Origin of the sequence: Anaerolinea thermolimosa, assembly GCF_001050195.2 — a bacterium.
Lineage (GTDB): Bacteria > Chloroflexota > Anaerolineae > Anaerolineales > Anaerolineaceae > Anaerolinea > Anaerolinea thermolimosa.
Genome location: NZ_DF967965.1, coordinates 3,174,726 through 3,231,633 on the forward strand (window position 1 = coordinate 3,174,726; position 56,908 = coordinate 3,231,633).

The 56,908-nt window shown below is 57.5% G+C and carries 56 protein-coding genes, 1 pseudogene and 1 other annotated feature (1 of these 58 running past the window's edge); of the genes and pseudogenes, 12 read left to right on the forward strand and 45 right to left on the reverse strand.

Translation table 11 applies throughout. The features are described 5' to 3' along the window. Nucleotides 1-595 (reverse strand): annotated as a pseudogene (locus tag ATHL_RS14280) (hypothetical protein); the annotation flags it as partial. Then, nucleotides 592-1,395, reverse strand: a complete 804-nt coding sequence (locus ATHL_RS14285; RefSeq protein WP_084001487.1) for an N-acetylmuramoyl-L-alanine amidase — start codon at nt 1,393-1,395, stop codon at nt 592-594. The pseudogene ATHL_RS14280 and the gene ATHL_RS14285, both read right to left, overlap by 4 nt. Before the next feature lie 117 nt (nt 1,396-1,512). On the opposite strand from ATHL_RS14285, the gene ATHL_RS14290 reads away from it, so the two are divergent. Beyond that, complete coding sequence (locus ATHL_RS14290; RefSeq protein ID WP_062195275.1) at nt 1,513-2,010, forward strand: flavin reductase family protein; 498 nt, start codon at nt 1,513-1,515, stop codon at nt 2,008-2,010. Between the two features lie 43 nt (nt 2,011-2,053). Then, the gene (gene amrA, locus ATHL_RS14295) at nt 2,054-2,638 is read left to right on the forward strand and encodes an AmmeMemoRadiSam system protein A (RefSeq protein ID WP_062195277.1); all 585 of its coding nucleotides are present in this window, start codon (nt 2,054-2,056) and stop codon (nt 2,636-2,638) included. Nucleotides 2,639-2,687: 49 nt separating this feature from the next. On the opposite strand, the gene ATHL_RS14300 is transcribed toward amrA, so the two are convergent. The 8 genes from ATHL_RS14300 to ATHL_RS14335 form a co-directional block, all read right to left on the reverse strand. Further along, nucleotides 2,688-3,344: a DUF4013 domain-containing protein gene (locus ATHL_RS14300; RefSeq protein ID WP_062195280.1), complete on the reverse strand. Its 657-nt coding sequence runs from the start codon at nt 3,342-3,344 to the stop codon at nt 2,688-2,690. Between the two features lie 84 nt (nt 3,345-3,428). Beyond that, entirely contained in the window at nt 3,429-3,695 is a 267-nt protein-coding gene (locus ATHL_RS14305; protein WP_062195291.1) for a cyclic-di-AMP receptor, read from the reverse strand. Between the two features lie 2 nt (nt 3,696-3,697). Further along, a complete protein-coding gene (locus ATHL_RS14310) occupies nt 3,698-4,045 on the reverse strand; it encodes a cyclic-di-AMP receptor (RefSeq protein WP_062195294.1) in 348 nt (115 codons plus the stop codon). 43 nt (nt 4,046-4,088) lie between these two features. Beyond that, the gene (locus ATHL_RS14315; RefSeq protein ID WP_062195297.1) at nt 4,089-6,449 is read right to left on the reverse strand and encodes an MGH1-like glycoside hydrolase domain-containing protein; all 2,361 of its coding nucleotides are present in this window, start codon (nt 6,447-6,449) and stop codon (nt 4,089-4,091) included. Nucleotides 6,450-6,584: 135 nt separating this feature from the next. Beyond that, on the reverse strand, nt 6,585-6,806 hold the full coding sequence (locus ATHL_RS14320) for a helix-turn-helix domain-containing protein (protein WP_062195301.1): 222 nt from the start codon (nt 6,804-6,806) through the stop codon (nt 6,585-6,587). A 4-nt stretch (nt 6,807-6,810) separates the two neighbouring features. After that, a complete protein-coding gene (locus ATHL_RS14325) occupies nt 6,811-7,467 on the reverse strand; it encodes a peroxiredoxin (protein WP_062195304.1) in 657 nt (218 codons plus the stop codon). Between the two features lie 160 nt (nt 7,468-7,627). Then, nucleotides 7,628-8,188, reverse strand: coding sequence for a BglII/BstYI family type II restriction endonuclease (locus ATHL_RS14330; RefSeq protein ID WP_062195311.1), 561 nt, complete (start codon nt 8,186-8,188; stop codon nt 7,628-7,630). After that, a complete protein-coding gene (locus tag ATHL_RS14335; RefSeq protein ID WP_062195313.1) occupies nt 8,185-9,132 on the reverse strand; it encodes a DNA-methyltransferase in 948 nt (315 codons plus the stop codon). Before ATHL_RS14335 ends, ATHL_RS14330 begins: the two co-directional genes overlap by 4 nt. Before the next feature lie 107 nt (nt 9,133-9,239). On the opposite strand from ATHL_RS14335, the gene ATHL_RS14340 reads away from it, so the two are divergent. Further along, nucleotides 9,240-10,151 (forward strand): YitT family protein, encoded by a 912-nt coding sequence (locus tag ATHL_RS14340; RefSeq protein ID WP_062195315.1) that lies wholly within the window; start codon nt 9,240-9,242, stop codon nt 10,149-10,151. A gap of 19 nt (nt 10,152-10,170) precedes the next feature. Here the strand turns inward: ATHL_RS14340 and aroQ are convergent, their stop codons facing one another. The 19 genes from aroQ to ATHL_RS14435 form a co-directional block, all read right to left on the reverse strand. Further along, nucleotides 10,171-10,605, reverse strand: coding sequence for a type II 3-dehydroquinate dehydratase (gene aroQ, locus ATHL_RS14345; protein ID WP_062195318.1), 435 nt, complete (start codon nt 10,603-10,605; stop codon nt 10,171-10,173). A gap of 16 nt (nt 10,606-10,621) precedes the next feature. After that, complete coding sequence (aroB, locus tag ATHL_RS14350) at nt 10,622-12,199, reverse strand: 3-dehydroquinate synthase (protein ID WP_062195321.1); 1,578 nt, start codon at nt 12,197-12,199, stop codon at nt 10,622-10,624. A gap of 4 nt (nt 12,200-12,203) precedes the next feature. After that, nucleotides 12,204-13,382, reverse strand: a complete 1,179-nt coding sequence (gene aroC / locus ATHL_RS14355) for a chorismate synthase (RefSeq protein ID WP_062195324.1) — start codon at nt 13,380-13,382, stop codon at nt 12,204-12,206. Nucleotides 13,383-13,397: 15 nt separating this feature from the next. Then, nucleotides 13,398-14,276: a shikimate dehydrogenase gene (gene aroE / locus ATHL_RS14360; RefSeq protein WP_062195327.1), complete on the reverse strand. Its 879-nt coding sequence runs from the start codon at nt 14,274-14,276 to the stop codon at nt 13,398-13,400. A gap of 18 nt (nt 14,277-14,294) precedes the next feature. Then, nucleotides 14,295-15,620, reverse strand: a complete 1,326-nt coding sequence (aroA, locus tag ATHL_RS14365) for a 3-phosphoshikimate 1-carboxyvinyltransferase (RefSeq protein ID WP_084001491.1) — start codon at nt 15,618-15,620, stop codon at nt 14,295-14,297. Continuing rightward, nucleotides 15,617-16,501 (reverse strand): prephenate dehydrogenase, encoded by an 885-nt coding sequence (locus tag ATHL_RS14370; protein ID WP_062195329.1) that lies wholly within the window; start codon nt 16,499-16,501, stop codon nt 15,617-15,619. The genes aroA and ATHL_RS14370 overlap by 4 nt, the downstream gene beginning before the upstream one ends. Beyond that, nucleotides 16,498-17,556 carry a 3-deoxy-7-phosphoheptulonate synthase gene (gene aroF / locus ATHL_RS14375; protein ID WP_062195332.1) on the reverse strand — a complete coding sequence of 353 codons (1,059 nt, stop codon included), beginning with the start codon at nt 17,554-17,556 and terminating at the stop codon, nt 16,498-16,500. The genes ATHL_RS14370 and aroF overlap by 4 nt, the downstream gene beginning before the upstream one ends. Nucleotides 17,557-17,602: 46 nt before the next feature. Continuing rightward, a complete protein-coding gene (gene aroH / locus ATHL_RS14380) occupies nt 17,603-17,983 on the reverse strand; it encodes a chorismate mutase (RefSeq protein ID WP_062195335.1) in 381 nt (126 codons plus the stop codon). 258 nt (nt 17,984-18,241) lie between these two features. Continuing rightward, nucleotides 18,242-19,039, reverse strand: a complete 798-nt coding sequence (trpA, locus tag ATHL_RS14385) for a tryptophan synthase subunit alpha (protein WP_062195418.1) — start codon at nt 19,037-19,039, stop codon at nt 18,242-18,244. A gap of 38 nt (nt 19,040-19,077) precedes the next feature. Then, the gene (gene trpB, locus ATHL_RS14390; RefSeq protein WP_062195338.1) at nt 19,078-20,295 is read right to left on the reverse strand and encodes a tryptophan synthase subunit beta; all 1,218 of its coding nucleotides are present in this window, start codon (nt 20,293-20,295) and stop codon (nt 19,078-19,080) included. Beyond that, nucleotides 20,292-20,945: a phosphoribosylanthranilate isomerase gene (locus tag ATHL_RS14395; RefSeq protein WP_062195341.1), complete on the reverse strand. Its 654-nt coding sequence runs from the start codon at nt 20,943-20,945 to the stop codon at nt 20,292-20,294. Before ATHL_RS14395 ends, trpB begins: the two co-directional genes overlap by 4 nt. Beyond that, on the reverse strand, nt 20,942-21,730 hold the full coding sequence (gene trpC / locus ATHL_RS14400; protein ID WP_062195344.1) for an indole-3-glycerol phosphate synthase TrpC: 789 nt from the start codon (nt 21,728-21,730) through the stop codon (nt 20,942-20,944). Before trpC ends, ATHL_RS14395 begins: the two co-directional genes overlap by 4 nt. Further along, nucleotides 21,727-22,749, reverse strand: a complete 1,023-nt coding sequence (gene trpD, locus ATHL_RS14405; RefSeq protein WP_062195346.1) for an anthranilate phosphoribosyltransferase — start codon at nt 22,747-22,749, stop codon at nt 21,727-21,729. Before trpD ends, trpC begins: the two co-directional genes overlap by 4 nt. Nucleotides 22,750-22,776: 27 nt before the next feature. After that, a complete protein-coding gene (locus ATHL_RS14410; RefSeq protein WP_062195349.1) occupies nt 22,777-23,349 on the reverse strand; it encodes an anthranilate synthase component II in 573 nt (190 codons plus the stop codon). Nucleotides 23,350-23,373: 24 nt separating this feature from the next. Continuing rightward, the gene (trpE, locus tag ATHL_RS14415; RefSeq protein WP_062195420.1) at nt 23,374-24,858 is read right to left on the reverse strand and encodes an anthranilate synthase component I; all 1,485 of its coding nucleotides are present in this window, start codon (nt 24,856-24,858) and stop codon (nt 23,374-23,376) included. A 47-nt stretch (nt 24,859-24,905) separates the two neighbouring features. Next, nucleotides 24,906-25,205 (reverse strand) — a binding site (T-box leader). A gap of 71 nt (nt 25,206-25,276) precedes the next feature. Then, on the reverse strand, nt 25,277-26,089 hold the full coding sequence (locus tag ATHL_RS14420) for an ABC transporter permease (RefSeq protein WP_062195352.1): 813 nt from the start codon (nt 26,087-26,089) through the stop codon (nt 25,277-25,279). A gap of 1 nt (nt 26,090) precedes the next feature. Then, on the reverse strand, nt 26,091-26,900 hold the full coding sequence (locus ATHL_RS14425) for an ABC transporter permease (RefSeq protein ID WP_062195355.1): 810 nt from the start codon (nt 26,898-26,900) through the stop codon (nt 26,091-26,093). After that, nucleotides 26,887-27,879, reverse strand: coding sequence for an ABC transporter ATP-binding protein (locus tag ATHL_RS14430; protein ID WP_062195358.1), 993 nt, complete (start codon nt 27,877-27,879; stop codon nt 26,887-26,889). Before ATHL_RS14430 ends, ATHL_RS14425 begins: the two co-directional genes overlap by 14 nt. 279 nt (nt 27,880-28,158) lie before the next feature. Beyond that, complete coding sequence (locus ATHL_RS14435; RefSeq protein ID WP_062195421.1) at nt 28,159-28,368, reverse strand: cold-shock protein; 210 nt, start codon at nt 28,366-28,368, stop codon at nt 28,159-28,161. Nucleotides 28,369-28,675: 307 nt separating this feature from the next. Between ATHL_RS14435 and ATHL_RS18975 the strand changes: the two genes are divergently transcribed. Further along, nucleotides 28,676-29,086, forward strand: a complete 411-nt coding sequence (locus ATHL_RS18975; protein ID WP_062195361.1) for a helix-turn-helix domain-containing protein — start codon at nt 28,676-28,678, stop codon at nt 29,084-29,086. Between the two features lie 108 nt (nt 29,087-29,194). On the opposite strand, the gene ATHL_RS14445 is transcribed toward ATHL_RS18975, so the two are convergent. From ATHL_RS14445 to ATHL_RS14455, 3 genes are all read right to left on the reverse strand, one after another. Continuing rightward, a complete protein-coding gene (locus ATHL_RS14445; protein WP_062195364.1) occupies nt 29,195-29,707 on the reverse strand; it encodes a hypothetical protein in 513 nt (170 codons plus the stop codon). 137 nt (nt 29,708-29,844) lie between these two features. Then, on the reverse strand, nt 29,845-30,546 hold the full coding sequence (locus ATHL_RS14450; RefSeq protein WP_062195367.1) for a hypothetical protein: 702 nt from the start codon (nt 30,544-30,546) through the stop codon (nt 29,845-29,847). Next, entirely contained in the window at nt 30,543-31,802 is a 1,260-nt protein-coding gene (locus tag ATHL_RS14455) for a uroporphyrinogen decarboxylase family protein (protein WP_062195370.1), read from the reverse strand. The genes ATHL_RS14450 and ATHL_RS14455 overlap by 4 nt, the downstream gene beginning before the upstream one ends. 125 nt (nt 31,803-31,927) lie before the next feature. On the opposite strand from ATHL_RS14455, the gene ATHL_RS14460 reads away from it, so the two are divergent. Next, complete coding sequence (locus tag ATHL_RS14460) at nt 31,928-33,721, forward strand: glycoside hydrolase family 2 protein (RefSeq protein WP_062195373.1); 1,794 nt, start codon at nt 31,928-31,930, stop codon at nt 33,719-33,721. A 71-nt stretch (nt 33,722-33,792) separates the two neighbouring features. On the opposite strand, the gene ATHL_RS14465 is transcribed toward ATHL_RS14460, so the two are convergent. From ATHL_RS14465 to ATHL_RS14475, 3 genes are all read right to left on the reverse strand, one after another. After that, the gene (locus tag ATHL_RS14465; RefSeq protein WP_062195376.1) at nt 33,793-34,281 is read right to left on the reverse strand and encodes a ferritin; all 489 of its coding nucleotides are present in this window, start codon (nt 34,279-34,281) and stop codon (nt 33,793-33,795) included. A gap of 130 nt (nt 34,282-34,411) precedes the next feature. After that, nucleotides 34,412-36,799, reverse strand: a complete 2,388-nt coding sequence (locus tag ATHL_RS14470) for a glycoside hydrolase family 9 protein (protein ID WP_062195379.1) — start codon at nt 36,797-36,799, stop codon at nt 34,412-34,414. Between the two features lie 69 nt (nt 36,800-36,868). Then, nucleotides 36,869-37,297: an HIT family protein gene (locus ATHL_RS14475; RefSeq protein ID WP_062195423.1), complete on the reverse strand. Its 429-nt coding sequence runs from the start codon at nt 37,295-37,297 to the stop codon at nt 36,869-36,871. Nucleotides 37,298-37,466: 169 nt separating this feature from the next. Between ATHL_RS14475 and ATHL_RS14480 the strand changes: the two genes are divergently transcribed. Beyond that, nucleotides 37,467-38,504, forward strand: coding sequence for an SIS domain-containing protein (locus ATHL_RS14480; protein ID WP_062195381.1), 1,038 nt, complete (start codon nt 37,467-37,469; stop codon nt 38,502-38,504). Here ATHL_RS14480 and ATHL_RS14485 read toward each other — a convergent pair whose 3' ends face one another. Both ATHL_RS14485 and ATHL_RS14490 read right to left on the reverse strand, forming a co-directional pair. After that, nucleotides 38,505-39,830 (reverse strand): glycosyltransferase family 4 protein, encoded by a 1,326-nt coding sequence (locus ATHL_RS14485; protein WP_062195384.1) that lies wholly within the window; start codon nt 39,828-39,830, stop codon nt 38,505-38,507. A gap of 4 nt (nt 39,831-39,834) precedes the next feature. Beyond that, entirely contained in the window at nt 39,835-41,319 is a 1,485-nt protein-coding gene (locus ATHL_RS14490) for a flippase (RefSeq protein WP_062195387.1), read from the reverse strand. A gap of 105 nt (nt 41,320-41,424) precedes the next feature. Here ATHL_RS14490 and ATHL_RS14495 point away from each other — a divergent pair, with 105 nt between their 5' ends. From ATHL_RS14495 to ATHL_RS14505, 3 genes are all read left to right on the forward strand, one after another. Beyond that, entirely contained in the window at nt 41,425-43,638 is a 2,214-nt protein-coding gene (locus ATHL_RS14495) for an ATP-dependent helicase (RefSeq protein WP_062195389.1), read from the forward strand. An 80-nt stretch (nt 43,639-43,718) separates the two neighbouring features. After that, nucleotides 43,719-44,372: a NotI family restriction endonuclease gene (locus tag ATHL_RS14500; protein ID WP_201797988.1), complete on the forward strand. Its 654-nt coding sequence runs from the start codon at nt 43,719-43,721 to the stop codon at nt 44,370-44,372. Nucleotides 44,373-44,606: 234 nt separating this feature from the next. Continuing rightward, nucleotides 44,607-45,500 carry a DNA adenine methylase gene (locus ATHL_RS14505; protein ID WP_062195392.1) on the forward strand — a complete coding sequence of 298 codons (894 nt, stop codon included), beginning with the start codon at nt 44,607-44,609 and terminating at the stop codon, nt 45,498-45,500. A 79-nt stretch (nt 45,501-45,579) separates the two neighbouring features. Here the strand turns inward: ATHL_RS14505 and ATHL_RS18980 are convergent, their stop codons facing one another. Beyond that, nucleotides 45,580-45,729, reverse strand: a complete 150-nt coding sequence (locus ATHL_RS18980; RefSeq protein ID WP_162787729.1) for a hypothetical protein — start codon at nt 45,727-45,729, stop codon at nt 45,580-45,582. A 31-nt stretch (nt 45,730-45,760) separates the two neighbouring features. On the opposite strand from ATHL_RS18980, the gene ATHL_RS14510 reads away from it, so the two are divergent. Then, nucleotides 45,761-47,155 (forward strand): MATE family efflux transporter, encoded by a 1,395-nt coding sequence (locus ATHL_RS14510; RefSeq protein WP_062195396.1) that lies wholly within the window; start codon nt 45,761-45,763, stop codon nt 47,153-47,155. Between the two features lie 4 nt (nt 47,156-47,159). Here the strand turns inward: ATHL_RS14510 and ATHL_RS14515 are convergent, their stop codons facing one another. After that, entirely contained in the window at nt 47,160-48,698 is a 1,539-nt protein-coding gene (locus tag ATHL_RS14515) for a histidine kinase N-terminal 7TM domain-containing diguanylate cyclase (protein ID WP_062195398.1), read from the reverse strand. Nucleotides 48,699-49,125: 427 nt separating this feature from the next. Between ATHL_RS14515 and ATHL_RS14525 the strand changes: the two genes are divergently transcribed. Continuing rightward, on the forward strand, nt 49,126-51,435 hold the full coding sequence (locus tag ATHL_RS14525) for an Ig-like domain-containing protein (protein ID WP_062195401.1): 2,310 nt from the start codon (nt 49,126-49,128) through the stop codon (nt 51,433-51,435). A 16-nt stretch (nt 51,436-51,451) separates the two neighbouring features. Here ATHL_RS14525 and ATHL_RS14530 read toward each other — a convergent pair whose 3' ends face one another. The 6 genes from ATHL_RS14530 to ATHL_RS14555 form a co-directional block, all read right to left on the reverse strand. After that, nucleotides 51,452-52,405: an EamA family transporter gene (locus ATHL_RS14530; RefSeq protein ID WP_084001507.1), complete on the reverse strand. Its 954-nt coding sequence runs from the start codon at nt 52,403-52,405 to the stop codon at nt 51,452-51,454. 198 nt (nt 52,406-52,603) lie between these two features. Then, the gene (locus tag ATHL_RS19755) at nt 52,604-52,936 is read right to left on the reverse strand and encodes a hypothetical protein (protein WP_084001495.1); all 333 of its coding nucleotides are present in this window, start codon (nt 52,934-52,936) and stop codon (nt 52,604-52,606) included. Between the two features lie 282 nt (nt 52,937-53,218). Then, the gene (locus ATHL_RS19760) at nt 53,219-53,506 is read right to left on the reverse strand and encodes a hypothetical protein (RefSeq protein ID WP_084001497.1); all 288 of its coding nucleotides are present in this window, start codon (nt 53,504-53,506) and stop codon (nt 53,219-53,221) included. Nucleotides 53,507-53,533: 27 nt separating this feature from the next. Then, complete coding sequence (locus tag ATHL_RS19765; protein ID WP_420807568.1) at nt 53,534-54,022, reverse strand: arsenate reductase ArsC; 489 nt, start codon at nt 54,020-54,022, stop codon at nt 53,534-53,536. Next, nucleotides 54,022-54,465 (reverse strand): arsenate reductase ArsC, encoded by a 444-nt coding sequence (locus ATHL_RS14550; protein WP_062195405.1) that lies wholly within the window; start codon nt 54,463-54,465, stop codon nt 54,022-54,024. The genes ATHL_RS19765 and ATHL_RS14550 overlap by 1 nt, the downstream gene beginning before the upstream one ends. Before the next feature lie 109 nt (nt 54,466-54,574). After that, entirely contained in the window at nt 54,575-56,386 is a 1,812-nt protein-coding gene (locus tag ATHL_RS14555; protein ID WP_062195406.1) for an HD domain-containing phosphohydrolase, read from the reverse strand. Nucleotides 56,387-56,599: 213 nt separating this feature from the next. Between ATHL_RS14555 and ATHL_RS14560 the strand changes: the two genes are divergently transcribed. Then, on the forward strand, nt 56,600-56,908 hold the beginning of the coding sequence (locus tag ATHL_RS14560; protein WP_062195408.1) for a uroporphyrinogen decarboxylase family protein. Its footprint extends 738 nt past the window's final position; only the first 309 of its 1,047 coding nucleotides appear in the window; it begins with the start codon at nt 56,600-56,602; the stop codon falls past the right edge of the window.

The following is a 56,908-nucleotide window of genomic DNA, read 5'->3' on the forward strand; positions in this document are numbered from 1 at the left end:
GGGTGTATGTCGGCGTGGAGGTGGGAGTATGGGTGGGGGTCAGGCTGGGCTTGAAAAACAACCCGGCGGGTAACTCTGCCGAGGCACTGCGCGCCAGCACCACCCACTGGTTGCTGAACGCCACCGTGATCGAAAAGGCCATCACGAGGAAAAGCGCCGCAGCCAGCCAAACCAGAGCAGGCTGGCGCTGTGCCGTCCCCTCTGCCCATACCCGCAGAGGACGAGTCTGCTCATGCCGCAGGAGTACGGGTTGGGTATCTCCAAGAGCCGGGAGGGGCAAATCGAGGCCGCGATGGAAGGGAGCATTCAGCCCGCATTGCGCGGCCCTGCGGCGCAAACGTTGTGCCGCCCAGTGCATTCCCCGCCGCGCGCGCTCACTGGAAGGGTTGATCTGAAGCGCCCTGCGCAGATAATAAAGGCTGGCCTGTGGCGAAGCAACCGCGGCCAGCACCAGCCAGGCGTCTTCCAGCTTTTCATCCAGAGCCACTGCCTGCTCGGCCAGACGGCGCGCGGTGCGTCGGTCTTTTCTGTGCAGTGCCTGAAGCGCCTGCCCGACGGCCTGTTGTGCAGTTAGAAAGGCGGCCCCTTCGCTCATGGAGTCACAGGTTTGAAATCTGGAATATCTTCGTTACGCACATAGCACAAAATGCCATCCGTCACGCCTTTGGCCACTTTATCCGTCTGGTTCACCAGAATATCGCGGTCCAGGTTAAGGAAACCGGTTTCGATAATTGCCGCAGTGGTACTGCTGTTAATTTCACGAAAGGCATGGTAATCGGTCATGTCTGGGGTTACTGTATTGTAGTGAAAGGGCAATCCTGTGGCGGCCTGATAGCGCTGCGCCAGACATGCCGTAAGGCGGGTGGCTTTTTCAGGGAAGACACTCGAAACCGCCGCTGTGACCTTGAACCCCGTGGCCTGGTCATTGATATATTCACAGGAATCGTTATGAATGGAAACCAGCGCCAGTGCCTGATACCCATTCAGGCGAGCATCAAACTCCTGCAACAGGTCTACATCATAACCGGCATCCAGCAAATCTTTGCGCACCAGCTCGGCGATCTTTAAATTCACCGATTCCTCCGTCAGCCCATCCAGGCACACCGAACCGGGGTCGTTCCCCCAGTGCCCGGCCACAATGCCAATGCGCGGTCGCGGCGAGGGCGTGGGGGTAGGCAGATCACCTGGCAGGTTGCCAGTCGTTTCCAGAGAGCGGAAGAGGTTTTCCATCAGGCTGCCCGATAATAGATTGGCCGGAGTCCAGAAAGTGAGCAGGGTGGCCACCAGCAAGGCCATCGAGAGCACCGTCTGCAGCACCCGCCAGAGGGTGAAAGACTCACCCCGAGAGGGCATTTTGGGGGCCGGATTCATTCCAGCATTCCTTGGTGTGGTCATGTCTTGTAATATAGTACCTTATTTAGTCCAATTTGTGGCATCCATTTACACAGCCGTACGCATGAAGGCCTTAATGGATTATTATATAGGCAGATACTCATTACAGAAGGGTGCCTTATGACAGAAGATGCAAGAAACCTGCCCGGAGAACAACTTCGCCGTGCCATGCGCCACTGGGTTACGGGTGTGGCCATTGTTGCCAGCGTTCATGAGGGCGTTCAACACGGCATGACCGTAAATTCCTTTACGTCGGTTTCTCTCGAACCACCCATGGTGACGGTGACACTGGCCAACGATACCCGCACCCATCGCCTGGTGCGCGAGTCTGGCTGGTTCGGCGTGACCATTCTCAACGCCGGGCAACAGCACCTCGCCGAGGTCTTCGCCGGACGAATTCCCGACGGCGGCAACCGTTTTGCAGGCGTGCCTGCCTACACCCTGATCAGCGGCTCACCCCTGATCGAAGGCGGCCTGGCTGGCCTGGATTGTCGGGTGGTGTACCAGCACGTCATGCCCCGCTCGACGCTGTTCCTTGCCCGGGTAGAGGACGTGCACCTCGGTGAAGGTGACCAGCCGCTGGTGTATCACAACCGCACCTGGTTCACCCTGAAATAAAAACAACCCATACCTGAAAGATTGAAAGGAGAGAGGAGGGGGGATGGAAGAGCAAAAACTGACAAAGGAAGAACGAGCCCAGTTATTGCGTCTGGCCAGGCAGGCCATTGAGGCCGCGGCCAATCGCCGCCCCCTGCCGCCTGTCAACCCGGCGGAGTTCTCTCCCCGCCTGTTTGAGCCGGGAGCCACGTTTGTCACCCTCTATGACGAGAACGGCGAGTTGCGCGGCTGTATTGGGGCGCTGGAAGCTTATCAGCCCCTGATCGAAGATGTGCGCGAACATGCTGCTGCCGCCGCCATGCTGGATTATCGCTTCCCTCCGGTGCGCCCAGAAGAAGTGCCCGGGTTGCGCATCGAAATTTCGCGCCTTACCCCGCCCCGGCCGCTGGAATACCAGACCCCCGCCGAGTTGATCGAACGGCTCCGCCCCGGCATGGATGGCGTCATCCTCCGCGATGGCCCTCAGCGCGCCACATTTTTACCCCAGGTATGGCAAAAATTGCCCGATCCATACGAATTTCTCTCGCACCTGTGCCTGAAAATGGGCGCTCCGGCCAATTTGTGGCAGAGAAAAAAGCTCCAGGTGTACACCTATCAGGTCGAGGAATTTCAAGAAGGAGAGGATTAAACAAAGCTGGCCGGCTTTCGCCGGCCAGAGCTGTTCTTCAGGACGATGATTACATCAGCGCTTTATTGGCAATGGCCGCGTTGTACGCCTGCCCGTAAAGGTGGCCCATGAAAACCACCCCGTAGGTATAGGTCAGCACCACACCTATCCCGCAGGCGATTGTACCGAGGGGAGCAATGAACCCGGCGATCAGGGTTCCCACCAGCACCAGCAAATAAGCTCCCGGGGCGGCTTTGATCAGGGCAAACACTTCTCCCAGCCTGAAGGCCGCACCCAGCGAGCCGGTGGCCACCATGTTTCCAAAAGCCGCCGGTAACCAGATGGAAAGCGCCAGGGCATACACGATCAACAGACCCGAACAGCACACCAAAATAAGGTCGAAGATCGGCTTAGCGCCAGAATAATCACCGTTGGCCCCCATAGCCGTCGGTACGAGCGCAATGGGTAAAACGAACAGATACACCGGAATGGAATACACCAGCCCGACGACCAGAGCCTTGAAGCCCTCCCCCAGTGACTCGCCAAAGGCCACGTCGGGCAGGGGGCGCGGGTCGCGCCGGATGACCCGCCGCGCCACCTCAAGCCCATAACCGGTCAGATACAGTTGCCCCACGATCGGGATGAGCGAGATCAGCGCTGCCAGAACGATCTTTTTCAGCCAGTCGGGGTCTTCGAAGACAAACGAAAAAGCCTTGCCGAAATCCATAAAAAACCCTCCGAGATATAAAAAGACAGAATGATTGGGCTCGCGCCAGAAAGCCAGGCCCTGCGCCGGGGCCCGGCTCAGGCTCTAGAAGTGAACGTACTGGTCCACTTTGATGACAAAGATCGTTGCATGCCGCGTGCCCGGTTCGGAGGCTGGCTGGCAATTCTTTCGGATAATCTCCAGGGCGGGCTCCACCTGCTCATCCTCACAGCCGATCATCAATGTGGTGTTGCCGCGCCGCCAGAATCCCCCCGTCGAGGCAATCATCGTCACCCGGAAACCGGACGTCGTGAGGGCCTGCGATACGGCGTCATGGTCAATATCGCGCAGAATGGCAATGATCAGTTTCATGGTCAGATCTCCTCGTAATGTTCAACATCCAGGGCAAAGATGGTGGCACCGCCCACAGTGATAGGGGTAGGGGTGGGCAATGGCAGGGGGGCGCTTTCAAGGGGCACGGCAATGAATTCCACACGTTGCCGGCAATTCTCGTGCAAAATCTCCTCGGCCTGATTGCGTCTTTCAGGCGGCACGCCAATTAACAGCATGGCATTCCGCCGACCAAGAAACCCGCCGACACTGGGCAGGCGCTCCACGTTGAATCCCGCCTTGGCAAGTGCCTCACGGGCGATTTCGGCGTCCTGAGACTGGACAACGGCCATCAATAGATTCATGGGCTGAAGCGGTCGTTCTTTGTCCATCGGGCCTCCTTTCACAGAAAATCGGGAATACTCTTCGCACCTTTCAGGGCAACGCAATACGCTGCGCATCCTGCCCTGTGATCACGAGTGGCGGCCTGCCTGCCAGGGTCAACGTCGTTCTGTCGCCTTCCCGGGTGATCTTTATTCTTTGATATTTTACCGTAATTGGCCACGGAAAGGGATTAAAACCCCTCACCACAATTTCAGTCGGAGAGAGGAGCTCCAGGCCTATCACCTGAAGGAGATAACCCACCGGGGGCATTCCCCAGAGATGATTGCGCTCACCCACGCCCAGCCCGCTCGCCGCATGATAGAACTGGCGAAACCCATGTTCCCGCTTCAGATTGCCGACCACGGCCTGCATGAGCCGTTCCAGCAAGTCGGCTGCTTCCTGTCGGAAACCCGCCTCCAGCAGACCTTCCCCGATCAGCACATTCCAAGGCAGAGCCATACAGGCCAGTTCCACCGGTTCTGCCGGACAGCGCGCCGGAGGGCACACCGGCAGTCCGAAGGGTTGAAGGTAATCCTTCAGAAGCCGCTTTTCCACCAGCAACCTGGCACGGGAGGGTTCAGGAATGCCCGCCCACAGCGGAAGAAACAGGCTGAGGTCCTCCAGAGTGAAATCGGGGCACACCAGCTTTATGCGATCTTCGGGCATCACGCCGTTCACTTCAATTTGAGTCACCCGACTGAAGACCTTCCGGGTAGTAGCACGCGCACGTCCCAGCGACCAGGTGAAATCTCGCGGAGCAAAAGACTCCTCAATACTTTGCCCGGACTCATCCACCCCGCTGATCAGGCCGACGACAGCCCGGGTGCTTTCGCTGGCCGCCTCCACCTGGATGATCAACCGTGTCAGAGCCCCCGGCTGACGCTGAACCGCAAACACCCCCGCCCCCCTGAAAGTCCCCAGCACCTTCCCCGCACGGCTGAGGTGCGTCTGCGAATCGCGGTAGCGGTAGATTCGCGCGCGCCTGTCCCAGGTCTCTTCTACGGCATGGCGAATGCGCTCCGCCTGGGTTCTCAACCAGGGGAGATCAGCGCTCCAGCCCAGGCGCCGGTTTACTTTCTCCAGGGCCAGGGCCTCGTGGTAAAGCATGGCCCCCAGAGCCGGGCTTTCTATCCAGGCTGTGTCCATTCCCTGCGCTGAAGCCGACCAGCGATCGATCATTGGGCTGCTCTCCAGCCCCGATTGAAGGGGGTGTTCCCATTCCGGCAGGCCATCACCATCGGCATCGTGTTCGGCACTCAGCCAGGCCTTGAAATGCTGTATGAGGGCGGGGTAGGCTTCTTCCAGGAGAGCGGGCGGCGCCAGCCGCAGGGCCATCTCTGCCAGAAACGGCTGAGCCAGATGACGGGTATGCTGGCCGCCCAGCCCGGGACGAAAATCCAGCCGCGCATCCCGCGCGCTGGCCAGAAAATTTCGCAACAGTTCCCCACCCAGCGAGGCCATCCCTGGCAACAACACACTCAGATACCAGCTGTCAAAGGCAGTCTGCCCGGCCCACAGGTAGGGATGATCACTGCCATCCCCGCGCGCCGAAGCCCCCTGATCAACACGGCGGGTGAGGACAAAAGAAGGGGCCGGAAGCTGAGCTGGGTTCGCCATGCGCAATCCCAGCGCCGCCCGTTGCCCCAGAGCCAGAGCCGCGTCCCATTCGGGTGCCCCGCTGGAAATTTCCACCACATCGGCGGCATTACAGAGTTCAATGCGTGCCAGTTCGGCTTCCCAGGCGCGGTTGGCAGCCTCCTGAGCCATTTGAAAAGCCTCCTCCGTGCCCGGCCTGGCCGCCACGGCCCAGGCGGTTTCGGCGTGACTGCCCGGGTATAGCTCGTAAAGAAGAGAAAGCGCCGGATACGCACTTTTCCCCGCCTGGGCGCCGCCCGTCAGAAAGCACACCACAGCCAGCCCGTCGCTGCGCCCCTGCATGGCCAGGCCCAGCCCCGTGGGCAACACCGCCATCCCCTCCCCCGCGCCCAGCGGGTTGAGCACCCCCGCCCAGTCAAGACGAAGGTTGTGCGGTAGCACGCTCTGGTTGACCAGGTGCACTCGCCCGGCGACCACCTGAGAACCAACCACACAGTACTCTGCCCGAACTTCAATCCCCTCGAAGGGAGCAAAGTGAACTTCAAGATAATTGGGGTAAAACCGGGTGACTCTCGGAGCACGATGAAAGGCGGCGGGGTCGATCACCGATTGTCCGCCCCGAGAAAACACCGGGAAAAACTGCATCCTTCGGGCACGCAGGCCAAAGGTCGTGAACAGGGTCAGGGCGGGAGGATCCTCGCCTCTCAGGCTGAGCTCCCAGGTAATGTCATCCGCGTAATCGGTCGGCCCAAGGCGAGGGTCGGCAGAAAGAGTCAGGTGAAGCGGGTCTTCATCCGTAAGGTTCCAGGTCTGCATGAAAAGATTGTAACGCCATTTTTTATTTCTGAGGCGCGCGTCACAACCTGTTTCCCTCTCACCGCCGGGGTTTCAACCTGCCCATGCAGACCGGGGGATAAAAAAACGGCGGGGAGGATTTCCCCGCCGTCTCGATCAGGCATTGATCTTTTCTCGGCCCTGAGGGGTGAGTGAATAGACGCCCTCATGCTCGTCCAGCAACCCCGCCTCGACCAGTTCGCGCAGACTGCCGCGCACCCGAAACAGCGGCAGGCCTGCTCTTTGGGCAATTTCAGCCGGGGTGGAGGGGGTCTCCAGCGCACGCAGCACCGCCAGGGCTGAGGGGGTCAGGCTTCCATCCGGGTTAATGCAGGCCATGGTTTTACTCCAGGCTTTTCTTGGCCAGATACCAGTCAACCATCTCAAAACCGGCCTTCATGCGTTCTTCAACCATTTCCATGGTCTGGGGTGCCGGGACAATGACCTTATCGCCGGGCTTCCAGTTGGCAGGCGTGGCCACGCCGTGCCTGTCACTGGTTTGCAGTGCATCAATGAGGCGGAGAATTTCGGCCATGTTCCGGCCAGTGGTCAGCGGGTAATAGATCATGGCGCGCAGGATGCCTTTGGGATCAATGATGAACACCGCCCGCACGGCTTCGGTCTTGCTCGCACCGGGTTGAATCATGCCATATTTGGTGGCCACCTCTTTGTTCAGGTCGGCAATCACCGGGAAGGGGATTTTAACCCCCGTTTTCTCTTCGATGTTGCGCAGCCAGGCAATGTGCGAATACACACTATCAATGCTCAGGCCGAGCAACTCCACGCCGCGTTTTTGAAGTTCCGGGTAAATTTCCGCAAAGGCGATGAACTCCGTGGTGCACACAGGGGTGAAATCAGCCGGGTGCGAGAAGAGAATCAGCCAGGAGTCACGAAAATCCGATAGGCGCACCACCCCGTGGGTGGTTACAGCCTCAAATTCAGGCGCCGGCTCGTTAAGCCGGGGAAAAGGTGCAGGGGTTTGAACAGACATTTCAGACATGGCTCCATCATCCTTTCTATTTACGAGTGTTACTTTGTCCTTAATGGTACATCAATTGGATGATTTATGGAAGAAAAAGTTACATTCACTATCGAAAAGGGGTGATATTTCAGGCCTGGAATGGGTATTCTAGAAAGAACGAAAATCGAAGGGTAATTTGCTAAAATTTTTCCTGATCGTCTGCATCGATCAAAATGACCTTCACAGGAACAGCAGGGAAATGGCGTTTCAACCGCTCAATGTCATATACTAATTGTTCACCATAAGATACTCCTGAGGACATCTTTCGGTGAAGGGTATGAGAAGGAACAATTTCGACCCCTACATCAGCTTTGTTTTCGTTGAAAAAGTACTGGAATTTAGCCATATCATAGAACATAAATGCATATTTGCCAAATTGAACTTCAATCAGAACTTTTTCTTTTACAAAATCAACCTGTTTAAAAGCATTGGGAATAGTGCACTGATGATGGGGAATTTGAATCGTGTAAGTATCTCGAATTTCAACGTATCCCCTGGCGTTGAAAAGTGCATGGAATTGTGTATTCATTGATATAGGGGCAAAAAGGAATTTTCCTTGCTTGGTTTTTTCATGGCTCTCTTTGCTTCGTTCGGCTTTTACAGTAGAGATCACCTCATTGATCTCGTTTTCTATGTGCGGATAACGAACTTTTAATATTTCGGCTCCACCCAGATGAGAATACTCGTACACAATCTTCATGACTTTACTTCTCCGGTCTGATATTCTTCTTTGGCATCCAGCAAAACACCCTGATACATACTCAAACTAACGTATTTTGGAGGGACGAGCACCTCATTGCCATTAGGATCGTATACGGGTCGGTCCATGGGGCGAACTCTTAGACGACCCGCTTCAGCCTGGGCAATCCGCTCCCTGGCAACCTGAATATATTCTGGCATGATCTCTGCTCCAGCTGCTTTGCGTTGATGCATCAAAGCCGCAATTGCTGTCGTCCCAACCCCCATAAACGGATCAATGACCCAGCCACCCGGATTCGTTAAAGCCAGTACCAGGCGCTCAATCAATTCAACAGGGAACTGACATGGGTGAATCGTTTTCTCAACATGGTTAGCCTTGACGTTGGGGATAATCCAAACATCCGAAGGGTTCTTACCAAGAGGATTTCCTGAAAGCTGACCTTTCTTTGGACCTTTAAAATGCTTTTTAGTCGGATATTTTTGAGGAATTCGTACTGCATCCAAATTAAATATATATTCGTCGGTTTTAGTAAACCAGAGAATAACTTCATACCGGCCAGAGAATCTTCTGGAGGTATGTAGACCATGTTCGAAATGCCAGATAATTCGGTTTCTTAATTTCAAACCGGCGCTGGCAAAAATGGGATACAGAAGAATATCCAGAGGAATGATTTCACCCTTATCAACATAATTCCCCACTTGCCAGCAAATGCTTCCGTTGGGTTTTAACTTCCGAATGCATAGTTCGATCACCTCTTGCTGTTGATGAAGGTAATCATCAATATGAATACGTTTTTCGTAGGGTTTCCCCAGATTATAAGGAGGTGAAGTCACCACTAAATCAGCAGTTTCGTCTGGAATGGTTGGCAGGAACGATAATGTGTCACCATGGTAAAGGACACAATCGGCTTGTGCATCAAAATAATCGAGAATTTTCAAAGGCATAACATTATCTCCACTGGTTATTATACACAGGATGAAGGGAGCTGACTCGCCCGCTGAATTCCCGGAGCAGGTGGGGCTTGCGGTTATAATTGGCGCGGAGGTAGCCCATGAAGCCCCTTGCCCCGCTCACCCTGCGCGAAAACCTGATCCAAACCCTGCGAAGCATTGAGTTCTCGCGTGACTCGCTGGCCGATTATACCTACGTCCTGCTTGGTGCCCTGGTACAGGCGTTCGCCATGCGGCTGTTCCTTGTGCCCGCCCAGCTGGTCAGCGGTGGGATCAGTGGAGCCTCGCAATTGATCAACTTCTACACAGGCTGGCCCATCGGTCTGATGGTCTTCCTGGGCAATGTGCCGCTCTTCCTGCTCGGCTGGCAGCACCTGGGGGGGCCGCGCTTTGCTCTGCGCACTGCCCTTGCAGTGACGGGTTTTTCCTTCTTCACCGATATGCTGGGGGTCTTCCTTCCGCCTGAGGGCATCGTTCACGACCTCTTCCTGAACTGCCTCTACGGAGCGGTGGTGCTGGGGGTGGGGCTTGGGATGGTTTACCGCGGCAAGGGAACCAGCGGCGGGAGCGACATTCTCGGGCGCATTCTCAATGAGAAAATCGGCATTTCTATTTCAATGGCCTACCTGATCACCGATTCCATCGTCATTCTGGCTTCAGGGCTGGTCTTTGCCTGGGAAAATGCTCTCTACGCCCTGGCAGTCACCTACGTCAGCGGGCTGGTGGCCGAAATGGTGCTGGAAGGAACGAGCGTTTTCCGCACCGCGCTGATCATCACCTCACGCCCGGAAGAAGTGGCTCAAAAGATCATGACCGACCTGGAGCGGGGGGTTACCATCCTCAACGCCACCGGCGCCTACACTCATACCGAGCGCCCGGTGCTCTACTGTGTGGTTACCCGGCCCGAAGTCAGCCGCATCAAGGCCATCGTCAAAGAGGTAGACCCGCGTGCGTTCATGGTCATCGGGCAGGCTCACGAAGCCCTGGGAGAGGGCTTCCGCCCACTCCAATAGGGAAACCTGCACGGCTCTGTCAGTCGTCCAGTCCTGCCAGGGCACGCAGCCCCAACGCGTAAGACTGCCAGCCAAAACCAGCAATCGTGCCCCGGCAGACCGGGGCGATCAGCGAATGGCGCCGAAATTCATCCCGCGCATGAACATTGGAGAGATGCACTTCCACCACCGGAATGCCGATGGCCGCCACGGCGTCGCGCAACGCCACCGAAGTGTGCGTGTACCCGCCCGGGTTGAATACCACTCCCGCCGCCCAGGTGCGCGCCTCATGGAGCGCATCGATTAAAGCCCCCTCATGGTTCGATTGTACAAAGCGCACCTCCACTCCCAGTTCATCGGCCAGCAACCGCAAGCGATGATTGATGTCTTCCATCGAAAGCGCGCCGTAGACCGTCGGTTCGCGCACTCCCAACAGGTTTAAGTTAGGCCCATGAAGCACCAGATAAGCCTTCATCGTTGCACCCCTATCCTTACATCGCCAACAATGCGCTGAAATCCATCTCTACAGCCACCCCCACCCGGTACGCTCCCACACGTTCTGGCAGAGCAAAGCGCACCTGCCCGGCGGCATTTTTCTTATCCACGCTGAGGGCGCGCAGGAACACCTCCCGGTCAATATTCTCAGGGATGCGTGTGGGCAGGCCAAGCCCGCGCAGGCATGCCTCGATGCGCCCGGCCAGGCCAGCCTCTGCCACCCCAAGGTTTTCCGCCAGGTGTGCCTCCACCCGCAGGCCAATCGCCACCGCTTCGCCGTGGCGCAAGCGGTAACCCAAAGCCAGCTCCACCGCGTGTCCCACCGTATGGCCCAGGTTAAGCGCCGCCCGAATGTTCTTCTCATAGGGATCTGCCTGAATAAAGGCGATCTTCACCGCCATGGCGCGGCGCACCGTTTCATCCAGATCTGCGCACATCGCCTCCCAGCCCCCTTCGGCCCGGGCAAAAAGCACCGCGTCAGCCAGCAGACCATGCTTCACCACCTCAGCCATCCCGCTGCGCAACTCCGCCTCGGGCAGGGTAGAAAGGGTAGCCGGGTCCGAAAGCACCAGCGCCGGGGGATGAAAAGCCCCGATTAAATTTTTACCCTGCGGAAGGTCAGCGCCGGTTTTCCCCCCCAGGCTGGCATCGGCCATCGCCAGCAGGGTGGTGGGTAAAGCCACCCAGCGTACCCCCCGCAAGTACACTGCCGCGGCGAAACCGGCCAGGTCACCCACCACACCCCCTCCCAGCGCAAGCACCGTACTGCGCCGGTCGAGACGAGCGGCGAGAAAGGCCTCCCACAGGTGAGACACAGTCTCCAGCGTTTTATGCTCTTCCCCCGCCGGGATCACCACCCGTTGCACTGCATAACCGGCCCCCCTCAAAGCCGCTTCTACCCTCTCCGCGTAGAGCGGGGCCACCTGCGAATCGCTCACCAGCGCCAGCGGGCCTTCCAGACCACGTGCGCGCAGCATCGCTCCCAGATCATCGAGGCCACCCTGCACCACGCGCACATCATACGCGGTCCCCATGCCGCTCACCCGCCAGGCACCAAACTTCAACTGCGCCTGACGGGCGGCCTCTTCGGGGTTCAATGATGAGGTATCCAGGTACAGAGGAAAGGAATGATAATGCGCCGCCCGCACGGTCAGCAAAGCATCCAGACGCTCGCGCCATCCGGCATCCTCGCCCAGAAGAGGGCGCGTACCAGCTTCCTGCCCCAGGCGCTCGAACAGCACCCCGCGCTCGGCTCGCAGACAAAGCACCCGCCCGGCTGATTCGACCAGTGAGCGGCTGGCAGGATCGAGTAAAGCCCCTCCACCCAGAGAAACCACACCCCGCCCGCTTTGTACGGCGGCTTCCAGGGCGGTGCGCTCACGCTGTCTGAAGCCGCGCTCGCCCTCGCGGTCAAAAATGGCCGGGATGGGCATCCCCGCAGAGGCCTGAATCTGCTCATCCAGATCCACAAAAGGCAGATCGAGCAGTCCGGCCAGGCGCCGCCCCAGGGTCGACTTGCCCGACCCCGGCGGACCGTAAACAAAATACAGAGTTTCACCCTTGGAAGCAGTCATGGTTTCACTCAGGCCAGAAAATATGGGGTTGATTATCTACATGCAGATCATCCAGGCGTGCCCGGCGCAGAGCATCCAAACGGGGGCGCATTTCATCCAGAGAATCGCCGCCCAGTTTTTCAAGCAAGGCATCGGCCAGCACGAAGGCCATCATGGCCTCCAGAATCACCACCGCCCGCGGGACGGGGCAAAAATCCGAGCGTTCATAACGGGTTTCCGTTTCCTCGCCGGTGGACAGGTCAACGGTCGGCTGAGGCGTGAGGGTGGTAGCAATGGGTTTCATGGCCGCGCGCACCACCAGCGGCTGGCCGGTAGTGATGCCGCCTTCCAGTCCGCCGGAACGGTCGCTCGGACGCGTCAACCAGCCGCCTTCGGCCTCCAGCCGGATGGCATCGTGCACCTGCGTGCCGGGCAAACGTGCATTTTGAAAGGCAGGGCCGAACTCTACCCCCTTAATCGCCTGGATACTGAGGATCGCCGCTCCCAGGCGCGCTTCCAGGCGGCGATCCCACTGAGCGTAAGACCCCAGCCCCGGCGGAAGCCCCAGAGCCACCACCTCGATCACCCCGCCCAGCGTATCGCGCTCCTGCATCACCTGACGGATGGCTTCCTGCATCTGCCGGGCGGCATGTACATCCGGGCAGGAAACTTCGCTTTCCAGGGCACGCTCTATCCGGTCAGCGTAGGAAAGACCGGCCAGATCCGCCTCTACCGGCCCGATAGACACCACATACCCTCCCACCCGAATGCCGAACTCGGCCAGCAGGGCGCGGCAGACCGCCCCCACCGCCACCCGTGCGGCGGTCTCACGTGCCGAAGCACGCTCGAGGGCGGGGCGCAAATCATGGAGCCCATATTTCAACGCACCGGCCAGGTCGGCATGTCCCGGGCGCGGGGTAGTGAAAGGGGCCACCGCCCGCCCTTTCCAGCGGGCATGGTCGCTGTTTTCAATATAAAGGACCAACGGCGCTCCGGTAGTCCGGCCTTCCATCACACCCCCCAGAATGCGGGCGGTATCTGTCTCCAGCTTCATACGCGGACCGGCGCCGTATCCATGCTGACGACGGGCCAGGTCGCGCCGGAGAAGCGCTTCATCCAGAGGCAGGCCTGCGGGCAGGCCGTCGAGAATGGCCAGCAGGGCAGGCCCGTGCGATTCACCAGCGGTTAGAAAACGTAAGGGCATAAGCTCCTCTTTACCTCATTCAGGGTTCTTTCGGTCGCGCTCAACCGCACGGAACATCGCCTCACGGGGAACCGGTAAACCGGTCCACTTTTCCAGCGCCAGCGCGGCCTGCTCCACGAGCATCCCCAGGCCAGTCACAGCCTCCAGTCCGGCGCGGCGCGCCTCGCGCACCAGGCGCGTCTCCGGGGGATTATATACCAGGTCATAAACACATGCCCCTGAGGGAAAGGCCAGCCCCTCCGGCCAGGGGCTCGTCTCAACCTGGGGGGTCATGCCGAGCGGAGTGGCATTGATGATCAACTGCGGGTGCGGAACCCCTCCCTCAGGGAGAGCGGCGAGTGAAAGCGGAATAAACTGTTCCGCTTTCAACCAGTATCCCAGTGAAAGTGCCAGCGCTTCGGCCTGCTCCAGGCGGCGTGCCGCAATCACCACCCGCCAGCCCTCACTTGCCAGTGCAAAAGCCACTGCCCGGGCCGAGCCCCCTGCTCCAAGCAACCAGGCACACCGCTCCCGTGCCTTATCTGCAAGGTGATCTCCCAGGCGGGCGTACAGGTCGGCTAAAAAACCGGGGGCATCGGTGTTTTCTCCCACCAGGCGCCCTTCTCTCATCCAGAGGGTGTTCACCGCACCGATGGCGCGCGCCGTCGGAGAAAGCTCGTCCAGCAGGGGTAGCACGGCCTGCTTATGTGGAATGGTGACGTTAAGCCCCTGCAGCTGGCCATTCCGCACCTGTTGAAGCAACGCCGCCAGAGCTGTGGAATCAGCCGGTGGAACCGGCATAAGGCGGTATTCTCCCTTCAGCCCCAGCGCGGCCAGAGCCGCCTGGTGCAGGACGGGCGAAAGGCTGTGGCCGAGCGGCCAGCCAGTCAGGGCAAAAACCAGAGTATCTGTCATGAGAAACAGGAAGGGTTCTTACTCATACGCTTCGGTCATCTGCGCCCCCAGCGAACGCAGTACATCCGGAAACCCCGGGAAGGACTCGCGGGTAATTTCAGCCCCCAGCACCTTCACCGGCTCACGCGAAGCCAGCCCCACCACCGCCAGCGACATCGCCAGGCGGTGGTCTCCGTGCGGGTTGACCACACCCCCCCGCACCCCGCCGCCCTGCAGAATAAAGCCATCGGGGGTTTCCTCAACCTGCGCACCCACCGCACGCAGTTCACTGCACAGTGCGCCAATTCGATCAGACTCTTTGTAGCGCAATTCCTGCGCGTCGCGCACCACACTGGGGCCTTCGGCAAAAACCGCGGCGGCGGCAAAGGCGGGGAATTCATCGATCATCCGCACCACCCATTCCCCCGCAATCTCAACCCCCCGCAACGGGCTGAAGCGCACCTTCAAATCACCCACCGGCTCGCCGAGGTATTCCCTCAGGTTGCTCACCTCAATGTCACCGCCCATCGCCCGGAAGGCATCCAGCAGACCGGTACGGGTGGGATTAAGCCCCACCCCGGGCAGGGTGAGCTCTGAGCCAGGTGTGATCAGCGCCGCCGCCATGAGGAACGCCGCGGCGGAAAAATCACCCGGGAGCATCCCCCTCAGGGGGCACAGCGGGGTTTTCGGCGGGGTGAGGGTCACCCGGTAACCGGCCAATTCGGGGCTGGTTTCGACCTCAACCCCCATGCCGCGCAACATACGCTCGGTGTGGTCGCGCGAGAGCGCCGGTTCGTGGAGGGTGGTGGGTGCATCGGCAGCCAGTGCGGCCAGTAACAGACAGGTTTTCACCTGGGCACTGGCCACCGGCAGAGAATAGTCGAGTGCCGAAAGCCGCCGTGACGGCGGGCGTGAACCCAGGGTCAGGGGTGCCCCTCCGCCCTCCGCGGTGGTAATATCCACTCCCATCTGGCGCAGGGGTTCGGCAATGCGCTCCATCGGACGGCGGCGCAAACCTGCCGAGCCATCCAGCACCGCAGCAATCCCCGCCGCGGCCACTGCCCCGGTCAGCAGACGCATGGTGGTGGCTGAATTTCCGCAATCCAGCACGCTCTCTGGTGCACGCAGACCGTGCAGGCCGCGTCCGTACACCCGCAGGGTGTCATCTGAGAGTTCCCATGCCACCCCCAGTGCCTTCAGAGAACGCAGCATAGCCTCAGTCACCCCCGAAACGAGAAAATGCTCCACACAACTTTCACCTTCCGCCAGCGCCGCAAAGAGCGCCACCCGATGAGAAAGAGACTTGTCTCCCGGAGATTCCACGCACCCCCGGAGCGGACCGCCAGGGAAAATGGTGAGGTTCATCGTGTTTCTCCCGGTGAGATCGAAAGGAAATTTTCCCGCCGCAGTGCGCCTTCTTCCAGCAAACCTTGCAACGCGGCATAGTCTTCCGCCTCGAGCAACTGCTCAAACAGGTCAAGGCGGGCATGTACACGGCGCAGGGCACAGAGCACATTCTTACGATTGGTCATCAAAATATCCATCATTAATTCAGCAGGCTGAGAGGCCAGCCGCGTGGTGCTGCGAAACCCCGGCCCGGCCAGAGGTGCGGCTTCTGGAGGGGTGCAGGCCGCCAGTGCAGAGGCCAACAGGTAGGGCAGGTGGCTGGTAGCGGCCACCCACCGATCGTGCACCCACTCATCCAACCAGAGCGGTCTGGCGCCAATGGCCCCGGCCAGCGCCTCAGCCGCCGCCCGGGCGCGCAGGGTGGTTCGCGGTAGCGGCACAAAGGCAAATGGCGCCCCCCGGTACAGGTTCGCCTCGGCCTCTGCCAGCGAAGAGCGTTCCTTACCGCACATCGGGTGCCCACCGAGGGGATCAAAGCGTCCCGGCAGGCGTGCCATGCGCTGAAGGATGTCCTGCTTGGTCGAACCCAGGTCGATCACCACCGGTGCGCCGGGGTGCAGGCCGGGTAAAGCCTCGATCAATTGAAGAATCACCCGCACCGGAGCCGCCAGAATCACCAAATCGGCCTGAGGGAGAGCGCCCTCAGGTGTTGCTGACAGGTCATCGGCAAGCCGCAGGCGGGCGGCCAGCTCAAGGGTGGGTGGGTGGGGGTCAATTCCAATCAGCCGAGATACCTTTCCGCGCAATGCCAGTGCCAGTGATCCACCCATGAGCCCCAGCCCCAGAATGGCCACACAGGCGCGCTCCAGAAAAAAGCCAGGCTCCTCATCACCACTCATGGGGCAGCTCCCTGCAGAACCGGCTGGGTATGCTGAGACCTGGCCACATCTCGCCCGATCGCCCGGGCAATGGCGCGCACCTGGCGCACCATTTCGGCGAAGCGCTCTGGCTTAAGGCTCTGCCCGCCATCCGAAAGTGCCTGGTCGGGGTGCGTATGCACCTCTACCATCAACCCATCTGCCCCGGCGGCCACCGCCGCGCGGGCAATGGCCGTAACATACTCCCAGTTGCCGGTGCTGTGAGAGGGATCAAGCACCACCGGCAGATGGCTGAGGGCCTTAAGCACCGGCACGGCATTGATATCCGTAGTGTTGCGCGTTGAGGTTTCGAAAGTGCGAATACCGCGTTCACACAGGATAACCCGCCGATTTCCGTGTGAAAGCACGTATTCAGCCGCCATGAGCAATTCTTCCACCGTGGCGCTCATCCCGCGCTTGACCACCACCGGGCGCATGCTCTCCCCGGCGGCATGGAGCAGGGCATAATTTTGCATGTTCCGTGCCCCGATCTGCAATACATCGGCATAGCGAGCCACCAGCGGCACCAGCTCAGGCGACATCACCTCGGTCACAATGGGCAAACCGGTCACCTCACGCGCCTCCGCAAGGATTTCCAGCCCTTTTTCTCCCAGCCCCTGGAAGGAATAGGGCGAAGTACGTGGTTTGTAAGCCCCGCCGCGCAGAGCATGGGCACCGGCTTCTTTCACCGCCTGGGCGATCTCCAGGGTTTGCTCGCGGCTTTCTACCGAGCATGGTCCGGCAATGATCACCACACCTTCACCACCAATCTCCACCCCATCCAGGGGGAACACCGTGTTGTGAGGGCTGAATTCACGAGAGGCAATCTTGTACGGGCGAGAAATGGGGACGATCCGGTCTACCCCGGGCAGGATCAGAAACTGGTCACGATTAATGGGGCGACCATCTCCAATCGCCCCGATAATGGTGCGCTCTTCTCCGCGTGAGAGGTGGGCCCTCAGACCGTTGGCCTCCACACGCTCCACCACCGCACTGATTTCTTCCTGGGTCGCGTCGGCTCGCATGATAATCATCATTTCTGTCTCTCCTCTGGCAATAAGAGTAAAAAGGGTAAGTTAACTTTCAGGCATCTGACTTGAGCGGGGTCCAATCCGGGCGCAGGATGGCCGCCTCGCCCAGATAAACATGCCGGATTTCAGATTGAGGTAAATCGGTGTTCCAGTGCACCAGCACACGAATACAACGTGCCAGCGAGCCGGGCACAGGGATCTCCCGGGCACACATCAGGGGAACCTCAGTCCAGCCCAGCTGGCGTGCACCCAGCGCCGGGTGAACAGCCGTCAGGTCATCGGTGACGGTAAAGAAGACACTGGCAATGTCCGCCGGTAACAGGCCGGGATTGGCTTCCATCATGGCGGAGAGCAGTTCACGGGTGGCCGAAAGAATGGCTTCTGCCTCGTTTTCCCGGGCAACTGTCGCACCGCGAACACCTCGTATACTCATGGTTTCTTCCTCCTCAGGCTTTTTAAGCAAAAACTGCGGAGCCGTTGGCTCCGCAGTTGCGTTTGAGATAGGGATTCTCGCCCGCTTAAGCTCCGCCGCCGGCAACCGGGGTGCGTTTGCCGTAAAAATAAAAGTAATAGTAGCGGGGAGAAAGCGGTCGGGTCTGCATGATTGTGTTCAAGTTTAGCGCGACTGACCGGGAAAGTCAAGAGGGTATTTTGCATTGACAGAGGGTATTTTGCCGGTTTTTTAAATCTCTCATCCGCCCGAATGCAACGCCTGTTTCAATGCACGGATAAAATCAGCCGCGGCCTGTGCCGGGTGCCCGTCCCTGCCAGCCGCCTCAATCAGCGCCGAGCCGACGATCACCCCGTCGGCCAGTTGCCCCACCAGGCGCGCCTGTTCTGGGGTCGAAATACCAAACCCCACCGCCAGGGGAGTGCAGGCCACCTGACGTACCCGGGCGATAAAATCGGCCAGCCCGGGGGGCAATTCACTGCGGGCGCCGGTCACCCCGGTCAGCGAGACCAGGTATAAAAAGCCCCCGGTGCGCCCGGCCACCAGCGCAACCCGTTCTGGCGGTGACGTGGGAGAAACCAGATACACCAGCGCCAGCCCGTGGTCACGGCAGGCCGCCTCCAGTGTTTCCGCTTCTTCAGGAGGTAGATCCGGGACGATCAACCCATCAGCCCCGCTCCTGGCGGCATCGGCTACGTAGCGTTCCACACCATAAGCCAGGATTGGGTTGACGTACCCCATTAACAGGAACGGCTGACGCACCCCCCGACGGCGTAATTCAGCCGTAAGCTCCAGGCAGGCACGTACACTCATACCTTTCTCAAGGGCCATGTGGGTGGAATGCTGTATGGTGGGGCCATCCGCCAGTGGATCTGAAAATGGCACCCCCAGTTCGATCAGGTCTGCTCCGGCTTCAGCCATGGCTTCAATCACTTCCAGTGAAGTGGGGGCATCCGGGTAGCCAAGCGTGAAGTAAGGCATCAAAGCCGCATATCCGGCCTCCCTGGCCTGCTGGAAGGCCCGCGAAATCCGCTGTATACCGGAGCCGGTGAGTACCGTAGAAGCTTCAGAGATTGTCACATCTCCTCCTTTCCAAGAGCCTTCAGAATGGTCTCCAGGTCTTTGTCACCCCGCCCGGAAAGATTCACCAGCAAAATATCATCGGCTGAAAGTTGCGGCGCCAGGCGGATGGCCTCAGCCACCGCGTGAGACGACTCAAGCGCCGCCAGAATGCCCTCACTGCGCGCCAGGTACTGAAAGGCCCTCAGCGCACTGCGGTCGTCAGCCGTGGTGTATTCGGCCCGCCCCTGATCGCGCAAAAAGGCATGTTCTGGCCCCACCGCGGCATAATCCAGCCCGGCAGAAATAGAATGGGTCTCGGCCACCTGGCCGTCTTCGTCCTGAAGAACCCAGGTGTAGGTACCGTGCAGCACGCCGGGACGCCCGCGTTTGGGATCGCTGAAGCGCGAGGCATGGCGCCCGCTTTCCAGGCCTTCGCCGCCGGCTTCTACGCCAATCAGGCGCACACCGGGGTCATCGCGGAAGGCATGGAACAGGCCAATGGCATTGGACCCGCCTCCCACGCAGGCAATGCAGGCATCGGGCAGGCGGCCAGCCTGTTCGAGAATTTGTGCACGGGCTTCCAGACCAATCACCGCCTGAAAATCGCGCACCATGGTAGGGTACGGGTGCGGCCCCAGGGCAGAACCCAGCAGGTAATGGGTATGGCTCACATTGGTTACCCAGTCGCGAATGGCTTCATTGACCGCATCTTTGAGCGTGCGGCTTCCACTCTCCACCGGGCGCACCTCGGCCCCAAGCAGGTGCATCCGCTGTACATTGGGCTGCTGACGCGCCATATCCACCGACCCCATATAGACCACACACTCCAGGCCGAGCAGCGCTGCCACCGTGGCGGTGGCCACCCCGTGCTGGCCGGCGCCAGTTTCAGCTACCACCCGGCGCTTCCCCATGCGCTTCGCCAGCAAAGCCTGCCCCAGAGCATTGTTGATTTTATGTGCCCCCGTGTGCGCCAGGTCTTCCCGTTTCAGATAAATTCGCGCCCCACCCAGCTCGTCACTGAGGTGGGCGGCAAAGGTCAGCGGGGTCGGGCGCCCCACATATTCTCGCAGCAGGCGGGCAAACTCAGCCTGAAAGGACGCATCAGCCTGCGCTTCAAGATAAGCCTGCTCCAGCTCGGCGACCGCCGGCATGAGCACTTCGGGGATAAACTGCCCCCCGTAAGGGCCAAACTTGGTCGAAAGTTGGGTAAGAGATTGGGTTGAGGTAATCATGGAAGATCTCCTTTTCCTTCGGCGGCTGCCATTCTGGCGGCCTGAACAAATTGTTTCATCCGCAGCACATCTTTATGCGGGGGAGAACTTTCTACCCCCGAAGCCACATCCACCCCCCAGGGGCGCACCTGGCGCACAGCCCCGGCGACATTCTCAGGCCGCAACCCGCCAGCCAGTAAAACAGGCGCCCGTCTGGCAAGTTCGCTGGCCAGCTCCCAGCTGGCCGGGGTGCCTGTACCACCGTACTCTCCGGGGCGATAAGCGTCCAGCAGCCAGGCGGGAGCCTCACCCCGCGGCGGGTAAAGCCTTGAAAGCGCCTCCAGGTCTGATGAATTGGCCGGGCGCAGAGCTTTGAAAGCCCGCTTTCCAAGCGCGTTCACAACCTCGGGTGGCTCATCTCCCGAAAGCTGGGCCAGATCCAACCCGCAGGCATCCAGAATGGCCTGAATCTCGTCCAGGGGGGCGTTTACAAACACCCCTACACAGGTCACCCCCGTGCCGCGCAAACCGGCCACAATCTCTGCGCAAACCCCCGGCGACACAAAGCGCGGACTGGGCGGATAAAAGTTAAAGCCCAGCAGATCAGCCCCGGCCCCCACAGCTGCCAGGGCGTCTTCCAGCGAGGTAATCCCGCAAATTTTGACCTTCATCCCACCAGCTCCCTCACTTTAGCCGCGGTATCCTGTGCCGCCACCAGCGCCTCGCCCACCAGCAGTGCATCTACCCCGGCCTCGGCGAGCACGTCTACGTCGGCTCGCGTGTGAATGCCGCTCTCGGCCACCACCACCACTCCCGGCGGAATATGCGGACGCAGGCGCAGAGTGGTCTCAAGGCGCACCTCAAAAGTACGCAAATCACGGTTATTAATCCCGATGATCTGTGCCCCGGCCTTCATGGCTACCTCAAGCTCAGGAAGGTTATGCACCTCTACCAGGGCGGCCATACCCAGCTCCTCTGCCAGTCTGGAAAAATCGCCGAGCTGTGCGAACTCCAGGCAGGCCACGATGAGCAAGATCGCACTGGCACCTGCCGCACGCGCCTCATAAATCTGACTTTCCTCCAGAATAAAATCCTTCCGCAACACGGGGCGTCGGGGTTGCAGTGCCGCCACCTGACGAAGGTGCTCCAGGCTCCCCCCGAAAAAACGTTCATCGGTAAGCACACTGAAGGCTGAAGCCCCGTTATCACGGTAAGCCTGTGCCAGGCGGAGGGGGTCGAAGTCAGCCCCGGCCAGAAGCCCGCGCGAGGGAGAGGCGCGCTTGATCTCAGCGATGAGACGTGGCCGGGCATGGAGCGGGCGGCGGATGGCGGCCTTAAAATCCAGGGAGGGCAGGGCGTTCCCGGCCGCCGCTCGCACGTCTGCCAGCGAGGTTAACGCTTTTCGCGCGGCCAATTCGGCGCGTTTGTGGGCAAGAATCTCGTCCAATCGGCTCATTGCACAAAGCTCCCGGAGAAGGCAACCAGTTCTTCCAGTTTGGCCAGCGCTGCCCCGCTGGAAAGGGAGTGTTCGGCTTCGGCCAGCGCCATACGGAAATCACCACTATCAGCCGCCAGCGCCGCCGCACTGTTGAGCAAAACCACATCGCGGCGCGGAGAGTCATCCTCCCCGGCAAGCAGGTCACGCAGCATGGCCGCGTTCCGGGCAGGTTCTCCGCCGCGCAACAATTCAGGGTCGGCCCGGCGCAGCCCCAGTTCTACAGCATCGAGGGTGAAGGTATCCACCCGCCCATCATGCAGATGACTGATGCGGTTCGGCCCACCCGTTGAGAGTTCATCCAAACCGCCGTGCCCGTGCACCACAAAGGCCGCCTGCCCGCCCAGTTCACCGAGCACCTCGGCAATCGGATCGGTGAGGGTGGCATCGTACACCCCGATCAATTGATGCGTGGCCCCTGCCGGGTTGGTCAGCGGTCCGAGCAGGTTGAAAATGGTGCGCTGCCCCAGTTCACGGCGTGGGCCAATGGCATGTTTCATGGCAGGATGAAAGCGGGGAGCAAACATAAAGCCAATCCCTACCTGCTCAATACAGGCGGCTACCTGCTCAGGGGTGAGCTCAATATTGACTCCCAGAGCGGCCAGCACATCGGCACTTCCACACTGCGAAGAAGCCGCCCGGTTGCCATGTTTGGCCACCCGGCGACCCGCCCCGGCGATGACAAACGCGGCGGCAGTGGAAATGTTAAAGGTATGGGCTCCATCTCCCCCTGTGCCAGCCGTATCCAGCAGAGGGGTGCCGTCGGGACGGTAGGGCACCCGGCTGGCCTGGGCGCGCATGGCACGCGCCGAACCCACAATCTCATCCACCGTCTCGCCCTTCATGCGCAGGGCCACCAGATACCCGCCGATTTGTGCGGGGGTAGCCTGCCCGGTCATGATGATGGTCATGGCCTCTTCGGCTTCCGCAGCAGTCAGGTTTTCGTGACGAATGATTTTATTGAGGAATGGTTTCAACATCGCAATTCTCCTTTTCTGGCAAACCACTTACCCGAGTGGCTTCAGTTGTAAGAAATTCGAAAGGATCATCCGCCCGGCCTCCGTGAGGATCGACTCCGGGTGGAACTGCACCCCAAAAATGGGATATTCCCGATGGCGCAGGCCCATCAATTCACCGGTACGGGTAAAAGCCGTCGCCACCAGGGGTTCTGGCAGGGGCTCGGCGACCACCAGCGAATGGTAACGGGTAGCCTCAAAGGGACTGGGCAACCCCGCAAAGAGATCCTCTCCATAATGGTAAATGGGAGACGTCTTGCCGTGCATCAGGTGCGGGGCGCGCACCACCTGCCCACCAAAGACCGCACCAATGCACTGATGCCCCAGGCATACCCCCAGCAATGGTCGGCGCACTCCCAGACGGCGAATCACAGCATTGGAAATCCCCGCATCCTCTGGTTCGCCCGGCCCCGGTGAAATAACCACACGGTCGGGGTTAAGCTCCTCCAGTTCATCGACGGTAATGGCATCATTGCGGAAAACACGCACATCTTCTCCCAGCTCACCCAGCAGCTGGGCCAGGTTATAGGTAAACGAGTCGTAATTATCGATCAGAACCAGCATATCGCGCCTCCTTTTCTTCCTCCGTCAGGCCAGCGATGATTTTTCAGCCATTTCCACCGCCACCGCCAGCGCACGCGCTTTATTAAGCGATTCCTGATATTCCAGTGCAGGGTCTGAATCGGCCACCACCCCTCCTCCGGCCTGTACAGAAACGGTTTTCCCGCGCATTACCATGGTGCGAATGGCAATACAGGTATCCATAGAACCATCGGCGGCGAAGTAACCCACCGCCCCGGCGTAAGGGCCCCGCGGGGTCGACTCAAGCTCATCGATGATCTGCATGGCGCGAATCTTGGGGGCCCCGGTAACCGTGCCCGCCGGGAAGGTGGCGCGCATCAGGTCAAACGCATCTAACTCCGGGCGTAAACGCCCTTCTACATGCGAGACGATGTGCATCACATGTGAATACCGCTCCACCTGCATCAGTTCCGAGACTCGCACCGTGCCATATTCACACACCCTCCCCAGGTCATTTCGCGCCAGATCCACCAGCATCACATGCTCCGCCCGCTCTTTGGGATCACCCAGCAGGTCTTGCTCCAGAGCAAGGTCTTCAGCGGGGGTTTTCCCCCGCGGGCGGGTACCGGCAATGGGGCGAATGGCCGCCGTACGACCCTCCAGGCGCACATGCATCTCTGGCGATGCACCGATCAGCCGCAAAGGTTCACCTCCTGCCAGGCTGGCAAAATCGAAAAAGAACATATAGGGCGATGGGTTAAGCCGCCGTAAAGCACGGTAGATATCGAAAGGTGCGGCTTCGGTTTCACGGCTGAGTCGCTGTGACGGCACCACCTGAAAGATATCCCCCGCGGCAATATATTCTTTGGCTTTCAAAACATTGGCCATATACCGCTCACGAGGCACATTGGAGCGCATCTCGGTAGAAACAGCCGCTACACCCCCCGCAGGTACTGCACGCGGCGGCAACGGCGAGGCCAGGCGGGCTTCCAGTTCATCCAGGCGAGCCTCAGCCGCGGCGCGGGCCACAGATTCTGGCCCATGGGGGGCGGGGTTGGCAATCAGCAGGAGCCGCCCGAAGGCATGGTCAAAGGCCACCAGGGTATCGGCCAGCAGGAAGATTGCATCGGGTAAATCGGGGTGCGGGCGCAGGGACACGCTCGGTTCAAAGAAACGCATCATTTCATAACCAAGGTAACCCACCAGACCGCCCGTGAAGCGCGGCAGTCCGTGCAATGGTTCACGGCGCAGAGGTTCAAGCTCGGCCTTTAAGGCGCCTAACGGGTCAGAAACAATGCGCTTCTCCACCTCATCGGCAGAATGAATCTCCAGGGTGTTCCCGCGTACCACACAGGCGCGGGCCAGCCCCGCCCCGATAAAGGAATAGCGCGCCACGCGTTCACCGCCGGTCACCGATTCCAGTAAAAACGAAGGCCCCGTTCCGGCCAGCTTAAGATAGGTGGAAACCGGCGTTTCTAAATCTGCAGGCAATTCACGCACCAGAGGGGCGCTTGCCTGGATCGTGGTTGGTGAAGAAATTGGTTGGTTCATCCTTTTCACCTCATCATCGTTCAGATAAAACAAAAACCTCTCCCGTCGTATGGGACGAGAGAGGTTTCCCGTGGTGCCACCCAATTTAGGCCGCTGTTCTTATAAAAAAACCCGTCGTGACGACGACGGGTAAGAAAAGCCAGCCTCACTCTGGGGTACGCCGGACAGGTCCGGTTATACCCTTTGCCCGGATAACGGCGGCAACTCCGGCGCGGGCTACTCGGCCAGGCCTTTCACCCTGCAGCTCTGAGAACCATTCCGCGCCACCGTGCGGGCAGCCCTTTCACCGTCTGACTGCTCTCTGTGCCGCCTGTGCGGCGCGTACTCTTTCTCTTCACAGCTTTTCTTCGTTCAATTGTTGCTGCTGTTTATAGCAAGGTTAACTGCATTTGTCAAGGATGATTTTCTCCCATTTTTTTCAACTGCTGGCACTGCTGTAATTGCGCAGTCCGCGCTTCCAGGCCAGTCGCACCAACCCCAGCAAGAGGAAAGGCAGCAACAATGCCCAGCCCAGGTAAACGGAGGGCATTTTCTTCAACACAAACATCGGCGGAAAATTGGTGACCACAAAAATCGGCAGAATGAAAACCCCGATCTGCTGGATCCAGCGATTGTAAATATCCATCGGCATGTTGTTGAAGTCCCAAAACGAGTCGGTGATCTCGGCAATGGCGCTGGTGTTCATCAACCAGAAAGAGAGAATCTGCGGCAACAGGAAAAGGCAATAGCTGACCACCGAACTGATCCCCAGAAAACCCAAATAGCCCCCCACCGTCACCAGGTTTACCGGGATGCTCAACCGTGCCCAGGCGATACAGACCATCACCGCCCCCGCCAGAGCATCCACACTGAAAATGGTCAGGTCAGCCTGGCGCAGGGTAGCCATGAACTGCAGGGATACCGGCTTGGTGAGGATCAGATCAAGATCGCCGTCTTTGATCTTCCCGCGCAGGCCAAAGTTGTTGATCATGTACAACCCGGCATAAACCGCCGTGAGGAACACGAAGGTGCCGATAAAAAGCAAAATTTCATCCGGTGAGAGGCCATGAATGCTCACCCCCGAACGGTACACCACCACCACATACGAAAGCTTCACCAGCAAATACCCCGATTCCATTGCCAGATTGCCGATGAAATTGAACCGGTATTCCATCTGCGCCATCAGGCTATTCTTGAGGAAAAGCCGGTAAATGAGCCAGTGTTTTTTAATCTCACGCCAGAGTTCGTTCATCCTATCCCCCCACCGCCACATACCGTCGTCCGCCCACCCGCCAGAGCAGGTTGGCCGCCAGCAAGATCACGCCGATCCAGATCATCTGTAACAGCATTCCCTGCAGGGCTTCGCTTCCGGTCAGTTTTCCATTGAGGACATTAATGGGGTAGTTAACAGTGTATTTAAAGGGCAGCAGGCCAGCCGCCCGCGCAAAGCGATCACCAAAAACCTCCAGCGGGAAAATACCCCCGCTGAGCAACACGGTGACAATGCGAATTCCCTCGAAAAGAAACCCCACCTCGATAATCCAGAAGGAAATCGCGCTGAAGCAGTAGAAAAGAAGGAAGTTAAGCACCGTGGCCAGCACCAGGGTAACCAGAAAAGCCAGCACCCGCAGCGGCTCGATCTGCATCCCCCAGAATACGTTTAACCCCACCAGCACCAGGCCGAGCAGCCCAAGGATCATCCCCTGCCCCGGCACCTTTTGCCCCAGAAAACTCGCCAGCCGGTACGGGAAATACCCCATGGGTTGCACTAAAAACTTGCTGAACTTTCCATTCTTCACATCGTCCATGATCTCATATTCAAACCCCGTCCGGACGAGCCTTGCCACCAGGCCAGCCATGAACGTGTATGCGATCATTTGCCGAAAGGTATACCCGTATACCGATGAACCCGCCGAGGCAGCATAAATGGCCGACCACAGGAACGACTGAATGATAATGGGATAGGCCGCGCTGATCAGAGAGATCATAAAGTTAAAGCGGTATTCGAGAGCCGTCTCAAACCCCAGCTCAAATGCCTTGAGGTATTTCTTAAGCCAGGGCATGGTTCACCTCCCGCCGCCGGTAAAGCTGGGCAATCCCTTCTTCTACCGGAATATCCTCAATGTTGAAATCGGAAACGGGAAGGTGGTCAAGGATGGCTTTAGAACGTTCTTTCACCTCGGCGCGGGGCACTTCCAGGGTTACAGTGAACGCATCGTGGCTCTTTACCCGGCCAAAGGCTTCCAGTTCATCCACCCGCACCGGAACAGCCAGCTGTAATTTGATCAGCTTGGTGTGTGCGAAGGCGTCATTGACGCGATGCAAATCTCCATCATAGACCAACTGCCCCTCGTTGATAATGATCACCCGTTTACACAGGCCCTCGATATCCTGCATGTAATGGCTGGTAAGAACCACAGTGGCCTTCTTCTCCAGGTTGTAATACCGGAAGAACTCGCGGATTTTCATCTGCGAGAGGATATCCAGCCCGATAGTGGGTTCATCCAGAAAAATCAACCGCGGCCGGTGGATCAGCGCCGCGATTAGCTCCATTTTCATCCGCTCTCCCAGCGAAAGACGCCGCACCTGTACGTTCAACAGGTCTTTCACGTCCAGCAATTCGGTTAATTCTCCCAGTGTTTCCTGGTACTGGCGGTCATCCAGCTCATAGATGCACTTGTTGAGGTAAAGTGATTCGTTGGCGGGCAAATCCCACCACAGCTGGTTCTTTTGCCCCATGACGATGGCAAATTGCATCTTGAACGCTTTCTTTCGTTCCCAGGGTGTAAAACCGAGCACCTGGGCCTGTCCCGAGGTGGGGTGCAAAATTCCTGAAAGCATTTTCAGCGTGGTGGTTTTTCCGGCGCCGTTCGGGCCGAGAAAGCCTACCATCTCACCTTCCTCGATTTCGAACGAAATTTCCCTCACCGCCTCTTTGATCAGCTTTTCGCGGTAAAACAGATTGCGAATCGAATTCCGCAGACCGAGCTCTTTCTTGTAATACTCAAACGATTTGGATAGACGATTGACCTTGATGACCACTTGATTTGCTCTCCCATAGATTTAATCGGATGACCCATGCCCGTCTGTGAACCCGGGCATGGGTATAGCTGCTTCGCGGGGGTGAATCGATTCGTTTCCTTCAGGGGGTGAAAGGGAAATCCGGTGAATTCTTCCGTGCTGGCAGGTTTTACCGCCTCAATTATATCCAGACTCACCCCAAGGCAGGACAATTCATAAAAAAAACACCCTCTCAGGCAAACCTGAGAGGGTGTTTGCGTTGCCCCGCTTCTGACGGGGCGGAGGTTCAGTTAAACCGGATTAGCGGGCAACCACTTTGGCGGCCTGCAGGCCTTTGGGGCCGCGCTCGACCGTGAACTCGACCTGCTGGCCTTCGTTCAGGCTGCGATACCCCGAACCTTCAATCGCCGAATAGTGTACAAACACATCCGGGCCGTTCTCCTGGCTGAGGAACCCGTAGCCTTTTTCGCCATTGAACCATTTAACCGTACCGATGATACGCTCTGACATTGAATTTGCCTCCTTCTGGCAAGAAAAAAAATTGATTTTGATGCCTTCTTCGTTCCATCGGTTTTCGTTAAAAAAAACCGGTTCGAGGACGAATGCCTGCGAACCGAGTTGCTTTGCTACAACCAACCAGAACTGTACAGCATCCTACGCGCAAGAGTATACCACAGAATGCAAGGATTTTCGAGGCAATTTTCAACCAATTTTCGACCAATTTCCGGGCCACATTCATCCTGTGCCCTTTGGACGGAAAAGCTCAGACCATTTTTACGCTACAATCAATACAGCCTGTGTTTTAGGGAGGAAGCGCATGCCACTGTTCAAAGATTGGCTGGCACAAAAGTTCAACGACTGGGAAAAGACCCAGGGGCGCAAGCAATCTTACTACGCATTTGCCCGTTATCTGGGAGTCAGCCAGGCCAACCTGGCACAATGGATGGAAGGAGCAGCTCTTCCGTCAGGGGACGATCTGCGCACCCTGGCCGAGCTCCTCGGCGCCGAGGTGTATGACCTGCTCCAGATGGATCGCCCCGACCCTCAGCTGGAGCGCCTGCTCGGGGGCTTCCCTGCCCTGCCGTCAAGCCTGCGCGAACGTCTTTCGGTAGCAATCTGGGAAGCAAGCCAGTACCTCAAAAAGCACGGGTTGTCTGCCGAGTCGGTGGAAGCCAAAAAAGCCATTCTCGAAATTTTCGCCCGCTTTGGCATTCGCCTGACCAATTAAAAACCAGAGAGGCGCGGCTCACCTCGCCGCGCCCCAGGCTTTCTGGCGGTTTCACACCCTCCGGAAGGTGTGAAATGCCGCCAGACGAGCTGGTCTCTGACTCACTTTTTACCAGTTGAAACCGGGCGCACCCGCACCTTGATCGGGAACGAAGCCCATCCCGCCGGGCCCGCGGAAGTGCCCCCGCCCGCCAAAGCCAGACCAGTACCCCTTATCGAGGCCTTCCAGCAGCCAGTTCGCTTTATCCTGCGTCATGGTGCCGTCTTTCACTGCCTGAGCAATGGCATCACGCGTGGCCTGAAGTTGCGCCTGTTCTACCGCATTGCGCAGATCCGATAGGCTCACGCCCGCTTTCTCCGCCAGGTCGGCCAGGGTCCGGCCCGCCCAGAGCTCGTTAGAAAGCTCATCCGTGGTCATCCCCAGGGCTTTGGCGGCAGCTTCCAGGGTCACGCTATCATAACGCAGCCCTCGATGCCACCCCTTGCCCGGAGTCTGAGGCGCCGTGGAACCGGCCTCGGGTGTAGGGGTCGCCTCCTGAGCAAATACGGTGTTTCGGGCAGTTACCGCTAAAACCGCCACAACAACCAGACCTGCCAGTCCAATAATCAGCGATTTCTTCATACACAATATACTCCTTTCCTTGAGAGGTTTTTCCCCGCTTGTTCTCCGGGGAAGCGCCTTCATCATAGCAAAGGAGTATTTAGAAATAAGGTAGATTCCCTGAAAAATTGGGGTATCCCCGACCGCACCCGAACCGATCAATCCAGCGGATAGATGACCACCCCTCCCAGGTGCCCTTCTTCCACACGGCAACGCACCCCCCGAATATAACATTCCTGTGCAGGATAGGCTTCATCGTTTTCGCGGTATTTTCCCTGAAGACCACTGCTCAAGCCTTCCTGGAAAAAGACCACCGGCTTTCCGGCTTCATCGGTGGCCTGAGCCGCACAGTCTTCACATACCGCGCGCGGGTAACGGGCACTCACCGGCACAGGGTTTTTACAGATCGGGCAATATTGCGAGGTCACTTCCAGGCGAACATCTCCCGCCCGCCGGATGCGCCGGAGGCGATCGGTGCGGGCGCCAATAGCTGTGGCCAGCGTCCCACAGATCAACATTCCCAGAATGAGCACCACTCCCCCCATCGTGCTGGCAATTTCACTTTCCGGCAATCCGGGTTTTAACACCAGCGCTTTAATGAGCAGGAATGTTGCTCCCTGAAAAAACCCGAGCAATATCCCGGCAGTTCCGGCTTCCAGCAGACGCAACCACAGGCGCTCACTGCGAGAGCGAATCACCACACTCCGCCCAACGGGTAATGCCAGCAACCATGCCGCCGGTGTGGCAAAGATGATATCCGGGTAGCCAAGAGAACTCACCAGCCAGGATACTCCCAGCCAGAGTAGCGCTGGAGCGATGATCACCCGCAACACCACCCCCAGGTCGAAATTGCGATTCATGCCGCCTCCCTGACGGTTTCATACAACGCAAGAAGGTTTTCGAGCGGTACTCCCGCCTGCACATTATGCACCGTGGTAAACACGTACCCCCCGCCTTCACCAAAAATCCGCAGGTGCTTCCGTACCTCGGCACGCACTTCATCGGGTGAGCCAAACGGCAACGTGTGCTGGGTATCTACCCCGCCGCCCCAGAAGACCAGGTCTTTGCCGAACTCCCGTTTTAACCAGGCAGGGTCCATGCCAGAGGCAGAAACCTGCACCGGGTTGAGCACATCAAACCCGGCTTCAATAAAATCCGGAATCAACGCCGCCACCGAACCGCAGGAATGGATGAAAGATTTCCAGCCGGTGTTCCGGTGAATCCAGTCATTGACCTGTTTGTGAAAAGGCTGATAAAGCGTGCGGTAGGTCTTTCGTGAAATAAACGGCCCCGTCTGAGTACCGAAATCCGTGCCGCTGATGAACACCACCGACACTTTCTCACCTACCACCGCATATAACCTTGCCAGGTTGGCCAGCCCAATCTCACATTGTTTTTCAAACACCTTCCAGACGTATTCACGGCGGGTGACGGTTGAGATATACCATTCTTCAATGTCACGAATGCCTTTGGGATATTTCAGCCAGGGCGCCGGCACCAGGGCAATATCTCCGAAGGCCGTGCCGCCAAAGCTGGCCAGAATGGCCCGGTCGCTCTGGTGCCAGAGCTCATCGGCTTTGCGGGCAAAATACGCCAGGTCTTCCTCAGAGATGGGGGTAAATTCCTCCAGGTTGTCGGCGGGGTCGAGCTTTTCTTCATGGATGGGAGGCTGGCGCACAATGGCATCGAAGTAAAAGCCCCCCTGCGGCATCCGTCCGCTGGGAGGAGCCGAGCGGTCTCCCTCTGGGTACATCAACAAATCACCATTTTCTTCCACCTGGGTATTGAACCCCTCAGGTACCAGCACCGGTGTACCATCAAAGGTTGTCCAGGGCTTCCAGCCCTCATTGCGGAACCCGAACATGGTGCGCGGGGCAAACAGCCCCACCACATCCACACCCAGGGCATCCATCAGGTCGGGCTGGATTTCACCGAGCATCTGGTACGGCTCAACCACCTTCACCGGTGTACCGGGGGGGTCGAGATGCAAGGCCTGACGCAGGCGGTACACCGAGCTGACGTGCATCCCCGTCACGGCACTGCCCCCCAGGTCAAGCGGCACCCGGTCGGACTGGCGATGATTCAATGCGGCCAGAACTCTTTCACGTGCGTTCATCCCGTATTCTCCAATCCATCCCCGCAGGGAATTACCCGGTCACCATAATCTTATATAATTACCCTGCCTTTTATTGTACTCATCTTTTCCATCCTTTACTTTACAACCCACCGAAAGGAAATGTTATGTCTTCACCGATTCCTCGCCCCGAATACCCCCGTCCTCAATGTCAGCGTGATGAATGGCTCTGCCTTAATGGCGAATGGGAATTCGAGATCGACCCTGGCAACAGCGGTCTGGAACGCGGCCTGACCGAACGCCCCCTCTCAGGGCGCATCCTTGTGCCGTTTTGTCCCGAGTCAACCCTTTCAGGCATTGGCAACACCGACTTCTTGAATGCCGTGTGGTATCGACGCGAAGTGACCATTCCCCCCGCATGGCAGGGGAAGCGAGTTCTGCTACACTTTCAGGCCATCGATTACGACGCCACCGTCTGGGTTAACGGGCAGGAGGTAGCCCGCCATCGCGGAGGGTTCACCCCCATCACCTGCGACCTCACAGGGGTAGCCGCTCCCGGAGAAAAGGCTGTCATTGTGGTGCGGGCGCGCGATGATCATCGTGAGTTCAAACCACGCGGCAAGCAGGAACGCCAGTATGCCAACCACGCCTGTGAATACACCCGCACTACGGGCATCTGGCAGACGGTCTGGATGGAACCGGTAGGGCAGGTGTATTTCCTGCGCCCACGCATCACCCCCGATGTGACGCGTGGATTGTTCCATCTGGAATTGCCGCTCAGCGCCAGTATTCCGGGCGCAACCCTGACGGCAGTATTGCGGGATGACCGGGGCGAGGTATCACGGGTGCGCCTCGAAACCGGGCTGGAGCGCGCCCCTCGTTTTGAAGTCCCCGTGCCCGCAGAACGCCGCCGCCTTTGGCAGCCTGGCCAGCCCCACCTCTATTCCCTGGAGTTAACCCTCAGCGGTGCAGATGGCCGGGTGATCGATACCATCCAGACGTACGCGGGTTTACGCTCGGTCACCATTGATGGGCTCAAAGTGTTGATCAATGGTAAACCCATTTTCCAGCGGCTGGTGCTTGACCAGGGTTACTACCCTGATGGCATTCTCACCGCCCCCAGTGAAGAGGCCCTGGTGAAAGACATTGAGCTTTCCATGCAGGCCGGGTTCAACGGGGCACGGCTGCACCAGAAAGTCTTTGAAGAACGTTTCCTGTACCACGCCGACCGAATGGGTTACCTGGTCTGGGGAGAATTCCCCGACTGGGGCGTGAGCATGGCCGGCCCCATGCCCGAACACCAGCGCCCAACCGCCACCTTCATCACCCAGTGGCTCGAAGTGCTGGAACGCGATTATTCTCATCCGTCCATCATCGGCTGGTGCCCGCTCAACGAAACCTGGCAGGCCCTCACCGATTCCATTAGCGCGCTGGATGAAGTGACCTGGGGAATGTTCCTGGCGACCAAAGCCATGGATCAGAACCGCCCTGTGCTGGATGCCTCAGGCTACTCGCACCGCGTTCCCCAGTCCGACATTTATGACTGCCACGATTACGAGCAGGACCCCGCAAAATTCGCCGCCAACCATGCCGGCACGCGTCACGGGAAGCCGTTTGTGAATAAGGCCTGGTACGACCAGTCCGAAATTTCTATTCCCTATCGCGGCCAGCCGTTCTTCGTTTCGGAATTCGGGGGCATCTGGTGGAACCCGCGTGCCGCCGCCGATGAATATTCCTGGGGCTACGGTGAACGTGTGCGTAACCTGGATGAATGGTATGCGCGCTTCGAGGGGCTTTGCAGTGCCCTGCTGGATGACCCTTCCATGTTCGGTTATTGCTACACCCAGCTGACGGATGTCTTCCAGGAGCAAAACGGCATTTATTTCTTCAACCGCGAACCCAAGTTCGACCTGGCTCGCCTCCGCGCCATTCAAACGCGAAAAGCGGCCATTGAGGAATAAAACCAACCGCCTCAGAAGGTTTTCCATCTGAGGCGGTTTTCTTTTAACAGGCAAACTTCAGCGCCCGCTTCTTACTCGCGGCGCGCCAGCAGACCGTTGATCTGGAACAGGGCATTGACCGAATCACCGGCCATCTTCAACCATTCCAGCACCTGGGTGGCGTTTTTCTCTTCCTCCACCTGCTCGTTGACGAACCAGTCGAGGAAGTGCTGGCTGGCGTAATCATTATCCTTCACAGCAATGCTGTAGAGCAAGTGAATGCGGGCCGTCACCTTCTGTTCGTGCTGGAGCACCTGCTCAAAAATTTCCACCGGTTTACCGAAAGACGCGGGCGGTTGCGCAATGGCCTGCAGGGTCACCTTGCCACCGCGATCATGGATGTAAGAGAAGAACTTCATGGCGTGTTCTTGCTCTTCTGCGGCCTGTTTGGTCATCCATGAGGCAAACCCCGGCCAGTTGGCCTCTTCAAAATGAGCCGCCATGGCCAGATAAAGATACGCTGAATACAACTCTTCGCGAATCTGGTTGTTCATTTCATCCAGCAAAGTTTTACTGAGCATACGCACACTCCTTTTCTCAATCAAACAGCTTCAGAGAATACAGCCAGTCGGCCTTACCTGGCCCAGCTCTAATTATAGATTGTTTCTCGAAATAGACAAGATTATGCCCAATCTCCTTAACCGGGCTGGCTCACCCCTCACGGTAAAGCTCGTTGACCGCCAGCACCGTGAAGATATAAGTAGCCGCCCCGCCGATGACGTATTCCTTCTGCTGCCAGAGCCACGGGAAGGGATCGAGCAGTTCGGGGTAATTCGGACGGATGAGCGCCGGCCCCGAAACCACGCCCCCCGGCTGGTACGTCCAATCCGCACGGTTAATCCCATACGCCACCGTGAGCGACTTTGCCCCAACCCCCGAAGCCAGAGAAGCATTCGAAACCGGGTGACACCCCAGCACATACCCCAGCACCGCGGCTACCCATTCGGCCTTAACCAGGCCGGGGAAAGCCCGGTGCAGGTAATAAAACTGGACGGCACGGTCAAGGAATGACCACGCCACTCCCCAGATCGGCCCCTGCTTCCGCCACGTCTCGGCGGAGTACGGTACGCCGAAGGGGTTGCGCTCGGCTTCACTGGCTACCCGGGCCGCCCAGGCTTCAACAGCCGCGCGCACTCTGGTTGTAAAGGTATCATCCTTCAGCGAAGGTAAGGCGCGGGCCACCGCCCAGCCCACACTTTCCACATGCTCCACCACTCGCTCTGCCAGTGAGAGCAAATGTGTGCGGAATTGCTCTTCCCCGGTTGACAGGAACAGCTCCACGGTGGCCAGCACTTCGGCCAGCTCATACCGCGGCCCAACATAACAATTGGGTGCCACCACCGGAGAGTGACTCTGTTCATATTCCCAGGCAAGGCGGGCAGTTTGCAGGCACTCGGCGGCCAGGGCTTCATTCCAGCCCTTCAGCACCCGGCTCGATGCCGCCAGTGCCGCCGCCACCTGATATTCCAGCGTGGTATGCCGGTGAGTGAAAGCCCAGCGGTCATCCGAACCCTCGCCGGGGGTTACACGGTTATCGGTGAGCAGAGAAATCTCGCCCAGCTGTTTATACTGTTCAAGGCTGTTTTCAATAATGCCAATAAAACTGTGCCCCGCCGCTCGATACCCCGAAAGCAAATTCAACACCCCATGTTCCACCTGCTGGACAAAATCGGGGACGCCATCCGGCACATGCATGATCACCAGGCGCCGCGCCTGATCAACCGTGGTCTGATCGCTCTGCACCCCGAAGGTCTCATACGCCAGTGCCAGCACATGCGTGGTGTGCGCCTGAGAACCCGCCGCCAGGTCAAAATCGCCGGCATCGTGCCAGCCGCCCACATTAAGGCCAGGGATGGGTTCGTACGGTTGAAAGGGCGTCTCGGTGGAATCACGCTGAACGTAGCTATCGAAGTGCTGATGATGGAGCGGTGCCTGCAGGGCATCATCGAGGTGGCAGGCCCCATGCCAGACACGCGCCACCTCGCGTACTTCCATGTGGCACATCTGCGCTGGCAGGTACTGCTCCAGGGTAGGCTGCCACACATCCTGTTCGTACACCTGCTCATCAATGCGGAAAGGCTCACTGTGCTGGTCTTCGTATTCCAGGCAGTAAAGCCCCGGCTGGCGCACATCACTGAAATCAAAGCGGGCGTAATGGAAGCAAAGGTACTTCCCCCACAGAGCGAGTCGTTCACGCCTGACCACCTCCTGCTCTCCATTCGGAAGGATGCGTACCAGCCTTGCCTCTCCCGGTTGTGACACCCGTGCATCCAGTTCAATCACCGCGATTTTGGGCTGCCGGGGGTGGTATCCTACCTGCGAAAAACCAATCACGGGTGTCCGCATCCAGGTGGTATCCACGGTAGGGGTGATCCGCCATTCGAGGACCGTACCTTTCTCCCCGCCAGGTAACACCCCGCGCACCACAAACCAGCCATTCTGAGCATACGCCCGGCCATCGAGCAGGACGAGCTCTCCGCGCAAAGCACGGATCACGATCCGGGTAGCGGGGTCATCCGGGGTGAGGATGAGCTCCTGCCCTCTGGCGAGGGGAAGAGGCTCAAGTTTTTCGCCTGCCCCGCTAACCATCGCCGCATTGAACTGACGGGGAAACACACCCGCCTTTCCATCCATGAAAAAGGCCTTTCCCATGTAGGCGCCGGGCATCAACTCCAGGTTGAAGCCCACCTGCCCCACCCGGTCTTCGGGAATGGGATCTACCAGTGCCACAGTGAGCAAAAGGTCATCCTCTTCGGGAGCCAGGCGTACCGTGTAGCGAATGGAAGGCTCATGATACTGGCACTCGATACGCAGCGCCCGCCCGCCTTCTTCCACCTGCCGTTCCCCGTTTTGCGGTAGGACATCCCACTGTTCGGCGGCTGGAACCAGGCGCAGGTTACCGTTCCCGGCAATTCGCTGATTGCGCTGAAGAATTTCAAGCCCGCCCTGTTTGCCTTCTTCGTATACATTATGGTAGAAGAGCACTGCCGCAGCCGGCGCTTCGAAGACTTCATCGGTGTTCAATTTCCAGATCGTCATGGTTACCCTCACTCTGTTGAAAATGCGCTGAAATGATTATACAGGCGAACCGGTGAAGAAAGACCTCGATCAACCGGGGAGCATCACGGCCCGAATCTGCCCGGCCAGATCATCCAGTTCACTGCGGAGCGGCGCCTGCCCGTAACCGGGGCCAAAACGTAGCCTGAATCCATCCCCGGCATACCTCGGAATCACATGGAGATGAACATGGAAGACTTCCTGCCCCGCCGCTTCCCCGTCGGCCAGATAGAAGTTAACCCCCTCACAGCGCAACCCGCTGACACGCAGAGCAAGTGCCAGCCTTCGGGCAGTTTGAAACATAGCCGCCCCATCCAGGGGGTCAAGCTCTGCCAGGTTCGCAGCGTGTCGGCGCGGGATGACCAGCGTATGCCCCGGATTAACCGGCCGGATATCCAGAAAGGCCACACAACGTTCCTCTTCAACTACCACGCTTGCCGGAGCACGCTGGCTCAGGATATCGCAAAAAACACACCTCATGACAACCACCTCCGTCATTTCAGACAGGTCTCTCCTTCTCAGGACGCGAAACCAGGGACGAGTTTTTTCGACCTGCCTTCTCCAGACTGAACCGCTCTGAAAACCACTCTCACTGATGTTACAATTGTACCTGCCTGTCAACTGATCCTTGCTTTTCAGGGAGGTGCGTATGGGCCTTTACTCAGAAATCCTCGAACAGCCCGAAGTCCTCAGCAACCTGCTTGCCCGGCAAATGAAAGAGGTGGAGCGCATCGCCTCTGCCCTGCGCCAGCATGAAATCCGTTACGTCTTCCTCGCCGCACGCGGCACCTCTGACAATGCCGGGCGCTACGCCAATTACCTGTGGGGGGCTTACAACCGTTTACCCCTCGCCCTGGCCACTCCCTCGCTGTTCACCTATTATCATCGCCCTCCGGCCCTGAGCCAGGCTCTGGTGGTGGGAGTGTCGCAATCGGGACAATCACCCGATATTGTCAGCGTGCTCGCCGAAGGCCGCCGGAACGGCTGCCCCACCCTGGCTATCACCAACAACCCGCATTCCCCGCTGGCCGAAGAAGCCGATTACGTCCTCGACATCTGCGCCGGACAGGAAAAGGCCGTGGCCGCCACCAAAACCTACACTGCCGAGTTGATGGCCATTGCCATGCTTTCGGTGGCACTCGCTGGTGACCGCGAAAGACTGAAGGAATTAGAGAGTGTGCCCCTCTGGGCACAACAGGCGTTGAAACTGGATGAGCACTTACAGCGCATCTCCGAGCGCTACCGCTTCCTGCGGCAGTGCGTGGTGCTGGGGAGAGGGTTCAATTATTCCACTGCTTTTGAATTCTCGCTCAAACTCAAGGAACTTACCTACACCCTGGCCGAACCCTATTCCTCCGCCGATTTCATGCACGGCCCCATTGCCATGGTGGAACAGGGCTTCCCTGTGATGGCGGTGGCCCCGGGCGGCGCGGTTTTCGATGGCCTGCTTGAAGTGTTACGTAAAGTGCGGGTAGAAGAAAACGCCGATCTGCTCGTCATTTCCGACCGGCCAGAAGCCCTTGAGCTGGCTCAATCGCGCGTGCCCCTGCCAGGCGGAATTCCCGAATGGCTGACGCCCATCATCAGCATCATTCCGGCACAGTTGTTCTGCTACCACCTGACGGTGACCAAAGGCTTTGATCCCGAAGCTCCGCGCGTCATCCGCAAAGTGACCGAAACGACCTGATCATCTCCCCCGGTGTTCCGGGGAACGGACAAGGATCTTTTGGTAAACCTCGATCAGCTCGTCCACCTCCTGAGAGGTTGATCTAACCGGCTGAATGCCATCCTGCAGCCGTCGGAGAAGGCCGCGGTCTTGATTCAATCGGCCAATACACGCTGCCAGGCTTTTCGCATTCCCATGCTCAAAATGCAATCCATCCACACCATCCTGCACCATCTCGGCCATGCCGCCCTGATTGGAGGTAATCACGGGCGTTCGATGAGCAAAGGCTTCCAGAATAACGTTAGGGCTGTTTTCATACCACAGGGAAGGCACAATTTGCACATCCATTTCCTGGTAAATTTTCCAGAGAGGGGTTCCTTCGGGGAATGCACCCATCAGGTGAATGCGCGAGTCCCGGGTACTTGCCTTTTCCAGACAGTGTGCATATTGGGGATAACGACTCATGTCCCCGTAAATAACAACCGAGAGCGGTAAACCGGGGAGCATTTGCAGGGCCTTGATCAGTAAATGCACACCCTTATGCGGGGCAATCTGGCCGGTGTAACCCAGGCGTAATTTCTCAGAAGGCGTTTTAACCAGATTTTCAGGTGTCAATCCCGGAAAATCTCTCCCCTGACGGCAGAAAACAATGCGCTCCGCCGGAATTCCCGCCCGAATATACACCGAGCGTAGAAATTGAGAAGGGCTGATCATTAAATCCACCTGGGCAAGTACCCTCTGAAGAAAAGCCTCACGCCGGATAATTTGCTCCTTCTCGGCGAAATGCAATTGCCAGTACAGGGTCATCAGGGGTGGGAACACCTGATCCAACACCCGGTACCGGCGCCTGTGTTCGGCCTCACAACGCACACAATCGACCCGGGAAACAGACAGCGGGCAAAGCCTGCCGAGAGGGGTTAATTTATTAATTTCTCTGCACAGAAACCAGAAGTCGGTGAGCGAAAGACACACCGGAAGGCCCGCTCTCTTTGCCTCTACAATGACACTTCCCGAAAGGAGATACCCGCTGAACAAATGGAACAGCTGCGGAGCCAACCGGTGGATGAGCTCTCGCGCCGTTTCTTCAATCCATAAATTTTCGTATTCAAAACGGTGAGGGTCAGGATACAAATGAGCATTGAGGAATAAACGCGTGAGAGGGAGGCCTTCGTAGACCTCCTCTGTCACAAAGCACCCGGGGCTGGAACCAAACTCGATATCTTCCACGCAGAAAACATGCACATCCATGCCTCTGGATTGTAACTGCTGCGCCGTCCGCAGAGCACGCAACTCAGCCCCTCCCTGATGAACAGGCGGGAAATGGTGAACCCCAAGAAGAATACGCATGAGATTATTCCTTCACAACAGACGCTCTCTTGATCAATAGCTGGCGCGCCGAAACCTCCATGCGTTGAAGATCGTCTTTATCCAACACTCTAAACCAGAGAGCCAGAAGCAAATAGACTGCTGCTCCAGCCAAAACCACAAAAATAAGCGGCATTTGCCGAATTGGCCAGATAACCGCCCCCATCAGGAAAGCCGCCATGACCGTTCCTGAAAACTGGCGGAATGAAAGAAAGGGCTCCCCAAGTTTTCTTCGAAACAGAAGCACAAATTGTAGCGCGCTGACCACATCGGTTAAAACAGTGACCAGCGAAGCTCCTATCAGACCAAAACGAGGAATCAGGATCAGGTTCAAGACCACATTCAAGAAGGTATTCACCGAATAAATCCGTGCCGCAGAGCGTTCCTCATTGGTAATCGTGGTCATATTCCCGGCAAAGGCCGCAAGCACGACAAACGGAAAATCCCACGCCAGAATTTGAAACGCTAAACCAGAAGGCAAAAACTCCGTTGTATATAACCAGGTAATCAACTGATAAGAAAGAATAGACCCGCCCACAGCGACAGGCAGCGAGAATAACCAGAGGAATCGCATCGACCATCGATACCAGCGCTTCACCTGATCGATATCTTCCCTGTACACCCGCGACAAAGTAGGCACAATGGCGGCCTTAAACCCATTCATGAAAAGCATCAACGAAAACACAAGGTTGTAAGCCACACCATACCAGCCCACTTCGGCAGAGGATACAAATTTAGAGAGGATAACTGTATCAATAGAATACGCCAGCGACAGCATCAGAGAAATAATGCCAAAAGGTAAACCGGCACGGATCAAAGGCGGCCAGGTGAACGGCTCGATGTGAAAGCGGAATCCAGAAATCCCCAGCCTGCGGATAAAAAGACTCGCCAGTAAAATAGATACCATCAGGCTGATCAGATTTCCCACAATAAGCCAGAGAAACCCCAGACCACTGAAGAGAAAGGCTGTTCCAAGCAAAATGACCACACCCTGAGTGATCACATCCAGAAGGGTGACATAACCCAGCTTTTCGTATGCGGTGAGCACAGTGGAAAGCGGCACTCCAACCGCAGACAACAAAAAGCTGGTGGTGTAAATCCCAATCCCCAGCAAAACATCCCCCGAATATCCAAAGCGAGCGCCCAGGAACGGGATCACCAGCAGATTGACCAAAGCCAGAACGAATCGGATCGCCACCAGATTCCAGAAATAAACGCTCATTTTTGCACGGTCGCGGGCAATTTCCCGCATGACGTGCTGGGTTACCCCCAGTTCGGCAAAAATCTGGAAAATCCCCACAAAAGCCAGTACCGTGGCATACTGCCCCATCCGGTCATCGCCCAGCCGCCGTACTACAAACACGTTATACAGAAAACCAACCAGCTTCAACGCCACAAGGCCAAGCGTGACAAACCCGGCATTTTTGAGGATTGTGGTTGTCTCTGAGAGAGGTGTTGAATCTTGACTCATAGATGCATCCACGGTCTTAACCGCCCTCTCTACTATAGAAAAAAACGGAACGTTTGTCTATGCCCATTCGAGCCGGGGAAAGGGAAAGTTTGTTATAATCCCCGCGTGAACATTCTCCAGGACCTCAACCCCCAGCAACAGGCCGCTGTGGCCGCCGAAGGAGGACCGGTGCTGGTTCTGGCCGGCCCCGGCTCTGGCAAAACGCGCGTTCTCACCCGCCGCATCGCTTATCTGATCAACCAGGTGGGTGTATCTCCCTATCACATTCTCTCGGTCACATTCACCAACAAAGCCGCCCGCGAGATGCAAACCCGCGTGGAACAATTACTCGGCCAGCGTGTACAGGGGCTCTGGCTGGGCACTTTTCACGCCGTCTGTGCGCGCATCCTGCGCCGGGAACAGAAATACTTACCATTTACTTCCTCCTTCGTCATCTTCGATGACGATGACCAGCAATCGCTGATCAAACGCGCGATTAAAGAGTTGAATCTGGATGAAAAGCTGTACCGCCCAACCAGTGTGCACGCAGCGATTTCCACTGCCAAGAACAATCTCCTTTTCCCGAAAGATTACCCCACTTCCACCTACCGTGATGAGGTCATCGCCCGCATCTATCAGCGGTACCAGGAACTCCTTCTGGCAAGCAATGCCCTCGATTTCGACGATCTACTCCTTTATGCCTGGCACCTGTTCGAGGAAAACCCTGCCGTGCGCGAAGATTACAGCCGTCGCTTTGAACACGTGCTGGTGGATGAATTTCAAGACACCAATACCGTCCAGTACGAGTTACTGCGTCAGCTGGCTTCCTTCCACAATAACATTTTCGTCGTGGGTGATGAAGATCAGTCCATCTACCGCTGGCGCGGCGCCGATTACCGCAACGTTCTGCGCTTTGAACAGGACTACCCGGCATGTAAAAAAATCCTGCTGGAACAGAACTACCGCTCCACCCAGGTGGTGCTGGACGCCGCCCAGGCGGTAATCAACCGCAACCGAAACCGCACACCCAAAAGGCTGCGTTCTCTCCCCGAGAAAAGCACCGGAGAAAAAATCACCCTTTACGAAGCTGTCGATGATTACGGCGAAGCGGCCTACGTGGTAGATACCATTCAACAACTGGTGGCTTCGGGGCGCGCGCGGCTGGGTGATTTTGCCGTGATGTACCGCACCAATGCCCAGTCACGCCTGCTGGAAGAAGCCTTTCTGCGCGCCGGGTTGCCCTATCGCCTGGTAGGGGCCATGCGCTTCTACGGACGGCGTGAGGTGAAGGATATGATCGCCTACCTGCGCCTGGTGCAAAACCCCGCCGACGAAGTAAGCCTGGGGCGCGTCATCAACGTGCCGCCGCGTGGTATCGGAGATAAAGCGCAAATGGCCCTGCAGATGGCCGCGCGCCAGGCAGGGGTCAGCACCGGGCAAGTATTGTTGGAATTGGCCGAGCAGGGCAAAGATTCACCTCACTGGGAAGCCATCGGGCGCCCGGCGGCGTTGCTGGCCGATTTCGGCGCCCTTCTCGCCGGGTGGCGTCAGCAGGCCCAGACCCTGCCGTTACCGGTGCTCTTCGGGCGCATCCTCGAAGACCTCAATTACCGTGAGTATATTGATGACGGCACCGAAGAAGGCCAGAGCCGCTGGGAAAACGTGGAAGAACTGCGCCGCCTCACCTATGAGTATGAAGACCGCGATCTCACCGCCTTCCTGGAAAGCCTGGCCCTGGTTTCTGATCAGGACACCCTGCCTGAACAGGCCGAAGCCCCCACCCTGCTCACCCTGCACGCCGCCAAAGGGCTGGAATTCCCCATCGTCTTCATCGTTGGGCTGGATGACGGTCTCCTGCCGCATAATCGCTCCCTCGACGACCCTGAAGAAATGGCCGAAGAGCGCCGTCTGTTCTACGTGGGGTTAACGCGCACACGGAATCGCGTCTTCCTGGTACGGGCGGCCCAGCGCAGCACCTTCGGTTCCTTCCAGGATTCCATCCCCTCGCGCTTCCTGGAAGACCTGCCCGACGAGCTCATTGAACAGAATGGCAGTAGGCGGCGCAGTGCCTCATCGCGCCGCGGGGGAGCATCGCTCTGGGAATCGCGGAATTTACGCCAGTCGGCCTATGCAGGAACGCCGCAAAGGGTTCAACCCGCTTCTGCACCCATTCTCCAGCCCCGTTACCGGGCTGGTATGCGCGTCCGCCATCCCTCCTGGGGAGAGGGGCTGGTGGTTGACAGCCGCATTCAGGACGACGACGAAACCGTGGATATTTTCTTCGAGAGCGTCGGGTTTAAACGGGTTGCCGCTTCGCTGGCCAACCTCGAAGTACTTTGATGTGTGTTCACCGAACTGTCGGCTGTCTCATTTCAGCAAACTGGCTTGTGGTGCAGTAAAATTATAATTAGGAGTACAGTATGGCCCAGCAACCCCTAACAGAGGTTTTTGGCTTTCCAATAAATAATTTTTCTCAAGAGGCTAACCGCCATAGGACGAAACGATTGTGCCCTTATAACAATAAAGTTCCCAATTGCACAAAGGATAAAGCAAAAGATCCTCTGGGAGTTTGTAGCATTTACGATAACTCAAATATTGCTATAACTTGTCCCGTTCGGTTTAGGCAAGATTGGTTAATTGCCGATGATGCAGCTACTTTTTTCTTTGATAAGGACATTGCATGGACATCTTTAACGGAAGTACGCCTGCCTGACAAACATGGCCGTTCGGCAGGAAATGTTGACGTGGTTTTAGTGGCGTACAACGAACAAGGGCATGTAATTGATTTTGGAGCATTAGAAATACAGGCAGTTTATATCTCTGGAAATATTCGTAATGCTTTTGAGTATTACATGAAAGACCCTGAAAAGCGACATGGCATGAAATGGGAAGGACCATATTATCCTCGTCCTGATTACTTGTCGTCATCGCGGAAACGTTTGGCACCTCAACTTATATACAAGGGTGGCATTCTCAATAAGTGGGGAAAGAAAATAGCGGTTGCTGTAGATAAGAGTTTTTTTTTACAACCCTTCCTGAATTACCGCAAACGCAACCCGATAAAGCGGATATAGCATGGTTAGTATATGACCTCGTTTTTGACCAGTCTATAAATCGATACAACTTAACCAAATATCAAACTGTATTTACAGAATTCCTACCAGCGCTTGAAACAATCACAGTCGCTGAACCTGGACCTGTGGAAGATTTTATCGAACACTTACAACAAAAACTTGGTGAAAAACTTGAAAACGGTTATTCTCCAGATGCTCCTACCCTGACAGAATTCGTTGAGCAGTGAGAAGATAATGGAAATTCGCGATTTTCAGCTAAGGTTGTTTGGCAGCCTAGATACCAAGAGAGTGGTAAATGTAGCATCAGTAAATCAATATAGCCCATTCCGCTATCCAGGCGGAAAAACCTGGCTGGTTCCTTTTGTTATTCAGTGGTTAATCAGCCAACCAAAACGCCCAATGGAGTTCATCGAACCGTTTGCTGGCGGGGCGATTATAGGTTTAACTGTTGCCATCGAGGGACTGGCCCAGCATGTGACTCTTGTGGAAATAGACGAGCAAGTGGCAGCGGTATGGAAGGCTATTATTTATGGTGATTATCGTTGGTTGGCAGAGCGAATTGCGAATTTTGAGGTAACGCAAGACAATATAGAAGTTGTATTATCCAACACATATACATCCATCGAAGAGAAGGCTTTCCAAACAATACTACGAAATCGTGTCAATCGTGGAGGAATATTAGCGCCTGGTGCTGGGAAAATAAAAACCGGTGAAAATGGCAAAGGGCTAAAATCTCGTTGGTATCCTCAAACGCTACGCAATCGAATATTGAAAATTGGTGAGGTGCGTGAACGAATAACTTTCATCGAAGGTGATGGATTACAAATCCTAGAACAAAACGCCACCCGTCCGGATGTTGTTTATTTTATTGACCCTCCTTATACTGTTGCGGGGAAAAAAGCAGGAACTCGTCTCTATACTTATTTTGAAATTGACCACGAAAAGTTATTCGCAATTGCTAAAACATTGCAAGGCGAATTTCTAATGACGTACGACAATGTGACTGCTGTTAAAGAGATAGCCGAGCAACACGGATTTGTCATGGAAGTAATATCCATGAAAAACACACATAATAGAGAAATGACTGAATTGTTAATTGGTCGCAGCTTGGAATGGTTATCAGGTTAACAAAGAGCCAGTCAAGACGCGCTTCTACCTGACGCACCTCTGCTGTTCTTCGCAACGCAGGTGAAGCATAAACCAATTACTAGCTCTCCTCTACGGCATGACCGTGGAAGAATTCTTCGCCCGGCAGGCCAGCTGAAAGGTTACCCCCGTAAACCCGCGCCCCACCTGCCAGATTTCTACCCCAACCTCTCACAGGGAACAGCCCTATCTCTTCCTCCTGCCAGTACATTCCTCCCAGAAAGTCATGGTAAGATCAAAACGTGACCAACCAACCCTCTTCACAGTCATTCACTCGTTCGTTCCTACGGATTTTCCTGCCCTCCGCTCTGCAAATTCTCTTCTTCAACCTCATCAGCATTCTGGACGTGCTGATGCTGGGGCAGCTGGGAGATGTACCCGTGGCCGCAGTGGGGCTGGCAGGGCAATTTTATTTCCTCCTCAGCCTCACCCTTTTTGGCACCACCGGCGGGGCTTCGGTGTTTGCCGCTCAATACTGGGGCGCCGGTGACCGGGCGAACCTGCAACGGGTGCTTGGGCTTTGTCTGGTGATTTGCCTGGCGGCGGGCGCCGGGTTCGCCGTCACGGCGGTGGCTTTCCCGGGGCAGGTGATGGGGCTCTTCACCCGTGATCAGGATGTGATCGAGCGGGGGATGTCTTACCTGCGCATCATTGGCTGGAGCTATGTCTTCTCAGCGGTGACTGTGGCCTTCTCTTCCATCGTCCGTTCCACCGGCAACACGCGCCTGCCTATGCTGGTTTCGGTGGGCATGATGAGCCTGAATACCGTGCTTAATTACACCCTCATCTTCGGCAAACTGGGGTTGCCTGCGCTGGGAGTGCGCGGGGCGGCCCTCGGTACAGCCACCTGCCGGATTCTGGAATGTATTCTCCTGCTGGCCATTCTCTACATCCGGCGCTCACCGGTGGCCGCCGGCCCGCGTCAGCTGTTCCAGCTGGATTTACCTTTCCTCTCCCATCATCTCCGGTTGATCCTGGTGGTATTCTTGAATGAGTTCCTCTGGGCGCTTGGGGTCAATCTTTACAATGCCATGTTCGCCCGCCTGGGAACCTCGGCTTATGCGGCCTACAACATCACCAACACCCTCCAGGGGCTGGGGCTGTTCTTTTCGATGGGTTGTGCCACAGCGTGCGGCATCCTGGTGGGGCATCTCATCGGCGCCGGCAAGGGCGATGAAGCCTTCCAGACAGCCCGCCGGATTTTGATCATCAGCGTTTCGGGCTCCCTCATCCTCGGAAGCCTTCTGATCGCAGGGCGCTTTACCCTCATGGATTTCTACCGTGTGTCAGATACCGCCCGCGCCGATGCCTCTGCCATGCTCTTCATTGCCGGCCTGCTCCTCTGGCTGCGCAGCCTCGATGCCATGTTCATCGTTGGCATTTTACGTAGCGGCGGTGACACCCGCTACTCGGCCCTGCTCGACGTGGGAGCCATCTGGCTGGCAGGCATCCCGGCGGTGGCGCTGGCAGCCTTTGTCTTCCATCTGCCAGTGCCGTGGGTTTACCTGGCGGTCTTCGCGGAAAACCTGGTAAAAAACATCCTCGGCATTCGCCGGTTTCTCTCGCGAAACTGGATCCACAACCTGACTCAACCGCCCCCCCTGGCCGGTGAACCACTGGTCAGCGGTGTGCAGTAACCGCCTACGCCGAAACCACCCGGTTGCGCCCCTCCTGTTTCGCCCGGTAAAGCGCCTGGTCAGCGATGCTCAACAACTGGTCAATGGTCAGGTCACTATTCGCCGCATACACGCCAAAACTGGCGGTGATTCGTAAATTCTCATCCTGCTTCAGAACCGACCAGCTGGCCAGTGACTCGCGCAACCGTTCAGCGACTCTCACCGTGGCTTCCAGGTCTGCCCCAGGCAGGAAGACCGCAAATTCCTCACCTCCGTACCGCCCCAGGAGATCAACACTCCTCACCCCTCTGCGAAAGCACTCGGCCACACTTCTCAACACTTCGTCTCCCGCTGCATGCCCGCAGGTGTCATTGACGGATTTGAAATGGTCCAGATCAATGAGGATGACTCCCAGAGGCAACCCGCTGCGGTGAGAAGCCTCCAACTCGCGGGCACCCATTTTCATCAGGTGGCGGCGGTTCAACAGACCAGTCAATTCATCCACATTCGCCTGATAACTGAGCTGGTGCAGCAAACCGACGGTCTCGGTTACATCGCTGATCAAAACGGCCTGCCCATTGTACTGTGAACGCTTCCCATAAATGGGATAAGCCTTCGCCCGGTAATACCGCTCCTCCCCGCTCGATTGCTCGATAAAAAATTCAAGTTCATCCTGGCCTTCATGAAGCAATGGCCACAGTTTCTTCACCAGCGGGTTATCCATAGGCAGAGGCTCGCCAATTTTTAAAGCTTCGGCTCCGGGCAATGCCGTAATTGCCCGGTTGAAATCCTGCACCTGGCCAAAAGCATCTACCACCAGAAACGCATCCCGCACAGCATCGATAGCCAGCTCACGCGCCGCCGGAACCAGTTCAAAGAGCTTCAACTTAAACAGCGCAAACGCGAACAGGACTCCCGCCAGAGAGAGTGCGAACGGGATCGGATCAATGTGGAAAGGGATGAAATCCAGAAAATAAAATACAGAACTCGCTACCGGAAAAAGCGCCCCCAGCGCAATGGTCTGAGCCTGAAGCCTGTACCTTGGTGAAACACGGAAAGCATGGACAATCAACAGCACCAGACCCGAAAACTCACATACCAGCGCGTAAAACATGGTAAGTACATACCCAATGCCGCGTTCAAAAGAGAGCGCCGGGTAGAACCCCGTCATGGTTACACGCGGATGGATGTAATAGAGCTGGTGATGTTCCTGAGTAAACACCAGCACCACCGTGATCACCGGCATGGCCAGCAAGCCCGCAATCAGCCCCGGCGGGGTGGGGGTGTTTCGGGTGAAGCGAATGGCAAAGAGCAGAAAGAAAGCCGGGACGAACGCCAGGCCCATGTATTCCAGCCGAATGGCCTCAAGTACCCCCCGTAGATCGGCCCGCGACAGTTCAACAGCGTATCCGAGAGAGTAGAGCGCCGCACTCAGGAGTAAAAAAGAAAATTCGCGCGCCGACCCCACCCCGCTGTGGAACTGAGCCCACGCCGAAAGATACACCAGAAGCATGGCAGACAATCCCAGCAATATGACCAGTGTGGTAGGGGCCTGAGGCAACATCCATAACCCCCTTCAAGACCATCGCGCAAACGCAGGTCGGATCGAGAACCGGAGGGCTTAACATTCCATTGAAAAACCGATTGATCATGAGTATACCTGAGAATGGCAAACCATGGTCAGCCTCCCTGTTACCAGAACGCGGCCAGGCCCGAAGGAGGGGTATTTTTCTCTTGTCCCCCACCCAATCTCCCCTATAATTGAAACATCATCACACTGGAGGGGAAAACTGCGGGGAGTCAGAACCATTCCAACATCATCGTAACCCGGGTTTCCCGTTAACCGGCGCCGGAGGGGATGGAGGGGAAACGGGAGACCGACCAGGAAACAGCACACGGGGGGAAAGAAGCTTTTTCTCTGCATCAAGAGCGGGTCTATCCGGCCAGAACATCGCGCTTCCTAAACACCACTCCTACCAGGGATTCAACCGATGGACCCCAGACGTTCGATGATCCGCAGATTTCTCGCGTTCCTTGCCGCCGTATTGATCTCAGCCACGGGTAGCACGGCGCAGGCCGCCGCCGGTCAGATGACCCTCATTTCTCTCACACCGGGGGGCCAACCGGGCAACCTTTATTCAACCGCTCCCTCCATCTCCGCTGACGGGCAATGGGTGGCCTTCGAATCAGAAGCCACCGACCTGGTGAGCGGCGATACCAACGGCGAGAATGATATCTTCGTTCGTAACCTCGCCGCAGGCACCACCACCCGCGTTTCGGTCACCAGTGCCGGGGCGCAGGCCACCGGGGGCGGCTCTTTTGCTCCGGTGATCTCTGCCGACGGGCGCTTTGTGGCCTTTCAGTCTTTTGCCACCAATCTGGTGAGTGGCGATACCAACGCCAGAGCTGACATCTTCCTCCACGACCTTCAAGCCCACACGACCATCCTGATCTCCTCCGCCGAGGACGGATCGCCAGCCAATGGCGACTCCTACGCCCCGGCCATCTCCACCGACGGGCGTTTTGTGGCTTTTCAGTCTCAGGCCAGCAACCTGGTAAAAGATGATACCAACAATAAAGCTGATGTTTTCGTCCGCGACCTTCAAACGCACACCACCGTCCTCGTCTCCGTTGCCACAGATGGATCACCCGCCAACGGCAACTCCGATGCCCCCTCTATCTCCGCCGACGGGCGCTATGTGACGTTCCAGTCAGACGCTTCCAACCTGGTAGCCGGTGATAATAACGGTAAAACCGATATCTTCATTCGCGACCTGCTTACCCGCACCACCACGCGCATCTCGGTTTCCACCGCTGGAGAAGAGGCCGACGGCAATTCCTTCATTCCCGTCCTTTCGCCCAACGCTCGCCTGGTTACCTTTCAGTCCGATGCCAGCAACCTGGTGAACGATGACACGAACAGCAAAGCTGATGTTTTCGTCCGTGACCGGCAGGCAGGCACCACCCACCGTATTTCAGTTGCCTCAGATGGCTCGCAAGGCAACGCCCCTTCTTTTGCCCCGGCCTCGATCAATGACAGCGGCATCGTGGTTTTTGCATCTGACGCCAGCAACCTGGTGAATGGAGACACCAATGCCCAGCCCGACATCTTTGTCCATCATCTTGCCGACGGCAGTACCCACCTCATCTCCACAGGTATCGGGGGAAGCCCCGCCAACGGTTATTCTTATATGCCGGTCATTTCAGCCGATTCGCAGTGGGTCGCCTTTTACTCCAACGCCAGCAACCTGGTGAATGGCGATACCAACGGCTGGAGTGATATCTTCCTCTACGAAACCGGCTTCGACACCACCCCTCCCACTGTAGTCTCCATTATTCGCGCTGATGCCAGCCCCAGCAATGCCGGAAGTGTATCCTTCACCCTCACTTTTTCAGAAGCCGTGACCGGTGTCGATACCGGTGATTTTTCCCTCGCCGCTTCTGAAGGTCTTTCGGGCGCCAGCATCCTCGAGGTAAGCGGATCGGGCACGTCCTATACCATCGCCGTCAGCACTGGCAGCGGTGATGGTACCCTCCGGCTGGATGTAAACGCCAGCGGCACGGGCATTCAAGACGCCGCGGGCAACCCTTTGAATGGCGGCTTCACCACCGGTGAGGTATACACCATTGATAAAACTCCACCTGCGGTTGTCTCGGTCACCCGTTCCGATGCCAGCCCCACACATGCCGACAGCGTGGGCTTTGCCGTCACCTTCAGCGAGCCCGTCAGCGGGGTAGACGAAGCCGATTTCACCCCCTCCGGGGAATTAAGCGGCGCCTCGGTTACAGGGGTAAGCGGTTCAGGCGCCCTGTACAGCGTTACTGTAAACACCGGGACAGGTGACGGCACCCTGCGCCTGGACGTAAACGCCAGCGGCACGGGCATTCAAGACCTCGCCGGGAACGCCTTCAGTGCGGGCTTCAACGGGGGTGAAGCCTATACCCTTGACCGAACCGCTCCCGTCGTTCTCTCCATCACCCACCAGGGCCCCGGCCTGTCTGGAGAGGTGATCTTCACCGTCACCTTCAGCGAGCCAGTCAGCGGGGTAGACCCGACTGCCTTCACTCTTTCGGTGCTTGCAGGTGCATTCCCCGGCGCGGAGATCCACCAGATCACCGGTTCGGGTGCCACACGCAGCGTAACCGTCCTACCGGGCTGGGGCAGCGGCAGGTTTCGGCTGGATGTCAATGCAAGCGGCACCCAAATTCAAGATGCGGCGGGCAACCCGCTAAACGGGGGCTTCTCGGACGGCGAGGAATGCGTGATCTACCACCTCTTCCTCCCTCTGATTCGCCGGTAATGAAAGGAACCAGCCTTCAGGAACGCTCTAAAGAAGAAGCAGAAGGGGTTTTGCGTTTTCCCAGGGGGCGGGTAAAGGTAATCAGCGCCACCGCCCCCACAATGATCGCAGTCGAGAGCCCCACGCGCAACGTCAGCGGCTCATCGGCCAGCAGGTTGCCGATCACCACCGCCACCACCGGGTTCACATAAGCATAGGTTGAAACCAGCGTAGTCGGAGCCACCCGTAAAAGCCAGGTGTAGGCCGTGAACCCCACCAGTGAACCGAACACCACCAGGTAACCCAGCCCCAGCCACGAAGGCCAGGTAATGGCGGCCAGGTTCAGACGTGCCCACTCGCCGCTCAGCGTACCCAGCACGGTCAACGCCAGCCCGCCGGTCAACATTTCCATACCCGTGGCCAGGAGAGGCGATGATGGCAGGGAAGCATTGCGGCTGTAGAGAGAACCTGCCGCCCACAGGAAAGAAGCCAGCACCAGCACCGCCGCCCCCAGCGGATCAATGGCGCCGTGCAGGCCGATGATTTCTGCCGGGCCAATCAGCAGGGCAATTCCCACGAACCCCACCAGCACCCCGGCCAGGGTGGGAAAAGCCGGGCGGTAAATTCCCCGCACCCAGTCGATGAGCACCATCCACAGGGGGGTTGCCCCAACCAGCAACGCCGCCACCCCCGAAACCACGCGTTGTTCGGCCCACACCACGCCCCCGTTGCCCCCCAGCAACAGAAAAAGCCCGATGATCGCCGCGGAACGCCAGTGAACCAGCCGCGGGCGTTCATCCCCCTGCATTCGCCGCCAGAAGTAAAGGATGAAACCGGCAAGCAAGAAGCGAAACCCTGCCATAAGGAAAGGTGGCATCGTTTGCACGGCAAATCGAATGGCCAGGTAGGTTGAGCCCCAGGTGATGTACACGCTGATCATCGCCACCCAGATGGCAGTGGCACTTGCGGACCGGTTCTCAAAGGAATTCATGGAAAAAGGCCTTTCAAAAAGAATAAGCCGCATTATACGCGGGGGAGAAACCATGCGTCAATGCGCGCCAGGTGAGATCAAGGTTTCGTCAATGGCGCTCCCGATTCTGAAAAATTCGTTACAATGAACATGAGATTACCGCCCCCGCAGGCAGGATGAGAAAAATTGAGGTGGACGATGGAAGACCCGCTGGCAAAATTAAACGCTGAACAGCTTGCCGCCCTGAATGAGGAGCAAAAAGCCATTTTCTGCGCCCTCAGTCCTGCCGACCAGGATTTTTTCGCCAGCGCTTTTAAACCCACCGAGCTTGCCGGTGCGTTGATGCGTAAGCGCGAAATCATGCAGCGCAACCAGGCCGAACGCGAACGCCTGGCCAAAATGATGGAAGCCCTGCGCAAAGGGGCCGAGGCCCACGCCCCTGATGAGGACTCCGCAGAAGATGCGCTGGCGGCTACCGCCCTGGGCGCGCTCGGCCTTGGCGCGGCCGCTGTAATCGCCACCGATAATACCGCCTTCTACCACGGGGTTCAACCTGAGGCGCTGATCTCACCCCTGCGCGCCGAATTCGAAGGCAAAGCCACCACCATGACTGTCGGCGGTCAGGCGGGGGCTCTGCTGGCCACAGTGGTCATCCTCAGCGGAAGCGAAGCCATCCCTGCCCTGACCATTCATCTCACCGCGGTAAATGACGGGGTAGAGGTGAAGGTCAACGATCTGACCACCCGCGGCGTGCTGGAAACGGTCAAAGAAAGCGGAAAAAGATTGCTCGACGTGGCCGGGAAAGGCCTCGATCTGCTCAGCGGCAGGGCACGCTCACCCCTCGAACTGGCCGACAAAGCCGGGCGGGTGCTCTCCAGCGGCATCAGCCTGGCTGAAGCCGCCAGCAACCTCAACCTGAAGCAGCGTGCCTGGAAGACCATCAAGCAGGCCGCCGAGGCCATTGAAAAGAAATACCTCAGCGAACTCGACGAAGCCCGTCAACAGCGCTACGCGCTGGAAAAAGCCTGGGATAATTTCAACAACTGCCCCGGCTGTGGGGTCTCTTTTGCGCCTGAAGACACCCTCTGCCGCGTCTGCGGCACAGCCCGTCCACCCCACCACACCAGACCCGCGCCTCCCCTGAAGCGCTCAGCGGATGCGAATGGCGATGCTTTGCTCGGCCAGCCAGGTGCGGATTTTACGGTCAATTTCATCCCGCACAGTGCGAAAGCGCGCCAGCTTTTCAGCATCGCTTCCCTCAAAAGCCGCCGGGTCTTCGAACGACCAGTGCAGGCGCTGATGGACTCCCGGCCAGACGGTGGGGCAATTCTTCTCCGCCTTATCGCACACGGTGATGAGAACCTGCACCAGCGTTTTCCCCAGGTAACGCTCTACCCCTTTCGAAGTATGCTCCGAGAGATCGAAGCCCACCTCTTCCATGACCTTTATTGTGAAAGGGTGAATGCCCCTGGGTTCAAAACCGGCGCTGTGCACCTCAAAGAAATCTCCGGCATACTGGCGTAAAAAGGCTTCAGCCATCTGGCTGCGCGCCGAATTACCCGTGCAGAGAAACAAAACACGCTTTTTCGTATTCATTGCTTCACCATCCAATCTACCGCTAACCCTCATGCAACCCATCAGCCCACCCCGGGCGGCACCCCCACCCCAACCCGTTCGAGAAAAGGAAGCACCCGGCGGCGGATATCGTCCCGCACCTGCCGGAAAACCGCCAGCCGCTCCTCCTCAGTGCCCCTGGCTTTGGCCGGGTCCGGGAAACCAATGTGCACGCGCTTCCCCTTACCCAGCCAGACCGGGCAATTCGCCTCAGCATCACCGCATACGGTGATCACCACATCGAAATCAGTCTGGCGAAATACATCCACCGATTTGGATTCACCCGCATGTTGAATGCCAAGCTCAGCCAGCACCTGCAAAGCCATCGGGTGCACATACCCTGCCGGTTCGGTACCGGCACTGAAGGCCACCCACCGCCCCTTAAGGAAATGATTGACCAGAGCCTCAGCCATCTGAGAGCGGCAGGAATTCCCCGTGCACAGAAATAAAACACGTAAAACGCTCATTGTTCACCCACTTTTCTCCTGGCCTCATCAACCTGCGGAAGGCCCATAAAGGGCCTGCTGTGCACCTTTGATTATAGGCTCCAGAGATTGACAACAGTTTAAGGCGGGGTTAAGAATGAGGTTCCCGGGTTAAGATTTCCAGAATTTTAGACCGTTCTCTGAGAAATACCTCTACCACCTGAGGATCGAAGAGCCGACCCGCGTTGGCGCGGAGATACTCCGCCACCTGCTCTTCAGGCCAGCGCGGGCGATAGGGACGATCAGAATGCAGGGCGTCCCACACATCGGCCACCGCAAAGATACGCGCCGCGAGCGGAATTTCTTCCCCTTTCAAACCTTTGGGGTAACCAGAGCCATCCCAGCGTTCGTGATGATAGCATGGAATATCCAGTGCTTCCTGCAGGAAGGCTACATGCGAAAGGAAGTTTTCGGCATATACCGGATGCATGCGCATCACCTGCCACTCGGCTTCATTCAGGGGGCCGGGCTTGAACAGAATTTCATCCGGTACACCCACTTTGCCAATATCATGCAACAACGCTCCCCGGTAGAGGTGGGTAAGGCGCTCTTCAGGCATTCCCATCTCACGGGCTATGGCCACTGCGATGGTCGCCACCCGCTGAGAATGTCCCTGCGTCTCGCGGTCGCGCAGATCGAGAGCACGCGACCACCCCAGAATCGTTTCATCGTAAGCATTAATCAAATCCTGATTGGCGCGGATAAGCCCCGTAAGCACCGCATGATAATCAATGGCAATGGCCGCCTGGTTGGCCAGAGTCTCCAGGTGATCCATCCATTCCTGATCGGCCACGAACCCCCGTGCCATAAAGACTTCCAGCGCCCCTTTGACCTGTCCTTTGGTCACCAGAGGAGCGGCGAAACCGACCAGGCCCAAAGGCTGAGAATCCTCCCCATCCTCTTCCACGGCAGAAAGGATACGCCGTTCCAACGCACAGCGCTCCACCAGGCTTTCACCAGCAGCCATCGGCGGCAGGGAACCCTCCACCCCGCCATCTCCTGCCCCCTGAAAGAGAACGAGATGCTCTCCCTGCATCAGAAAAAGGCGCACCGCCCGCGCCTGCAGTTCTTCCAGAACATGCTTCAACAGCTGGCTGACGACCTCCTGAAATTCACTGCTCGAGGTAATCGCCAGGTCAATCTGATGCAGGGCCTGAACAAAGCGCAGGCGCATCTCCGTCTGCCGGAAGAGACGAGCGTGTTCTACGGCACTCGCCGCCTGATGCGCCAGGGCCTGAACCAGGCGAATTTCTTCCGCCTGAAATTCTTGAGGCTGTGGTCTGAAGATCACCAGGAAACCCACCAGGTGGCCATGCGCCTGCATGGCCGTTATCAGACAGGCATCGCGCTCCCCGTTAAGGCAAATCTCTTCCGGGCAGGGCTCGGCCAGGGGCGCCTCCGAAACCCAGCGCGCCGTAATTGGCAGGTGTCCCAGCTGCCTGAAAGCCGCCATCCAGGCAGGCTCGCCTCGCACTGCGGCGGGATGCATCCATCCCCCCTCACCCAAAAAAACCGCCGCCCGGCGGTAGGAGATGGCCCGCGCGAGAGAATCGAGCAGGCTTGAGAGCACCGTATCCAGATCGAGAGAAGAAACCAGCGCTGAGGCCGCCTCTCTGAGCATCTCCGCCTCGCGGGTGCGGCGTTCCAGGGCCTCCTGCGAACGTTGAATGGAGAGGTAATCGCGGCGGAGCAATTGATGAAGCAGCAGGGCGGTCATGAGCACATAAAACCACCCTTTATACGTCTGCGCCACAGCAAACTGATGCGGGGTTGTGATCACCTCAAGGAGACGATCCGAAAAGAGAATCCACGCCCCACCAAAAAGGATGTACAATCCAATCGTACGAATTAAGGATTTGCGCATCAGGCCATTCATACGACCCCGCTGTTCACGTACTGCCATTGTACACGAAATTACTCCACTTCATCAACCTTTGAAAATCTTCGTGTCTGTCCTAAAAATGGTGGGCGACTTTTGAAACCCCACATATGGGGGCAAATCTGCCTGATTTACAACTTTTTATCACCATATGTGGCAAGCAATCAAAAACCAACCAGATATGGGACAAACACAAATCTTCCGCCTCATCCGCACCACATCCTTTTGGAGTCCGCGATGAACAAACGAGAAATCATTCATCAGGTGATGGAAGGCAAGCGACCCCCGTATACCCCCTGGTCGCTCAGCTTCACCCTCGAAGCAGAAGAAAAACTCCGCAAACATTATGGCGTTGACGATCTTGAACCCGTCCTTCACAACCACCTGCTCAACCTGGGCAACGCCATCGGATTCTTTGATGAGGTTGGTGAAAATCGCGTCCGCGATGTATTCGGCGTGGTGTGGGATCGCAGTGTGGACAAAGACATCGGCATTGTCGTCGAAACGCCCCTCAAAGCTCCTTCTCTGCAGGGATACACCTTCCCC

Coding starts and splice junctions, on each gene's coding strand:
- ATHL_RS14285 (WP_084001487.1), bottom strand. CDS start 1,395: ATGACCACACCAAGGAATGCTGGAATGAATCCGGCCCCCAAAATGCCC.
- ATHL_RS14290 (WP_062195275.1), top strand. CDS start 1,513: ATGACAGAAGATGCAAGAAACCTGCCCGGAGAACAACTTCGCCGTGCC.
- amrA (WP_062195277.1), top strand. CDS start 2,054: ATGGAAGAGCAAAAACTGACAAAGGAAGAACGAGCCCAGTTATTGCGT.
- ATHL_RS14300 (WP_062195280.1), bottom strand. CDS start 3,344: ATGGATTTCGGCAAGGCTTTTTCGTTTGTCTTCGAAGACCCCGACTGG.
- ATHL_RS14305 (WP_062195291.1), bottom strand. CDS start 3,695: ATGAAACTGATCATTGCCATTCTGCGCGATATTGACCATGACGCCGTA.
- ATHL_RS14310 (WP_062195294.1), bottom strand. CDS start 4,045: ATGGACAAAGAACGACCGCTTCAGCCCATGAATCTATTGATGGCCGTT.
- ATHL_RS14315 (WP_062195297.1), bottom strand. CDS start 6,449: ATGCAGACCTGGAACCTTACGGATGAAGACCCGCTTCACCTGACTCTT.
- ATHL_RS14320 (WP_062195301.1), bottom strand. CDS start 6,806: ATGGCCTGCATTAACCCGGATGGAAGCCTGACCCCCTCAGCCCTGGCG.
- ATHL_RS14325 (WP_062195304.1), bottom strand. CDS start 7,467: ATGTCTGAAATGTCTGTTCAAACCCCTGCACCTTTTCCCCGGCTTAAC.
- ATHL_RS14330 (WP_062195311.1), bottom strand. CDS start 8,188: ATGAAGATTGTGTACGAGTATTCTCATCTGGGTGGAGCCGAAATATTA.
- ATHL_RS14335 (WP_062195313.1), bottom strand. CDS start 9,132: ATGCCTTTGAAAATTCTCGATTATTTTGATGCACAAGCCGATTGTGTC.
- ATHL_RS14340 (WP_062195315.1), top strand. CDS start 9,240: ATGAAGCCCCTTGCCCCGCTCACCCTGCGCGAAAACCTGATCCAAACC.
- aroQ (WP_062195318.1), bottom strand. CDS start 10,605: ATGAAGGCTTATCTGGTGCTTCATGGGCCTAACTTAAACCTGTTGGGA.
- aroB (WP_062195321.1), bottom strand. CDS start 12,199: ATGACTGCTTCCAAGGGTGAAACTCTGTATTTTGTTTACGGTCCGCCG.
- aroC (WP_062195324.1), bottom strand. CDS start 13,382: ATGCCCTTACGTTTTCTAACCGCTGGTGAATCGCACGGGCCTGCCCTG.
- aroE (WP_062195327.1), bottom strand. CDS start 14,276: ATGACAGATACTCTGGTTTTTGCCCTGACTGGCTGGCCGCTCGGCCAC.
- aroA (WP_084001491.1), bottom strand. CDS start 15,620: ATGAACCTCACCATTTTCCCTGGCGGTCCGCTCCGGGGGTGCGTGGAA.
- ATHL_RS14370 (WP_062195329.1), bottom strand. CDS start 16,501: ATGAGTGGTGATGAGGAGCCTGGCTTTTTTCTGGAGCGCGCCTGTGTG.
- aroF (WP_062195332.1), bottom strand. CDS start 17,556: ATGATGATTATCATGCGAGCCGACGCGACCCAGGAAGAAATCAGTGCG.
- aroH (WP_062195335.1), bottom strand. CDS start 17,983: ATGAGTATACGAGGTGTTCGCGGTGCGACAGTTGCCCGGGAAAACGAG.
- trpB (WP_062195338.1), bottom strand. CDS start 20,295: ATGATTACCTCAACCCAATCTCTTACCCAACTTTCGACCAAGTTTGGC.
- ATHL_RS14395 (WP_062195341.1), bottom strand. CDS start 20,945: ATGAAGGTCAAAATTTGCGGGATTACCTCGCTGGAAGACGCCCTGGCA.
- trpC (WP_062195344.1), bottom strand. CDS start 21,730: ATGAGCCGATTGGACGAGATTCTTGCCCACAAACGCGCCGAATTGGCC.
- trpD (WP_062195346.1), bottom strand. CDS start 22,749: ATGTTGAAACCATTCCTCAATAAAATCATTCGTCACGAAAACCTGACT.
- ATHL_RS14410 (WP_062195349.1), bottom strand. CDS start 23,349: ATGCTGGTTCTGATCGATAATTACGACTCGTTTACCTATAACCTGGCC.
- trpE (WP_062195420.1), bottom strand. CDS start 24,858: ATGAACCAACCAATTTCTTCACCAACCACGATCCAGGCAAGCGCCCCT.
- ATHL_RS14420 (WP_062195352.1), bottom strand. CDS start 26,089: ATGAACGAACTCTGGCGTGAGATTAAAAAACACTGGCTCATTTACCGG.
- ATHL_RS14425 (WP_062195355.1), bottom strand. CDS start 26,900: ATGCCCTGGCTTAAGAAATACCTCAAGGCATTTGAGCTGGGGTTTGAG.
- ATHL_RS14435 (WP_062195421.1), bottom strand. CDS start 28,368: ATGTCAGAGCGTATCATCGGTACGGTTAAATGGTTCAATGGCGAAAAA.
- ATHL_RS18975 (WP_062195361.1), top strand. CDS start 28,676: ATGCCACTGTTCAAAGATTGGCTGGCACAAAAGTTCAACGACTGGGAA.
- ATHL_RS14445 (WP_062195364.1), bottom strand. CDS start 29,707: ATGAAGAAATCGCTGATTATTGGACTGGCAGGTCTGGTTGTTGTGGCG.
- ATHL_RS14450 (WP_062195367.1), bottom strand. CDS start 30,546: ATGAATCGCAATTTCGACCTGGGGGTGGTGTTGCGGGTGATCATCGCT.
- ATHL_RS14455 (WP_062195370.1), bottom strand. CDS start 31,802: ATGAACGCACGTGAAAGAGTTCTGGCCGCATTGAATCATCGCCAGTCC.
- ATHL_RS14460 (WP_062195373.1), top strand. CDS start 31,928: ATGTCTTCACCGATTCCTCGCCCCGAATACCCCCGTCCTCAATGTCAG.
- ATHL_RS14465 (WP_062195376.1), bottom strand. CDS start 34,281: ATGCTCAGTAAAACTTTGCTGGATGAAATGAACAACCAGATTCGCGAA.
- ATHL_RS14470 (WP_062195379.1), bottom strand. CDS start 36,799: ATGACGATCTGGAAATTGAACACCGATGAAGTCTTCGAAGCGCCGGCT.
- ATHL_RS14475 (WP_062195423.1), bottom strand. CDS start 37,297: ATGAGGTGTGTTTTTTGCGATATCCTGAGCCAGCGTGCTCCGGCAAGC.
- ATHL_RS14480 (WP_062195381.1), top strand. CDS start 37,467: ATGGGCCTTTACTCAGAAATCCTCGAACAGCCCGAAGTCCTCAGCAAC.
- ATHL_RS14485 (WP_062195384.1), bottom strand. CDS start 39,830: ATGCGTATTCTTCTTGGGGTTCACCATTTCCCGCCTGTTCATCAGGGA.
- ATHL_RS14490 (WP_062195387.1), bottom strand. CDS start 41,319: ATGAGTCAAGATTCAACACCTCTCTCAGAGACAACCACAATCCTCAAA.
- ATHL_RS14500 (WP_201797988.1), top strand. CDS start 43,719: ATGGCCCAGCAACCCCTAACAGAGGTTTTTGGCTTTCCAATAAATAAT.
- ATHL_RS14505 (WP_062195392.1), top strand. CDS start 44,607: ATGGAAATTCGCGATTTTCAGCTAAGGTTGTTTGGCAGCCTAGATACC.
- ATHL_RS18980 (WP_162787729.1), bottom strand. CDS start 45,729: ATGTACTGGCAGGAGGAAGAGATAGGGCTGTTCCCTGTGAGAGGTTGG.
- ATHL_RS14515 (WP_062195398.1), bottom strand. CDS start 48,698: ATGTTGCCTCAGGCCCCTACCACACTGGTCATATTGCTGGGATTGTCT.
- ATHL_RS14525 (WP_062195401.1), top strand. CDS start 49,126: ATGGACCCCAGACGTTCGATGATCCGCAGATTTCTCGCGTTCCTTGCC.
- ATHL_RS14530 (WP_084001507.1), bottom strand. CDS start 52,405: ATGAATTCCTTTGAGAACCGGTCCGCAAGTGCCACTGCCATCTGGGTG.
- ATHL_RS19765 (WP_420807568.1), bottom strand. CDS start 54,022: ATGGGTTGCATGAGGGTTAGCGGTAGATTGGATGGTGAAGCAATGAAT.
- ATHL_RS14550 (WP_062195405.1), bottom strand. CDS start 54,465: ATGAGCGTTTTACGTGTTTTATTTCTGTGCACGGGGAATTCCTGCCGC.
- ATHL_RS14555 (WP_062195406.1), bottom strand. CDS start 56,386: ATGGCAGTACGTGAACAGCGGGGTCGTATGAATGGCCTGATGCGCAAA.